This is a genomic window from Flavobacterium mesophilum, from assembly GCF_039581405.1.
Lineage (GTDB): Bacteria > Bacteroidota > Bacteroidia > Flavobacteriales > Flavobacteriaceae > Flavobacterium.
The window spans coordinates 230685-288355 of record NZ_JBCPXZ010000002.1; the positions used below are offsets into that span (position 1 = coordinate 230685).

Consider the following 57671-nt stretch of genomic DNA (forward strand, 5'->3'; position numbering starts at 1 on the left):
AGAAAACGATTTGAAACAAGAAATGTTTCAGCAAGAAATTAAAATTTCAGCGGCTTATTTGAATTTATTAGCAAGCCAAAGGTTACTGATTTCACAGCAAAAGAATTTAACCCGTGCAGAAGTTTTCAAGAAGACAGCTGTTGCCCGAGTTAAAAACGGATTATTGGCTGGTGTAGATTCGACCTTGGCAACTGCCGAAGTTTCAAAAGCAAAAATCGCTTTGAATCTTGCTCGAAATTTTGTCAAAGAACAAAACAACAAATTGGTTGATTTAATGGGCGTTGCGCCTCAAGATTTTATTGCAGACACTTTGTTTGTAAATCAAATTCCGAAAGAAGTTTTAAAATCAACCGTTTCAACAGATAGTCTGCATCCTTTATTGCAGTACTACAAAACCAAAATTGATTACAGCAATCAACAGGTTAAATTGTACAAACGTTTTTATTACCCAACCATGAGTGCTTTTGGTGTTTTGCAAACGAGAGCTTCGGGTTTTGAAACGGGTTATGCGGTAGATCAATCCAATTTCAGCAGAAATTATTGGGATGGTGTAAATCCAGATCGTTCGAATTATTTGGTTGGAGTTGGAATCACTTGGAATTTGACCACACCATTTAGAGCAAACAAACAAGTGACGTCGCAAAAATTTGTTTCGCAGGCTTTGCAAGAAGAATACAATCAGGCAAGCAGAGAACTGCAATCGCAACTGACTTTTGCAGAAGATAAAATAAAGATCACTTTAGAAAATTATGCCGAAGCACCAATTCAAGTCAATGCCGCACAACGCGCTTATATTCAAAAATCGACTTTATACAAAAACGGTTTGACAGATTTGACTGATTTGACTCAGACCATGTTTACATTAAATCGCGCCGAAATTGACCGCGATATCGTCAACAACAATGTATGGCAGTCGTTTTTGCTAAAAGTGGCAGCAACAGGAGATTTTGACCTATTTATGAATGAATTTTAATTATAAAGCCAAATGAATTTAATACGTTTTGCACTCCGTAAACCCATTTCGATATTAGTATTGGTTGCGGGTCTATTTTTCTTCGGAATTGGTGCCATCAAGGACGTTAAGGTAGACATTCTGCCAAAAATGAACTTGCCGGTAATTTATATCGCGCATCCCTTTGGAGGTTATACGCCTGACCAGATGGAAGCTTATTTTGCTAAAAACTACGTAAACGTTTTGCCTTTCTCGAACGGTATCAAATCAGTAGAGACTAAAAATATTCAGGGGTTAATGATTATGAAATTAACCTATTATGAAGGCACAAACATGGCTCAGGCTGCCGCCGAGTTGAGTGCGCTTTCAAACCGAATTCAAGCGGTTTTTCCTCCGGGAACACAACCTCCGTTTATCATCCGTTTTGATGCTTCTTCACTTCCAATTGGACAATTGGTTTTGAGCAGTAAAATCAGATCAAACAATGAATTGCAAGATTTGGCCAACGTTTACGTTCGTGCTTCCTTTACTTCAATTCCTGGTTTATTGTCTCCGGCGCCCTTTGGCGGAAGCCCAAGAACAATTGAGGTAAATATCGATCCAGATTTATTGCGTTCGCATAATATGACGCCAGACCAAGTTGTTGAAGCAATTCGTTTGAACAACCAAACTGCGCCTTCTGGAAACGTGCGTATGGGCGACAAAAACTATATTACGCCAACCAATAATACGATTAAAGAAGTTAAAGATTTTGCCGAAATTCCTTTATTCAAAGGAGGCGTTCAAAACTTGAAATTAGGTGATATTGCAACCGTAAAAGATGGTGCCGATATCACACAAGGTTACGCATTAGTAAACGGAAAACGTTCGGTTTATATTAGTATCGCAAAAGCTGGAGACGCTTCGACTTGGGATGTGGTTCAGAAATTAAAAGCCGAATTGCCTAAAATTCAAAGTACTCTTCCTGAAGATGTAAAATTATCTTATGAATTTGACCAATCGGTTTACGTAATCAATTCGGTAAAAAGTTTGATTACTGAGGGAATCATTGGTGCGGTTTTAACGGGATTAATGGTATTGTTATTCTTAGGTGACCGTCGTGCGGCATTGATCGTAATTATGACAATCCCGATTTCGATTATTTCTGGAGTTTTATTCTTGAAATTATTCGGACAAACAATTAACTTGATGTCTTTATCAGGATTGGCTCTAGCAATTGGTATTTTGGTTGACGAAAGTACCGTAACCATCGAAAACATTCACCAGCATCTCGACATGGGAAAACCAAAAGCACTCGCGATTTGGGATGCCTGTCAGGAAATTGCATTGCCTAAATTATTGATCTTGCTTTGTATTCTAGCCGTATTTGCACCAGCATTTACCATGGTTGGTATTCCAGGAGCGTTGTTCTTGCCTTTGGCTTTAGCAATTGGTTTTTCAATGGTTATTTCGTTCTTATTATCTCAGACTTTTGTGCCGGTAATGGCCAACTGGATGATGAAAGGACACGACAAACATGAACACACTCCAGAAATTACAGATGACGAAGCAGAGTTTAACGCCTGCGGTTTAACGCCTGAATCTGAGCAAAATTTAATTGGTCAGAAAAAGGATATGGTTGAAAGAGAAGATTTCAATGATGACGGAAAAATAAGTGGTTTCGAAAGATTCAGAAATCGTTTCATGCGAACTTTAGATCGTTTGTTTGTTCATAAAAAAGCAACGACTATTATTTATCTGACTAGTTCGATAGCGCTGGCTGTTTTGTTTATTAGTTTCATCGGAAAAGACGTTTTCCCAAGAACGAATTCAAGTCAGTTCCAATTGAGAATGCGTGCGGTTGACGGAACGCGTTTGGAAAGAACAGAAGAACAAGCGAGAATTGTCTTGAAAGAATTGGAAAAAATGGTTGGAAAAGAACATATCGGAATTTCATCTGTTTATGTGGGACAACACCCTTCTCTATTCTCGATCAACCCGATTTATTTGTTCATGGCGGGTTCTCACGAAGCGGTTTTCCAAGTGAGTTTGAAAGACTATGAGGAAGATATGGATGATTTTAAAGATGAGTTGAGAGGAAGACTTAAAAAACTGCTTCCAAATACCAAACTTTCTTTTGAGCCAATCGAATTGACCGATAAAGTTTTAAGCCAAGGTTCTCCTACTCCAATCGAGATAAGAGTTGCCGGAAAGGACAAAAAGAAAAACGAATTATATGCGACTCAAATTGTAGAGAAACTAAAAACGATTTCGTATTTCAGAGACGTACAGATTGGGCAGCCAATTCATTATCCAGCGATGAATATTGATATTGACAGAACGCGTGCTGCCGAATTAGGGGTTGACATGAATGACATTTCTCGTTCGCTTGTAGCTTCGACCTCATCTTCTCGTTATACCGAAAAGAACAACTGGGTTGATGAAAAAGCAGGATTATCGTATTCTGTTCAAGTTCAAGTTCCGTTGAACAAAATGAAAAGCAAAACAGATATTGGAGAAATTCCAGTATTAAAAAACTCGCTTCGTCCCGTTTTAAGTGACGTTGCTAAAATTACACCAGGCTTTGTGAGTGGTGAAAATGATAACTTGGGGGCCATGCCATACATTACCGTTACAGCAAACATCTATAAGACCGATTTGGGGACCGCGTCTAAAGATGTAAGCAAAACAATTAGTTCTCTTGGCGAATTGCCACGTGGTTTGTTTATAACGCCAATTGGACTAAGTACTGTATTGACCGAAACATTAAGTAGTTTACAAACAGGATTATTGGTTGCCGTATTCGTAATCTTCTTAATGTTGGCCGCTAATTTCCAATCGTTCAAAGTTTCATTGGTAATCTTGACAACGGTTCCTGCGGTAGTTTTAGGATCATTGTTAATGCTGACGCTTACAGGTTCAACGTTGAACTTACAATCGTATATGGGAATCATCATGTCGGTTGGGGTTTCTATTGCCAACGCGGTTCTTTTGGTGACCAATGCCGAGCAATTGCGTAAAATAAACGGAAACGCCTTAGAATCGGCTCGTGAAGCAGCTGCGTTGCGTCTTCGTCCAATTATCATGACTTCAGTTGCGATGATTATGGGTATGTTGCCAATGGCGATCGGACATGGCGAAGGAGGCGATCAAGTTTCTCCGTTAGGAAGAGCGGTTATCGGTGGATTATTATTTTCTACTTTTGCCGTATTATTGATCTTGCCACAGATATTTGCGTGGGCACAAGAAAAAACAACGACACAATCTGTTTCTTTAGATCCTGAGGACGAAGAAAGTATCCATTATATCTCATCAATAGGTAAGTCGAAATTTGGAAAATCATAACACGTTTGGGTGTAATTAATTTTTAACACATAGAAACAATAGATTTTAGTTTTAAATAAAAAAGTAAAAGAAAAAACTAGTTTTTACACATAGCTATGTGCATTGAAATAAGTAAAACGCCTTTACCCGCAAAGAAGAGCTATGATTCTATGTGTTAAATTAAATTTTATTTGCATTCACACAAAAGCTTAAAACATATATTCATTATATAAAACCAAAAAATGAAAAGTAACATTATAAAATCATCTGCATTATTATTTACAGCATTAGTTGTATTAAGCGGTTGCGAAAAGAAAAAAGAAGAAACTGCAAAAGTAGAAATCGAACCTAAAGTGGAAACTTTCCTTTTATCGAAAGAAAAACTAACAACTGAATTACGTTTGCCAGCCGAATTAACCGGTTTCCAACAAGTTGATTTGTATGCAAAAGTGAGCAGTTTCGTAAAAACATTAAAAGTTGATATTGGTTCTAAAGTAAAAGAAGGACAACTTTTGATTGTTTTAGAAGCACCTGAAATCAGTTCACAATTGGCAGCTGCCGAATCAAGATTAAAATCGATGGAAGCGATCTACGCTACTAGCAAAAGCACTTACAACCGTTTGTACGAAACAAGCAAGGTTGAAGGAACGATTTCTAAAAACGATTTGGAAATGGCAAACGGAAAGAAAAATTCTGATTACGCACAATATCAAGCAGCAATTGCAGCACACAAAGAAATCTCGATTATGAGAGGTTATCTAGAAATCCGCGCGCCTTTTGACGGTGTTGTAGCCGCTAGAAATGTGAATTTAGGAACATTTGTTGGTCCAGCAGGAAAAGGTTCAGATTTGCCTTTATTGACGATTCAAGAGCAGTCTAAATTGCGTTTGGCGGTTTCTGTACCAGAATTGTACACAGGCTATTTGCACCAAGGCGACAATATGAGTTTCAATGTAAAATCATTGCCAGATACTTTTACAGCAACAATTCAGAGAATGTCTGGAGCATTAGATTTAAAATTGCGTTCTGAAAGAGTTGAAATGGACGTTCACAACACCAAAGGAAATTTATTGCCTGGAATGGTTGCCGAAGTTTTATTGCCGCTTAACGCGAAAGACAGCACATTTGTAGTTCCGAAATCAGCGGTGGTAAGTTCTGCAGAAGGAATTTATGTGGTAAAAGTAGTAAACCACAAAGCAACAAGAGTTGACATTAAAAAAGGAAGAGAAATCGAGGATAAAATCGAAATATTTGGTGATTTGAGCCCGAACGACAAATTGGTGAAAATTGCCAGCGAAGAAACTAAGGAAGGCGATGTCATAAACGAATAACCTGCGTTTACGTCTTCTTTTTAGTAGATTACCAATTACTGTACGCATTCTTTTGAATGCAAATTAGAAATTTGCTTTAGGACAGTTCCCTTTGATTTGTGGGGAGCTGTCCTTTTTTTTTGTGGCAAAATTAATCTCGCAAAGACGCTAAGCCGCAAAGTTTTATTCTCCTTTTTTGTCATTTCGACGAAGGAGAAATCTCCACAAGTAGCTCGACAAAGATTGGAATATACTTTTAGAATTTTTAGGAGCTATTCCCGCTGTTCCTTCCAATCTTTTGTGCCGAACACCGGCACAAAAGGATTTTCCCTCCCATCGGGGCTAGGGCAATTGTTTTCATAAGAAATAAATCAGGTAAAAGTACGTGGTTATTTAGATTGGTAAATCGATATTTTTGAAAAAAAATAATATGAAATAAATATTCGTTGACACAAACGAATTTGCATAATTTATAGTCACTTTGTAGAGACTATACATAAGTTAGCCGTCATTTTACCTAAAATAAACACAAAAAAATATGCCAAATAATAGTTTACATCCAAATATCCTTTTCCACTTTACAAACAAAGTAGCCTTATTTGGAATTTTACGAGATACATTTAAAATTTCATACGCAAGAGAACAAATTATCGGTCCTAAAAACAGGAAAGAATTTGCTGTTCCAATGGTTTCATTCTGCGATTTAAAACTTTCAGAACTTAAAAAATTCATTGATGATGATTATGGGAAGTATGGAATTGGTTTAACAAAAGAATGGGCAAATAGAAATAATTTAAATCCAGTAATGTATATCAGTAGGCATTGTAATGTAACTGACAATTTAATAAATGGGATAGAAGGAATTTATAGACATCTAAATAGTCTAAATAGTATGGAAGAAATAACTAGACTAGGTGAAGATTATAAAAATATAATTGATATTTACAGATATATAAAAAATTATGATGGTGAACTTAAAAGAAAAAACAAGCCATTAGAACCTAATTATAGATTTGCAGATGATAGAGAATGGCGATATGTTCCAAACATTAACACTATTAATATAAATCCCTTTATACCGATATCCAGAATAAGAACATCTGAACAAAAACAACAATTAAACGCTACTATGAACCATTTAGGTTTAAATTTCCAACCTGAAGATATTAAATACTTAATCGTTGAAAAGGAAGAAGAAATTATCGAATTAATCAATCACTTAGAATCTGTAAAAGGAAGATTTGATATTCAAACGAGAAGAAGGTTGTCAAGTAGGATTTTAACAATCGAACAAATACAAAACGACATATAAAAACAACGACTAACTTCTACGACAACGGATTTAGAAAATTGGCTTAATAGAATGATGGTTTTGTATCTGGAATGATTTGATAAATCTGAAGAATGGGCTTAATTTAGTCCAAAAACCGCTGTAGCAGTGACGTTAGTGATAATTTCAGAACATATATGGAAAATATTTACAATTTTTTTGATGGAAATCCATGGCTAAATATCATTTTTTTCACTTTAGCCATGATAAGTATAATTTTGGCCATAATATTTTATTATAAAGCCATAAAATCAAAAAAACCTATCTATGATTTTGAAACAAATAGATTAGTTAATAATGATTTATCAGGCTTAAAAAAGATTGAGATTAAATATAACAATACAATAATTTCTAATTTATCAGTAACAAAAATTGCTCTATGGAATTCTGGAAAAGAATCGATCCGAAGAAATGACATTGCTAGTTCAGATCCAATTTTAGTTTGTACTAAAGATAATATTATTCTTTACGACTTTGAAATTGTCCATGCAAAACCAGTAAATAATATTGTAGCTGAAAAAAAAAGTGAAAATTCAATAAGCATTTCATTTGAGTTTTTAGATTTCCATGACGGTATCGTTTTAAATGTTTTTCATAGTGGTAAAAGTAATGATAGCATAGAAATAAAAGGAACATTGATTGGATCTGAAAAAATATCGAAGGCGATTACAAAAGATTATCTCACTGATAAGTTTGATTTTTTGTCTAAGCCCATAAACTTTTTAATAAACCATCAAAATAAATTTTATCATTTTATTGGTTGGTTTGTAGGGATACCGATAGGATTTATAATTTTATTACCAATCTTTTTTATAACACGTCCAATTGATTTTGTCTTAGAAAAATTCGTGTATAAAATACCAAAAGTATTTAACTTTAATAAATAAAAAATACCCCGCTACCGCACGAATCCTTTAGTGTGGTTACAAAGCGAAATAGATTTAATACAAAAAAGTCAATGTTATAACATTTTCAATATATAAAAAGACTACTCACATGAAAGGATTCGTGCGATAGCGACGAACATTAGATGCAATTCAACGAAACTTAACTATTCTAAATGAAAATAAATTATAAGGAAAATATTGTTGCTTTTCTTGATGTACTTGGATTCTCAAATCTAGTATACAATAAAACTAACGATTTAATTGAAAGTTATTTTAGTTATTTATTAGAGGAACTTCATAATTTAAACAAGGATGGCATATTCTCTGTCCTATTCATTAGTGATTCTATTGTAATTTCAACTGATGCAAGCGAAGTTGAATTGAAAAAAATGATTAGATTTATAGCAAAAGTACAATACTTCCTTTTGCTAAAAGGCATCCTAATTAGAGGTGCAATATCTTATGGTAATTTATATTTAGATAAAGATAAAAATATAATAGTCGGACCTGGTTTAATTAATGCCTATAATTTAGAAAGCAAAGCATCTACTCCTCGCGTAATAATAGACAGAAGACTAATTACCAGATTTTTTAAGAATACCATTGATTTTACCTCTTATATTAATTCTAATGAGTTTGGAAATACTGATAATGAAGAATTTATTAAGTCTGATTCGGAAGACTCGAATCAGTATCTTTACATTAATTATCTGCGTTATACTACAAGGCTTTCCAAAACATATCTACACGGAAGAACCGAAACCATAACTAGTCTATTAAAAAGCAATTACTACTCAGACAATAATTATTTTAAATACCACTGGTTACTGAAGAATCTGAAAGAAGAATTATCAAAAACAATATTACTATATAATTCTGTTGAATTAAAAAACAAAACATCTATATCTAGATTGAAGAAAATGAGAATATGGGAAGAAGAACTAATGCTAATATAATCTAGCCCTCGCTGGCGCGAGCGCCTCGCTCGTGCACGCATTCTACATAACCTAAAAGGCACAAGCGAGACGCTCGCACCAGCGTTTGGGTGTAAGATTCCCTTTACAGAAAACCATAATATTTCCTCGAAAATTAAATCTATATTAGCATATCTGGATTTCAAGATATAAACGCAATAGCGCGAATTTACAATCCGTGCTCCCCCCACTACCGCACGAATCCTTTCGTGTGGCCACAAAGCATAGCAGATTATTCAATACAAGAAAGTTATTGTTATAACATTTTCAAAATATAAAAAAACTACTCACACGAAAGGATTCGTGCGGTAGCGAATAGACACTTACGGGAAACCGTAATACTTCATCGAGAATTAAATCTATATTAGCATATCTGGATTTCAAGATATAAACGAAATAGCGCAGATTTGTAATCCGTGTTCGCAATTAATATAGAATAAAGATTTAAAAACCATTTTACTAACACTAACCATAACCAACAACCAAAACCATGAAAAAAACAATCATCACATTAATCATTACCGTATTTGCTGCAATCAGTGCGACTTCGCAAACAAAATTTGATTTGCCACAAAATATAGAACTAAAGAAAGATTCTGATTATGCTAAATATGAAAATGATATTAGTAGTGCGGCAAAATGGCTGGAGGAAACCGATTTAAATCAAGAAACAGATAAAAGAAAACAAATTGATGCTTTTATAATCAAATGGGTATCCGGAACTCCAAATGTTACTGTCGATGTGAACCAGTCTCTAATGAAATTATATGGCGACAATCACGAATTGTTGGTTTTATATATGGCAAGTTATTCAGCGTATTCTCTTGAAAATAAAAATGCAAATAAAACTGCTGCCGTTAAAGCTGGAATAGTTTCTATGATGAATGTTTATAAAAAAGGCATTTCAATTAAAAAAAGCAAAGAAATGGAAAAAGCAATCAAATTGCTGGATGAAAATAAACTTGATGAATATATTGAGAAAAACTTTGGTTAAAAATCTAGTGATCATGCGATTGTCTCGTTCTTAAAAAAGTTTTCATAGTTAAATTAATCGCAAAATAGATTTAGTCTCATTTTTGTCATTTCGACCGAAGGGAGAAATCGCACTAGAAATTCCGTAAAATATATCGCCAATCTTTGTCGATCCGCTAGTGCGATTTCTCCCTTCGGTCGAAATGACAAACTAAGTCCCCGCTAGCGCGAGCGTCACGCTCATGTTTCGCAAAGTTTTAATTCATAAAGCTTTGCGAACTTTTTCAATACAAAACTCACATAATAAAAAAAACTTAGCGCCCTTTGCGGTAAAATTCTACACACAAAGCATAGCAACCTGAAACCAAAATTTTCCGTATTTTTGAGAAAACAAATTCCCAAATGATTGATATCAAAACATTTGATCAGGCAACAGAATTAAAAACTCCGAGACGCGTTTTAAAATATGTTTTGGTGTTTTGTACCTCAGGCGAAACCACAATTTCTGTAGATGAAAATGAATTTCAATTAACTGCAAATTGTGTCATCACCATTACTTCTGGACAGATTCATTATTTCAAAAACATTGAAAATGCAAACGGCTTTATTCTGGAATTTACTTATGACTTCTTTTGCAAAGACGACAACGATATGGAATTCATTTTTCATAATAGTTTGTTTTGCCATTTTGCAATGAACGAAATGATCTTGGTCAATCATCCTGAAATCATTGTGCATCAATTACAGGAAATCACAAACGAATTAATCGAAAAACCGTATCAATATCTGATTTCAATCCACAGTCGAATTGAATTAATCTTAATCGAAATCAACCGAACCAAAATCAGTCGCGGTGACGAAATCTACAAACCCGATGCGTTGTTTCTGCAATTCTTGGAAACCGTCATAAAAAACTTCGACAAAAATCTTTCGGTAACCGAAATCGCGAATCTAATTGGCACAACCGAATCCAAACTCAACGAACTTTCAAAATTGCACTGCAATAAAACCGCTCAAAACATTATTTTCGGACTGATTGTTTCGGAAGCAAAGCGTCTGCTGACTTACGAAAAATTGTCTGTGAAAGAAGTAGCGTACGCTTTGGGATTTAATGATCCGTTTTACTTTTCAAACTTCTTCAAAAAACACGCTAAGGTTTCTCCAAAATCTTTTAAAGAAAAATTGGTTAGCCTTTGATTTAAAAATGGCCCACAGATGATGCGGATTAAACGGATTGCCGCAGGTTTTTTTTATACGTTATAGTAAAAATTCATCCGTGTAAATCCGTACAATCCGTACAATCCGTACAATCTGTGGCCAATTAAAACCGTGCTTACAAAAAAAAAGATGGAACGCTGATGACGCTGATTAAGTGGATAATCACTGATTTTTTATTTCACACTAATGTAAAACTTCATCTGTGTAAATCCGTTCAATCTGTATAATCTGTGGCTAATTTAAAAAGCCACTACATAATTACATGCTTTTTCCAGAATTGTCTATTCTTTGAAAAGCCTTATTGCAACATCTTTGTATCAGATTAATTACTAACAAATTAGTATATGAAAAGATATCAAGATTATGCGGTTTTTCTTTTGCGCATTGCCTTAGCAACAGGATTTGCATCAGCCGTTTCTAGCCGATTGGGATTTTGGGGAAGTCAATCTTCTGGCTGGGAAAATTTTCTGGCTTACGCTGAAAAAGTGAATTCTTTTGCTCCAAAAAGTTGTATTCCGGCAATTGCAATTTCTGCTACAATTGCAGAATCATTTTTGGCCCTGCTCCTATTCTTTGGCTACAAAACCAAATTTGCATCTATTAGTGCATCTATTTTAACCCTTTTGTTTGCGCTCACCATGACGTATTCTTTTGGCGTAAAAGAGCTGCTGGATTATTCTGTGTTTGTGTTTTCGATGAGTGCTTTTCTTTTGGCAACATTCGAAAATTACAAATGGAGTTTAGATGAATTTCTTTCAAAAAATTAAACAATTAAAAATCAATTACAATGGAAAAACAAATTGCAAAAACAAGCGAATTAAACTGGAAACCTCTTATTGAAGAAGGCGTAAATACAGACGGAATTTTCTATAAAGTGTTATGTTTTGACGAAACCGCTAACCGACCAAAAACTTTTTTATTAAAATTTGAAGCCGGAGCTTCATACCCAAATCATCTTCATCCAGGAGGAGAAGAAATCTTTGTCCTTGAAGGCGAAGTGCGTTCCGCAAAAGATGAACTAAAAGCTGGTGATTATTTGTATATGCCACCTGAAAGTACGCATTCTGTTTTTTCTAAAAATGGATGTACGCTTTTGTTTATCGTTCCTGAAGAAGTGGTTATTCTGAAATAATATTTTTCTTTTATTCGTTAAAGCCTTTGAAATATATGTTTTAAAGGCTTTTTTATTCCAAATTTATTCTTAATGGTAATGACTAATTTGTAAGAATATTTAAATATATTTGAAAAGTTAACCAATCAAAAACTGATAACGACTTAAAACCTTTTAAATGAAACAAAAATTATTAATTGCGACATTAGGGCTCTTTTTACTATTTGGCTGTGGCCAAAAAAACAATCTAACACAAGCTGAAAATGATTTGGCAAAAAAAACAAATTTTGATGCCGATTTGCTTTCAGAATTAAAAGATCTGACTAAAAGCAACTTAAAGCAATTACCTGCAATTGATCAAGAAACAGGAGAAATTAGTGATAAACTTTACGACGGAATTTATTCTGAAACTACAGAAGATCAAGCCGTAAACTTTGTCAAAAAACTAAAAAGCAAATTCAGAGAAAAAGGTTATTTAATTTTTGTTTTTGAAGATAATGACAATAAAAACAGTGTTGCAGTAATTAAAGGAACTGATGATTTAGACATTATTCGTTATCGAAGAACAGATGGCATCAACTACGATCTGGATAATTTGAAGGTAGTTACAAAAATAGCCGATTGGAAAGCAAAATACGGTTTAATCGTGATTGGAAGCGGTAGAGATTGGGTTCATATTGAATTTGATAAGTTACCAAGCGATTTAGATGCATTTGCTAAAGAAGTTTATGCATTTTGTCCAGATTCTGTTGACCAAGGTGTTGGCACTTTAGAAAACCTTAAACCTGCAATTAAAGAGATGAACGGATTGTGGTTATGGTGGGATTAAAAAAATATAATAGGCATATGAAACGACTTACTCTAATTTTTTTTCTTTCTAGCTTTCTTTTATTAAGCTGTGGAAAGTCTGAAAAAATGAAAACTAAAAATACAAATTCCAAAGAGATGACAGAAGCTGATTTACTAAATCACGTTAAATTGGCAATAAATCCACAATTTCAAGATTGGGTTTTATTTAAAAATGGAACATATATAATTTTTGATAATGCCGATACTATTCCGAATTTAGAAAATGAAGCCATAAAATTAATGAAAGAATTTGGTCCCGTACATGTAGGCGGATCAGCAGGAGATTTTGGCGTAACTCATTTAAATGAAACCGAAGGCTGGATTGTTTCAGGACATGGATATGGAATGTATACTTATGTGAGTCCGAGCGAAGTATCGGAAAAACCAGAAGATCTTGAAATCGGTTTATTTGGAAGACAGAAAAGAAATATGGATGGTGAAAAACCTGTTATTCTTCATATTAATCGAAAGAAAATATAATAAATCTTTGCATCTAAAAAAAAACTAATTTTACACGCAACTATTTGACAATTAACTCATCTATTTAATAAAACCGATAGAAAATGAGCAAAATTTTAACCTTAAGTATTGTTGTATTCTTATTTTTTAGCTGCTCAAGCGAAAATGCAGAAACCACTCCTCCACCTACTGGTAAAACTAAAAATTCTGAAAAAGTGAATCTCGCTATAGGAATCAAGAAAGATGCCGATTTAAGTGAAGTTTTTAAAACTTTGAATGAATTACAGTTCGATATTCTACAAATGAATGGCTTTCATTATTATTCCAATACCCCGAAGGATGGTGTCGAAAATTTGATTAATAAACTAAATGAAGAGCCTTATATAAAAACAGGCGCTTGGGCCGCTACACCATACTCAGTTTTTTATATTGAGACTGAAAATAGAACCATTATCTTAAACAGTTTTTTTAAAATGGATGCCAACAACCAAAAAGGCTTGTTTGATTTAATTTCTTCGCTGAAACTACAGGACGGTTTAAGTGACTCTAAAAATATTTATTTAGGTATTCCCGAAGGAACACAAACTTATTGGAAAACTAAAATAAAAGAGTATTCCTTTGTAAAATGGACTGAAACCTTTGATCAAGTTTGCCTATCGTATCAACACACTCCCGTAGTTTCAGCAGCTGTTCCTGTAAGCGGTCAGGTCAATCAAACCATTCCAATTAAAATCAAATATATTGCTCTTAATGGCTGTGGCAGTTTTGGTGGCGTTTCTGAAACCAATTTAGGAAATATAAAAACCATTACGGTAAAAGCAAAATACGAAGGCTGTTTCTGTACCTCGAATATTTTGAATCTTGAAACGACCTATAATTTTATTGCTACATCAACCGGAAATAAAACGATTCGATTTTTACAGCCTGATGGAAAATATTTGACTTATACTATAGCTATTAAGTAGGAAAAAGCAATTACTATCTGAATTAGTATAATTTATTAATGTATTACTATTTTTTTCCATTGTAATCTATTGTAAAATTACTTTTTCTTAATTCATCTATAGTTACTTTAATTTTTCTTTCTATTAGATTGTTATGTCGTATTTCATCCCAATTTTTATTGGCAAGAGAAGCAGAATCAAGTAAATAAATATGAAGATATTTCTTATTTTGCATTACTTCTTCAATGCATGTCGGTCGTCCACCACCAACAAAACGGATTCTTCCCATTTCTATCCCATCGTTACCCGCAAATGCAGACATGGGTTTAAAAAAGGGATCAGTACGTATATCGCTCAATGGCAAGATTGAATCTACTGCATAAAGGTAAAAGACCTTATTGGTGTTATTCTTCAATTTAATACTATAGTGACAATTTTCACTGTCTTGAGGTGATCTACAAGCCATCATCAAACTAAGCATCATTAGTATCGAAGTGATTTTTTTCATAGTACTAAAATCGCTTTTTCTTTCTAAAAGCTTCTTTTGTTTTTTGTAGTTTTTAAAAATGAAACCAGACTTTTTTACCTCAAATCTTTTTTAATCACCAAATATTTCAAATCGGTAGTTCCAGCATTACTTATTCCATGTTCTGCATTTGGCGGACAATATAAGCTTGTATTTGGGCCAACAACAACAGTTTTACCGTCTAAGAAAAAAGAAGCAGAACCTTCAAGAATATAAAAGAATTCTTCCTCTGGATGATGGTGTGGTGCGTGTGTAGATTTTCCTGGCTCGACGATACTCATTTTTAAGGTGTTTTCCTCCGTGAAATTTTTATCGGCGAACCAATATTGATAACCCACTTTTGTTTTGGTAGCTTTATTTAAATCGAAATGATTCACGCAATTTTCGATTGTGTGTTTCACTTCTGCTGGCGTCTCTTTTTTGGTTTCTTGCGAAAATGCAATCTGTTGGAAAAATAAGACTGCGATTGTGGTTTTTATGGTAGTTAGCGTGTTCATTGTTTTTTTTGTAATGTTACGAAAAAATCATGTCCAACAATAACCTAAGAAAAGGAATTATCATCAATATGAAAATTATATTTTTGTTTTAATTTTTTTTTACCAATTTTACGAAATATTAAGATCTGTAAAGTATTAATATCACAGCATAATAAATTTAAATGGGACACTTTGTAAGATCTAGAATGACAACTAAGGATAAGTTGACATCTATTCCTAGCGATATAATTCACTTTATTAACAATGATTATATTCACTTTCCTCTTCAAATTTCTTTTACAATGGAAGATGTTCGTGAAGAATTCGGTAAATATGAAACGATTGATGAACTAATTCAAAATAAGTCAAATTTACTGGAAGAAACTCAGGAAATCATTGAATTGGTGGATAAATTGAAGATTGAAAATTTTTTAATCGAATTTTTAGAAGATGTGGGAGATCATTATCCGTTTATGGAATTTATTCAGTTTGTAGTTGCAAATAAAAAAGTAGTTAAAGAAAGTATTTTAAGTAACGTCGATGAAGAAGGAAATCTCTGGAGTGAATCGTTTTTAGAATTCGATTATCAACTTGAGGGAGCGCCTTTTACTTCATATGAAAATGCAAAAAGAAAATACTTTAATATAAAATAAATAGACAAACTATATCAATTCTTTTATGCGCAAAACAGATTAATTTTACGATATAAAACTTACAAAAAACAATACTTCTCAATTAGCCCCGATCGAAACGACATCCTTTTGTGTTGGGGTTCAACACAAAAGATATAGTGTAGAGCGGGACAAGTCTTCTTAAGAATAAAAAAGCTTCTGCTCCAGAAAAATATTTTAAAATTTCTCCAAAAGAAATTTTTCAAATACGAGCAATTTTAAACCTGATTTTACAGAATATCAGAAATAAAAACTACTTTTAAAAACACTTCAAAAGCAACTTTTAAACCTTTATAATGACCCAATTCAAACTCAAAATAAAACAATACTTTTTATTACTTATTACTTTGACTTTTACAAATTTTATATACGCTCAGACAGCAAAAGAAAAAAGCCATACTGTAATAGCAAAAGGCGCAGTTCTCACAAAACTATCAGATCAATTCAGTTTTACAGAAGGGCCTGCTTCTGACAAGAAAGGAAATATTTATTTTACGGATCAGCCTAATAACAGAATCATGAAATGGTCGGTTAATGGTGAACTTTCTGTTTTTATGGAAAATGCAGGAAGAGCTAATGGTTTGTACTTTGATCACGCAGGTAATCTTTTGGCTTGCGCCGATGAAAAAAATGAGCTTTGGAAAATAGACAAAAACAAAAATTATACTGTCTTACTGAACAACTTCGAAGGAAAAAGACTGAATGGTCCCAATGATCTCTGGGTTGATCCAAAAGGCGGTATCTATTTTACAGATCCTTTCTATAAAAGGGATTACTGGAAACATACTTCCAAAGAAATAGAGAAAGAATGTGTTTACTATTTATCTCCAGATAAATCCAAAATTACAAACGTTGCGAATGATCTTGTAAAACCGAATGGCATCATTGGAACGTCGGATGGAAAAACCTTATACGTAGCAGATATAGCGGCAAATAAAACATATTCTTATACCATCGAAAGCAATGGTTCTTTAGGCAAAAAAACGCTGTTTACCGAATCAGGCTCAGATGGCATGACGATCGATGAGTTCGGAAACATTTACTTATGCGGAAATGGAGTTACGGTATTCAATCCAAAAGGAGAAAAAATAGCCCATATTGATGTTCCTGAACCATGGACGGCGAATGTTTGTTTTGGAGGAAAAAAATTTAAAACATTATTTATTACTGCCAGTAAAAGTGTTTATACATTAGAAATGAACGTCCGTGGAATGAAATAATCAGATAATCGTTCTTATTTCGCTTGTTTATTTTTAATACGATGACAAATTGCATCGCTTATTTTTTTTAGACTGGACTGAAGTCCAGCCCTACAATATGAGGCATTCCTACGGAATTTTTCTTGTTATTAGCACAAAAAAGAGCCTGTGGCTCTACCAATATTGTAGAGCTGGACTTCAGTCCAGTTGACCAGGGATTTTTTTATTTCGTTTCTACAGAAAATTATGAAAATGATACATTCTTGTCTAGCCCCGATCGAAATGATATCCTTTTATGGCGGGGTTCGACATAAAAGATATAATGTAGAGCGGGACAAAAGGTCTAAAAAACGAAAAATTTCTGCTACAAAAAAATATTACCAAAATTAAAACCTCAATTAAATCAATACCTCACGAGTTTTTTCAAAATCATTTATCGCACGATAAGAAAATATTATGATAAAAATATTTTGTAATTCGAAAAACCGCCATACATTTGCCTAACAGTGTTAAACAATTTAATACTTAATCAAAATGGCTAGCAAAGATCGAATTTTAAGACAAAAAGAAGAGACAAGAAATAATATTCTTGGCGCTGCTTATGACATCGTAAAGGAAGACGGCTGGAATGGTTTGAGTATGCGCAAGATTGCTGACAGAATTGAATATACTGCCCCAATTATTTATGAATACTTTTCTAATAAAGATGCTATTTTAACTGAATTGACCGGAAAAGGTTTTATTAAACTAGCAAAAGAATTAGAGAATGCGAAAGCAAAATTTGAAAAACCAGAAGAACAATTAGAAGCCATGTGGATGGCGTATTGGGATTTTGCTTTTACAGATACTGAAATGTACCAAGTAATGTTTGGTGTTCAAATGAATTGCTGTTCGCAAAAATGTTCGCTTTCTGATACGCCTTACATGATGTTTACAGCAGTAATTGCTGAAATCATGAAAGACAGTAATCCGGATCCGGAAATTATTAAACAAAAGTATTTTACTTTCTTTTCAGTAATTCATGGTTTGATTGCGATCAACATCATCAACAGAAATGGAGCTTTAGAAAGTATCAACAATCAAATTTTAAAAGACGCTATTGGCGGTATTATAAAATCAATACAATAAAAAAATTTTCAGTTTCACTTAACAGTGTAAAATAATTTAAGGACAGTTTCAAGATCCTTTTTTTTAGAAACTTAACTTAACACTGTTAGAAAATTTAATTAACGTAATTTCGAGTTTTTTTACTCTTTTACTTAACAGTGATAAATAATTTAATACCGATTCAAAGCAGAATCAAAAACAGCTTAAAAAAGCAAAATTGCGCTCTTTAACTTAACAACGTTAGATAATTTAATCAAATTAATTATGAATCCTGAGAATGTCAGAATGCAAAAGATTTCAAAACAAATGAATGTCCAACAATTTAAAACCAATATGAAAATGAAAAATGTAATTATAACCAGCTTTATTCTGGCATTAGTATTAAGCAGCTGTGCCGATAAAAATCAGGCACCTGCTGCTCCACCTCCACCGGTTTTACCAGTTGCTGCGATAACAAGTGCTAACACAACTACTGACGCTGAATATCCTGCTTCTATACAAGGTACTGTTGACGTTGAAATTCGTCCGCAAGTAAGTGGAAATCTTGAAAGAGTTTATGTTGACGAAGGTGCTTATGTAACAAAAGGTCAAACTTTATTCAAAATAAACGAACGCCCTTTCCGTGAACAATTGAACAATGCTTTAGCAAATCTTCACGCGGCAGAAGCGGCTTTGATAAATGCAAATTTAGAAGTTGACAAATTGACTCCGTTAGTTCAAAACAAAGTAGTTTCAGATTATCAATTGAAAACAGCTAAAGCTTCTCAAAAAATTGCTGCAGCTAATATTGAACAAGCAAAAGCAATGGTAGGTTCTGCTAAAATCAATTTAGGATATACTACTGTAACAGCTCCAGTTAGTGGTTACATCGGAAGATTGCCAAAAAAACAAGGAAGTTTAGTTTCGGCTACTGATGTTGAGCCTTTGACAAATCTTTCTGATGTACACGAAGTTTTTGCTTATTTCTCTCTTGGAGAAACAGATTTCATCAACTTCAAAGCACAATATGCTGGAAGTACTATCGGCGATAAAATTAGAAAATTGCCTCCTGTAACTTTAGTTTTAGCAGATAACAATGCTTATCCTCAAACTGGAAAAATTGATATGGTTGACGGTCAGTTTGACAAAACAACCGGAGCGATTACAGTGAGAGCTACTTTCCCAAATGCAAACGGAATTTTACGTTCTGGAAATACAGGAAGAATCCGTTTAGGTGTGCAACATGACGATGCGATTTTGGTACCACAATCGGCTACAGTTGAAATGCAGGATAAAGTATTTGTATTTACTGTAAGCAAAGACAATAAAGTAAGCAAAATGCCAATCACAATTGCTGGTAAAAGCGGTACAAACTATCTAATCAAAGATGGTGTGAAATCTGGCGACCAAATCGTATTAAGCGGTATTGACAAACTTCAAGAAGGACAGGTTATTCAGCCTGAAAAATCAACGAAAGTTGCCCAAGTAATTAATCAAAAATAATAAAAACGACAATGTTCAAAATATTTATACAACGACCTGTACTAGCGACCGTTATTTCCATTTTATTGGTGATCTTGGGGGTACTTGGTCTAACTAAATTGCCTTTGCAGCAGTTTCCTGATATTGCGCCACCATCGGTTTTGGTAACGGCGGTATATCCTGGAGCAAACGCAGAAACGGTTTTACGTTCAGTTGCTCCTTCTTTAGAAGAATCTATAAATGGTGTAGAAAACATGACTTACATGAGTTCTACCGCGAGTAATGATGGTAGTTTGGCAATTACGGTGTTCTTCAAATTAGGAACAGATGCCGACCAAGCTGCAGTTAACGTTCAAAACAGAGTGGCGCAAGCAACAAGCCAGCTTCCTGCAGAGGTTGTACAACAAGGTGTAATCACAGCGAAACAGCAAAACAGTTTCATCATGGCGATTGGTATGTACACGGAAGATGAATCAAAATACGATCAGACTTTTGTTGCCAATTACGCTCAAATCAATATTATTCCGGAACTGAAACGTATTCCGGGTGTGGGTTCTGCCAGTATTTTTGGTGGTGTAAAAGACTATTCTATGCGTGTTTGGTTGAATCCGACACAAATGTCAACTTACAAAATCACGCCAAGTGAAATCATGAGCGCTATTCAAGACAAAAGTTTGGAAGCGGCTCCTGGTAAATTTGGTGAACGAAGCAAAGAGGTTTTTGAATATGTAATCAAATACAAAGGGAAACTAACCAAACCTGAAGATTATGAAAACATTGCAATACGCTCTAATCCTGATGGTTCTGTTTTACATTTAAAAGATGTTGCGAGAGTTGAACTTGGCGCTTATTCTTATAACAGTTTAACACGTTTAAATGGTAAAAAAGGAGTTGTAATTGGAGTTATTCAGTTAGCAGGTTCTAACTCAAATGATATTCAGATTGCCATCAATAAAATGATGGAAAAAGCATCTAAAGATTTCCCAAAAGGAATAAAACATAATATTTTCTATAGTACAAAAGTATCTCTGGATCAATCTATTGAACAGGTTGAACACACCTTATTAGAAGCTTTTATACTGGTATTTATTGTAGTATTTATTTTCCTTCAGGATTTCAGATCAACATTAATCCCGGCTATTGCTGTACCTGTAGCAATTTTAGGAACGTTCTTCTTCATGCAGTTATTCGGATTCTCGATCAACCTTCTTACACTTTTCGCTTTAATCTTAGCGATTGGTATTGTGGTGGATGACGCGATTGTCGTCGTAGAGGCCGTGCATGCGAAAATGGAGCACAAACATTTGTCTCCAAAAATCGCCACACATGAAGCAATGCACGAAATAACGGGTGCTATTATCTCGATTACGCTGGTAATGGCTGCTGTATTCCTGCCGGTTGGTTTTATGGAAGGCTCAACAGGGGTTTTCTATCGTCAGTTTGCCTTTACTATGGCAATTGCAATTGTAATTTCGGCTGTAAATGCCTTGACATTGTCTCCAGCACTTGCTGCATTATTCTTAAAAGATAATCACGGTGCTCACGATGCAAATGCGCCTTATGCTAAAAAAGGATTTAAAGAGAAATTCTTTACCGCTTTCAACAGCAGTTTTGAATCATTGACGAATCGTTATGTAGGCGGAATCAAATTCTTAATCAGAAAAAAATGGTTGAGTTTAGGTGGATTAGCGGCAATTACAATCGCAACTGTTTTATTAGTAAAAACAACTCCTGCTGGATTTATTCCAACAGAAGATCAAGGATTTATCGCAATTGCAGTAAACACGCCATCTGGAACATCGCTTGACGGAACGCAGAAAGTAATGACTGAAGCAGAAAATACGTTAAGAGGTTTGGATGCATCACGATTTGTAACCGCTATTTCTGGTTTCAACTTATTGACCAATTCGACTAGTCCATCTTCAGCAGTTGTTTTCGTATTGCTTAAACCAAATGAAGACCGAGGCGAAGTGAAAAACATCGAGGACATCATGAATCAAGTTCGTGGTAAATTGGGTTCAATTTCTGGCGGAAGTTTCTTCGTGTTCAGTTTCCCAACGGTTCCTGGATTTAGCAACGTTGAAGCTTTAGATTTAGTGCTTCAAGATAAAACGGGAGGAAAATTGGATAAGTTCAGTGGTATTTCTCAAAACTTCATTGGAGAACTAATGAAACGTCCAGAAATCGCTGTAGCCTTTACCAGTTTCAAAGCTGATTATCCTCAATTGCAATTGGATATCAATGATGAAAAAGCAAATCAGTTGGGCGTAAATGTAAAAGACATTTTACAAACCATGCAGACTTATTTTGGTAGTGCACAAGCTTCTGATTTTAACCGATTCGGAAAATATTACCGAGTTGTAGTTCAAGCTGATATTGCTGACAGAGCTGATCCATCATCAATTGATCGTGTTTTTGTAAAAAATAAAACAGGCGAAATGGTGCCAATAAACACTTTAGTAAAATTGACTCGTGTTTATGGTTCAGAAACCGCTTCGCGATACAACTTGTTCAACTCAATTTCGATTAATGCGATTCCAAAACCTGGATTTAGTTCTGGAGACGCCATTAAAGCAATTGAAGAAGTTGCAGCACAACAATTGCCTGCAGGCTACGGATATGAATTTTCAGGACAGACTCGTGAAGAGATTTCTTCTGGAGGACAATCGGCTACGATTTTCTTACTGTGTTTGATATTCGTCTATTTCTTACTTGCCGCACAGTATGAAAGTTACATTTTGCCATTGGCTGTAATCTTATCAATTCCTGCAGGTATATTTGGAGTATTTGTGGCAATCGGCTTGACCGGAATTGAAAACAACATTTACGTTCAAGTTGCACTTGTCATGCTGATTGGGCTTCTCGCCAAAAATGCCATTTTGATTGTGGAATTTGCGGTGCAAAAACGAAAATCAGGACAAGCTTTAGTTAGAGCATCAATTGATGCCGCAAAATTACGTTTGCGACCAATTATCATGACTTCCCTAGCCTTTGTGGTTGGTTTAGTGCCAATGATGAGTGCCAAAGGACCATCGGCTCAAGGAAATCACTCGATCAGTATTGGAGCGGCGGGCGGAATGCTTTCTGGAGTAATTCTAGGATTATTTATAATTCCGGTATTATTCATAGTATTCCAACATTTACAAGAAAAAGTTACTGGAAAACCAGTAGCAGTAATTCATAACGAAGAAAAATAAAAATGGAAAACTATATAACGACAATCTTGGTGACCGTAATTATCGGCATCGCTTATATATCGTACAGAATCTCAAAAGATCTTGAAACTCGAAAAGATACTTGTACAGAAATTTAATCCTTTAAGTGAATTTAAACAATGATATTTTAACACATAGAAACATAGATTTTATTTCTTTAAAAAGTAAAAGGAGAATGAAAGAAACAAGTTTCCACACATAGAACTATGTGCATTTAAATTAGAGAAACGCCTTTTTAAGCCTTCAAAAAACTATGATTCTATGTGTTTAAATAACACACCCAACGGATAAAGAAATCTAATAAAAAAACAATGAAAAATCATATAACCAAAATCGTGGTCTTCGCCATTCTGATCACGACCTTAATATCCTGTAAGGTATCAAAGGATATTGAAACACCAAAAGATGCATTTCCTGAGAATTTCAGGAATGCAGCTGTTTCAAAAGATACGGCAAGTATCGGCGATTTGGAGTGGAAAAACTTTTATACTGAAAAAGATATTGTGCAACTAATTGACAGCGCAATCGCCAGAAACAATGATTTGCAAATTGCTGAAAAAAACATCGAAATTGCACAATACCGTTTCACGCAGTCAAAATGGGGAAATGTGCCTCAGGTTAACTTAGGTATAAATGCAAGTTCAAGCAATCCGTCGGACAATAGTTTTACTGGAATGAATTTGAATCAGGCTTTGGGCCAAAAACATATTGACGATTTCTCTGCTGGAGCAACACTTTCCTGGGAAGCTGATATTTGGGGAAAAATCAAAAACCAGAAAAAAGGTGCTTTTGCAGCCTATCTTCAATCTGAAGAAGTAAAAAAAGCTTTGCAAACAAATATTGTTGCCAATGTTTCAAGAGGCTATTACAATCTTTTGATGCTGGACGCGCAACTTGATATTGCAAGACAAAATGTGAAACTGAATGATAGCACAACCAACATCATCAAACTGAAATATGATGCTGGACAAACTACTTCATTGGCCATTCAGCAATCAGAAGCACAGAAATTAAATTCAGAGCAACTGATTCCGTTATTGGAACAAAATATTGCCATACAGGAAAATGCATTGAGTGTTTTGACAGGTTCATTTCCTTCTTCAAAACAAAGAACTGCTTTGTTGAATTCAGTTGCAATTAAAAATGATAACAGTGTTGGAATTCCTGCTTCATTAGTAGGCAGAAGACCTGATGTTAAAAGCGCCGAATTGACTTTAAAAATCGCTAACGCTAATGTCGGAATCACAAAAGCCGATTTATATCCAACATTGAGAATTACCGCTCAAGGTGGTGTAAACTCTTTTGAAACCAGCACTTGGTTCAATATTCCAGCTTCGCTTTTTGGAACTGTAGCAGGAGGTTTGACACAGCCTTTATTGAACAATAAAAGATTAAAAACACAATATAATATCGCTGTTGCAGAAAGAGAAAAAGCAGTTATCAATTTCAGACAATCGGTTTTGATTGCGGTGAGTGAAGTTGCTGATGCTTTGGTTGTAACTGAGAAATTACAACAACAAGAAACTTTCTTGCAGCAAAAAGTAAAAACATTGCAACAAGCTATTAAAAATGCCAATCTGCTTTTCAAAAACGGAATGGCTGAATATCTTGAAGTTTTAACCGCTCAAGCGAATTTATTACAAAGCGAATTAGAATTAGCAGACATAAAAAGACAACAACTAACAGCCAACACAGAATTGTATCGCGCACTCGGCGGAGGCTGGAAATAAAATACCCGTTACCCGTTAATTATTTATTTTTTGAGATGAAAACGCTGTGAGACTTTTAGTTTCATGGCGTTTTTTTATTGCCACTAAGACGCTAAGACACAAAGTTTTTTTCTCTCTCGCAGATTTCACAGATTCAGCAGATTTATTCTCATTTTTTGTCCTCCTGAGCGAAGTCGAAGGATCGCAGATTTATTCTCATTTTTGTCATCCCGAGGAACGAGGGATCTTCGCAAGTAGCTCTACAAAGATTGGCTTCCTATTACGGAGCTACTTGCGAAGATTTCTCCTTCGTCGAAATGACAACTTTGAGCTTATTTCTTTATTTTTGAATAAAAACTTTGCGCCCTAGCGCCTTCGTAGCAAAACTCACAAAAAATGACTTTCAATAAAGAAACCTACCTCAACAATCTGAAACTATATTTCGAGAGTTATGCTCCTATTTCTGAAAAGTCATGGAAATTGCTTGAAAACCTGACACATTTCCAGACCATCAAAAAGGGAGAAATAGTATTAGAAAACGGGGAAATCTGTAAAAATCTTTACTTTATTGCAAAAGGAATTCTGCGAACTTTTATTACTGACGAACAAGGAAATTTCTATAACAAAAATCTTTTTTTCGAAAACAAATTGGCATGCTCTAAAGTTTCATCAATGTTGCAAACGCCTTCCAGTTTTACGATTGAAGCTTTAGAAGATTGTATTTTAATCAGTCTTGATTACCAAAAATATATCAAAGTGATTCATGAAAATGATGATCTTAAAACCTTTTATATTGCTTATTTGGAAAAAAACTGGATTATCGAAAAAGAACAAAAAGAGATTGCTCTGGTTATGCAAAATGCAACTGAACGATATTTAAGTTTACTGGAGAAAAATCCAACTATTGCAGATCGCATTCCGTTGTTGCATATAGCATCGCATTTAGGCATTACGCCAACGCAATTAAGCCGAATCAGAAAAAGTCTTGAAAAAGATATGTAAATCAACATATGTAAAGGTTTTCTAAGAAAGCTAATTTTATCTTTGCTCTAGATTTAAATTCTACGCACAAAATGAAAAATGCAAACCTCATTAAAGATAATATTGACAATCTTACCGAACTTTGGAAAACCGTTGCAACTCCTCTCCTTTCTTATCATAAAATTGATCCGTTTCAATTCAGCCAAATAAAAAACTCAGGCTGGCCAAACCGATTGTGGTTCCGCGAAGATATTACCGAAGATAATCTGCCTCAGATTCTTGAAATTATAGAAAAGAATCCTGGATTGATAATTCCGTATTGGGATATTTTTGGAAGCAATTCAAATGAAATCTTCGAGAAAAACGGATTTCAAATAAGAGTCCAATTGGTAGCAATGGCTTTGAAACTTAGTGAAAAATTTCCTGTTCAAAACAATCTAACTTTTAAAAGAGTTTTAAATGAACAAGATGCCAAGACTTGGTCTGATATTTATCCGCTATCTTTTAGTTATGTAGTCAGTAAAGAAACACTGGTTCATAATTATGAAAACAGTAAATTTTATTTGGTTCATTTTGAAGGAAAGCCAATCGGAACGCTAAATCTTTTTCAAACCGGAAAAACTATGGGAATTCATGGCGTTGGCGTAATTCCGGAAATGCGCAAAAAAGGTTTTGCCGAAGAAATCATGAAATTTGCCCTCAACGAAGCTATTGATGCTGATTGCGAATATGCACAATTACAGGCTTCGGCATTAGGAAAAGGTATTTATACCAGATTAGGTTTTGAGGATTTGTTTGTGATTACGAATTACTTTTTAGATTCTAATTCCAAACTATAAAATTCCAAATTCCAACTTTACCGTCTCGATTTATCCTCCCGAGCGAAGTCGAAGTATCGCATGCTGAATCCACGTGGTATGTCCTCACTTTACGTGTCCTTCGACTTCGCTCAGGAAGACAAATCTTTTTCGAGCAACTTGTGGAGATCCTTCCTCGTCAGGATGACAAACTGCATGTGTAACACAGTATAATACACAATATACAACACACAATTCATAATTCATAATTCATAATTCAAAACCAGTTTGTCGCAAATGCCCCTAAAATAGTCGTAAATGTGTATTTCGTAAAAAAATAAGTTTAGTAAGTTTGTAAGACATTAACTAATAACTATTTAAAAACAAAGCCACATGAAAAAAGCAAAGATTATTTTTTGGACAACGACAATTCTAATTTTCTTATTTGAAGGTGTTATGCCCGCACTTACTTCACAAACAGAATTAGCAAAAGAAGGAATCAGACACTTAGGATATCCTGAGTATTTTGGAAATGCATTAGTTGTTTTCAAAATATTAGGCGTTTTAGCATTAGTGATTCCACAAGTTCCTAAAAATGTAAAAGAATGGGCTTACGCTGGATTTGGATTTGATTTCATCTTTGCTTCAATCAGTCATTTTGCAGTTGACGGAATGAATTTTCAAAGTTTCTTCCCGTTGATCATTTTATTGATTTTAGCAACTTCATATATCTATTACCATAAAATCGAACGCTATAAAAATATAGCCTTATAACCTTTTGGCGTGATGATAGAGGTTTTCAAAACAAATGTTCAAGAAGTCGAACAATCTCATTTGATTGTAGGGAAGCTTCTTGAACATTTCCCAAACAGCATTATCAATTTTGATCTTGAAGACTGTGATAAAATTCTTCGTATTCATGCAACTTCAGTATGTAACAATAGCGTGATCGAACTTTTAAACTCGTGTGGTTATCACTGCGAAGTGCTTTTATAAAACCACAATTTATTGATTTACAATTTATTAAAAAATAAATCGTAATTTTAGAATATTGAATTTTAAATCACATAAAAATGAATATTCCAGCAGAACATCAAACGATAATGCCGTATCTGATTTTACAAGGGGCTTCAAAATTTATCGATTTTACAAAAAAAGTTTTTGGAGCAACTGAAACAAATACAAAATCATTTCGCGAGGACGGAACCATTATGCATGCTGAAATTACCCTAAACGGAAGCACGATAATGATTACCGATGAAATAACAGATTGGGCTAAACAAACGGCAAACTTATTTGTTTATGTTCCAAATGCTGACGAAACGTATCAAAAGGCATTAGAAAATGGCGCCAGTTCACTGATGGAATTAAGCAATCAAGATTATGGCCGAACTTGTGGCATAACAGATCCCTTTGGAAATGTCTGGTGGATTACTTCCGTAATTTGATAAACTTCAAAAATCAATAATATGAAAACCGAAGTCCAAAAAAATATTGCTGAAACTTTCAAAAAATTAAATGAAACACTTGCTTCTTTTTCTGAAGAAGAATTAAATACAGTTCCTTATAAAGACAGCTGGACGGCGGGACAAACTGCACAGCATATCATTCTGGCCTGCTCAGGCTATCCCGAATTGTTTGCGGGAAAAACGGAAAAAACAATTCGAAAATATCAGGAATTTGTCCCGCAACTAGAAGGCCTTTTTTTAAATTTTAGTATAAAAATGGATTCTCCAGATTTCCTAAAACCTGAAAATAAGGAGTATAACAAAAATTCGTTAACTTTAGCACTTCTGAGTATCGAATCTGATTTGCTTACTGCAACTGAAAATTATGATCTAACCTTAACCTGTCAGGATTTTCAGGTTCCAGGTTTTGATAAATTCACCATTTATGAGTGGATCAATTTTGCTCTCGTTCATACCCAAAGGCATACACATCAATTAAACTCAATTTACAAAATGCTGACCAAAATATAATTTAAAGCTTCAAATCAACCAAAAACAGATCTATATGAAATCAAAAAGCGGAGCCATTTTTATTACAGGATTAATTGCGGGAACTCTAGACCTTGTTACTGCAATTGTAGTTTATGCTGGAATTCTCGACAAAACTACAGGAATCAAAATTTTACAATCAATCGCTAGCGGAATCTTTAAAAAAGAAGCCTATTCTGGAGGTTCACAAATGGCTCTATACGGAGTTTTATTGCACTATTTTATAGCTTTTACTTTTACATGGTTTTACTATACTGTGTATCCTTACTTTTCATTTTTGAAAAAAAATACACTTGCATCCGGAATTGTTTATGGCATTTTTGTTTGGATTATCATGAATCTAGTAGTGCTTCCAGTTGTATTTCCTGTTTTGCCAGAAAAACATTTAGATTTTCCTTTGTTCCTATCAATCATAATTATAATATGCTGTATCGGGACTCCAATTGCCTTCCTGCACAAAAAATATCTATCATTACGACAATAATTTAATATCAATTGAAATAAAAAAAAGCGAAACCAAAGAACTTTGATTTCGCTTTTTTTTATTTTTAAAGAACACTCTTAACGTGCAACTTTTATCTTTCCAATTATTACTGTTATATAAGTCAAAATTATAAATATCACGAAAAAAGCCTTTCCAATAAAAGAGCCATCATTTCCAATTTCTCCAAAACCTAATATTCCAGCGATCAGGGCTAGAATAATAAACGTAATAGTCCAATGTGTCATACTGCATTTTTTAATCGTTAATAAAATCTCATTTTTTAACCTTGCCAAATATCGTTTCCTAATGTAAATTTAATTGACTCTAAAAATTATTTTTATAGCACAATAGATTAAAAATTGAACTCGTATGTTAATTTTTAGAATTCATTTTTTACTCTTACAAAATTCCCATGCTAACGTTATTGAGTTAATTTTTTGATCGATTGGATTAATCGTCGCTTTATTCCTAAAGTAATTTTAGATAAAATTTTTTAGCATTATGGAAATAGCGTCAGCTCAGGGTATAACAGCCACAAAACATGGAATTATTTTAGAAAAAACAGAGCGTACTTTTGAAGAATTGGGTGTTTTAAATCCGGCAATTTATCAAGATGGAAATACAGTCCATATGTTTTATCGAGCTGCAAAAAAAGGAAATTTTTCAACTATAGGATATTGCCGATTTGAAGGACCAAAAACTGTAGTCGAACGACGAACTGAGCCCATTTTTGTTCCGGATTATATTTATGAAATTCATGGTGTTGAAGACCCAAGAATTACAAAAATTGACGATATTTTCTATATGACGTATGTTGCGTATGATGGTATAAACGCCTGTGGAGCTTTGGCAACCTCAAAAGATTTAATTTCATTTAAAAAGAAAGGCATTATAACTCCAAAATTTATATTAAATGAATTTACAAACCTGATTCGCAAACACTTACAAATACCAAGTATCGCAAGGATTTTGGCTTTCAACACGGAAAGAAATTATCCTTTGACGGAAACTATCAAAGAAAATTTATTTGTTTGGGATAAAAATGTAGTTCTTTTTCCTAAAAAAATTGACGGAAAATTCATAGCTTTACATAGATTGTTTCCTTCAATTCAAATTGTCTCTTTTGAAAAAAAAAGCGAGCTAACTGTTGAATTCTGGAAGGATTACATCAAAGACTTGCCAAACCATATTATTCTGGAACCGAAATTTGACCATGAAACCAGTCATATAGGTCCAGGTGCCCCACCAATTGAAACCAAAGATGGATGGCTCTTGATTTATCATGCCGCCGAAAAACGTGAAAAAGGCTTAGTATATCATGCCGCAGCCGCTTTATTGGATCTTAATAATCCAGCAAAAGTATTGGCAAGATTATCAAGACCAATTATCACACCATCTGAGTATTATGAACGACACGGTTATGTAAATTATGTGGTTTTTCCAACCGGAACGGCCTTATTTGATGACCAACTTTATATTTATTACGGTGCCGCCGATGACAAAATTGCGGTGGCCTCACTGAACTTGAACGACTTATTAACTGAATTAAAACAGAATCCCCATGAAGACGATAGCAAATAAATCGAAAATAGTTTTTCTTTCCACGTTTCCTCCAACACAATGCGGAATAGCAACTTACACACAAGATACCATTACAGGAATTACCAATGTTTTTGGCAAATCAATTACTTGTGAAATTTGCGAATTGGTTGACAAACCAAAAGAAAATCCTACCCAAGCCTATACTTTAAATACTAAAAACAGAGAAGAATATGCTCAAGTAGCGGAGGAAATCAATAGAGATCAAAACGTAAAATTAGTTCATATTCAACATGAATTTGGTTTATTTGGTGGTAATTATGGAGATCATTTACTTGATTTTTTAAATGCAATAAAAAAACCTGTAACCTTTACTTTTCACAGTGTTATTCCAAATCCAAACAACGAATTAAAAACATTTGTAAAATTGCTTCTGAGTTACAGCAATTCGGTTTTTGTAATGACAAACAAATCAAGAGAAATTCTGATGAACGATTACGATATCAAAGAAGAAGTAATCACTACAATGCATCACGGAACTCATATCGTGGTTTATGAAACGCCTTATCAAGCAAAAGCAAAATACAATATTCAGGATCGATTAGTATTATCCACTTTTGGTCTTTTAGGTGAAGGAAAAAATATTGAAACTGGTTTACATGCCTTGGCTAAAATTATTGAAAAAGAACCAAATGTTCTCTATTTAATAATTGGCAGAACACATCCAAATTTAATTATTGATGGTGTTGACGCGTATCGAGATAAATTAGAATCTCTTGTGAAAGAACTGAAATTGGAAAATAATGTTCGATTTATAAATGAATATCTGGATACAAATGAGCTTTTAGATTATTTAAAAGCGACAGATATTTATTTATTCACCTCAAAAGATCCTAATCAGGCTGTTAGCGGCACATTCTCTTATGCCATGAGTTGCGCTTGTCCAATGGTAGCATCAAAAATCCCACACACTTTGGAAGTATTATCTCCTGAATTAGGAATTTTAGTTGATATTGGAAATGTAGATCAATTTGCAGAAGCGACTTTAAAATTAATTTCCGACGAAGATTTAAGACATGAAATGGGAATTCAGGCTTTTTCAAAAACCAGAGCTTTTTCATGGGAAAATTGCGCTATTACGCACATGAACACGTATAAAAAATTGTTTCAAAATGCGCCAGAAATTAAATTCAGCTATCCAGATATTCAGTTGAAACATATCAAAAAATTAACCACGGATTTGGGCATCATCCAGTTCAGCAAAATCTCAATTCCAGATTTAGAATCGGGTTATACTTTAGATGATAATGCGCGTGCCTTGATTACTTTTTGCATGCATTATCAATTAACACAGGATAAAGCAGATTTGCCATACATCTTAATTTATTTGGACTTTATAGAAAGATGTCAGAAACCAAACGGCAGTTTCATTAATTATGTCGATCAGGAAAATCGAGAACATATCGAACAAAATGCCGAAGTAAATTTAGAAGATTCAAATGCGAGAGCGATTTGGGCTTTAGGAATTGTGATTTCTAATTCTAATATTCTACCAGAAAACATTTCTAAAAAAGCAGAAAAATGTTTGTTGAATTCTTTGAAATGGGCTGAAAACATTCAATCGCCTCGTTCAATCGGTTTTGCAACAAAAGGCTTGTATCACTATCATAATGCTGTTCCTAATTTATATGTGGCGGCCATTATCAATAAATTAAATGCAAAATTGCTTGCCAATTATGAAGATCACGCTTCGGAAAACTGGCAATGGTTTGAAAATTATTTGACTTACGCAAACGGAATTTTGCCAGAATCGATGCTTTACGCGTATCTGATTACCAACAAACCAGTTTACAAAAAAGTAGCAATGGATTCTTTAGATTTTTTAATGTCAAAAATGTTTGTCGACAAAGAATTCAAAGTAATTTCGAATCAAGGATGGCTTCAAAAAAATGCAGTTCCGAGACAATATGGTGAACAACCAATTGATGTTTCATACACTATTCAGACTTTAAATGCTTTTTACAACGCATTCCAAATTCCGGAATACAAACACAAAATGAAAGCCGCTTTTAATTGGTTTTTAGGAAAAAATCATTTGGGCCAAATCATGTACAATCCAATAAGCGGTGGCGGTTACGACGGACTTGAAAAAGAAAATGTAAACCTCAACCAAGGTGCAGAATCTACGATTTGTTTCTTAACGGCGCGCTTATTAATGGAAAATTTTGTTCATGCAGAAACCAAAGTAATTCCGTTAATGAAAACCCGAAGAGGCATTGCAATAAACTCTTAAATACAGCATAGCTGACCAAAATTCAATTTAACCCTTGAAATCCCTTTCTAAATGAAAGGGATTTTTTGTTTGTGGGAAATTCAAAACGCCACAACAAGCCATTTATTGCTTTGAATGAAAATTATATAAGCTTCCAAAAAAGTTCTGTAAAAGATTTTAACAAGTATTAAGGTAACTTTCATCTATAATTTAGAAAAGCAATATAAAACTGTTAAAAAACTGATTTGCAAGGAATTTTACAACTTTAAAAGACATTATTTTGATCCTCACCTTAAAAAATACATTCTCACAAATTGGCAGTGCAACTCTCTTTGCATCCCGATTTTTTAAGGAACTTTTAATTCCTCCATACGAAGGAAAAGAGTTCTTGAGACAATGTTATGTCATTGGTTACAAATCGTTCCCGCTGGTGGCTATAACGGGGTTTATTATGGGCTTGGTTTTAACCATTCAGTCGCGCCCAACACTCGTGACTTTTGGTGCCGAAAGCTGGCTTCCGGGAATGGTCGCACTTTCGTTGATTCGTGAAATTGCTCCTGTAATCACAGCTTTGATTTGCGCTGGAAAAATTTCATCTGGAATTGGCGCTGAACTTGGCTCAATGAAAGTAACGGAACAAATTGATGCAATGGAGGTCTCAGCCATAAATCCGTATAAATATTTGGTTGTAACCCGAATTTTAGCTTGCACTTTAATGGTGCCCATATTAGTCTTTTTTGCTGATGCAATTGGAATCTTGGGAGGTTATGCCGGAATCAATATTCACGGTCATGTGAACTTTTTTCGGTATTTAAATCAAATTATTCAGTCATTAGAATTTTTGGATGTCATTCCAGCAACCATTAAAACTTTCTTTTTTGGTTTTTTTATCGGAATGATAGGCTGTTTTAAAGGATTTAATGCTTCAAACGGAACAGAAAGTGTCGGTCGCGCCGCAAACTCGGCCGTAGTTACCGCTTCTCTAAGCATATTCATTATTGATATGGTCGCAGTACAGATAACCGATTTATTTTTTTAAGATGATTAAAGAGAAGAAAAATACCGACCCAAAATCAAAAGAGAAAAAGCAGGTTCCAATTATTGAAATCAAGAATCTGCACAAAACTTTTGGCAAAGACAATGAAGTCTTGAAAGGCCTAAGTCTGACTGTTAACAAAGGCGAAGATTTGGTCATTTTAGGGCGATCTGGTTCTGGAAAATCGGTTACAATAAAATGTATCGTCGGCTTAATTGATCCTGATGAAGGCGAAATAAAAGTCTTTGATGAAAATGTACTGAATCTCAGTAAAAGTGAACTTAATAAAATAAGAGTCAAAATTGGCTTTTTGTTCCAAAGTGCCGCTTTATACGATTCAATGTCCGTTAGAGAAAATCTAGCCTTTACACTAGCGGCACACAAAAGAGATTTAAGCGCAGATGAAATCGAGAATGAAGTTATGGAAGCGCTTGAAAATGTTGGCTTAAGTGAAGCTATTGATAAAATGCCCGCAGAATTATCTGGCGGAATGCGAAAAAGGATTGGTTTGGCAAGAACACTGATTTTAAAACCCGAAATCATTTTGTATGACGAACCCACAACGGGATTGGATACCATTACATCAAGAGAAATAAGTGAATTGATTTTGGATATCAAACACAAACAAAAAACCTCATCGATCATTATTACGCACGATATGGCTTGCGCCAAAATGACTGCAGATCGAATTATGGTTTTGAAAGATGGCGTCATTCATGCCGAAGGAACCTATGAAGAATTAGAAAAAAATGAAGACGAATGGGTACGCTCATTTTTTGAATAAAGCAAAGCTTAAAAAAAAATATTTAACACATAGAAACATAGATTATTTTTTGCTTTTGAGAATATAAAAAGAAACAAGTTTCCACACATAGCTATGTGAATTTAAATAAGTAAAACGCCTTATTTCAAGTTTCAAACCTATGATCCTATGTTGAAAACTTAAAGCAAAGCCTAATTAGTTAAGCAAAATAAATTGTAGAAATCATGGAAAAGGAATCTGGATATACTTGGAAATTAGGAATGTTTGTATCAGTTGGACTGCTGCTTTTCATTATGGCCATTTATTTTATTGGAAAACAAAAAAACCTATTTGGTCAAACTTTTCACATTTCATCAAAATTTAAAACTGTAAGCGGTTTAGAAGTGGGAAATAATGTTCGTTTTTCTGGAATCAATATTGGAACTGTCGAAGAAATCAGGATCATTAATGATTCATCGGTAATTGTTTCGATGGTCATCAAAGATGAAGTCCGCAAATTCATAAAAACCGATGCACGTGCCGGCATTGGCTCAGATGGATTAATGGGCGACAAAGTTTTAACGATTTCTCCAGGAGTCAAATCGCAAAAAATAGTTGAAGACAATGGCGTTATTGCATCAATTGATGGAATTGAAATGAACGACATCATGAAAAGTGTCAAAAAAAGTGTGGATAATGTGGGGGTAATTTCTGAAGAACTGGCCATTTTCAGCCACAGCATGAATAATGGAAATGGAGCTTTGGCACGATTAGTCCGTGATGATAAAATGGCAAACAGCGTTTCGAATACACTTTCAAATTTAGAATCTGGTACAAAAGGTTTCAGCGAAAATATGGAAGCTGCAAAAAGCAACTTTCTTTTTAGAGGCTACTTCAAGAAAAAAGAGAAAGAAAAAGAGAAAAAGCAGGAAGAGCTAAAAGAGAAAAAAGAAGACGAAAAAGCGGCTAAAGAAAAAGAAGCCAAGGCCAAAGAAGAAAAAGCTAAAGAAGAGAAAGAAAAACAGGACAAACAAAAAGCCGAAGACGCAAAAAAAGAACCTGAAAAAAAACAATAAAAAATTCTACGCCATGAAAACTTCGTATAAAAATATAAGCCTTAAAATTTTAAAATGGATCGGAATATCAATTGCAGGAATCTTATTATTACTTTTTATCATTCCGCTTTTATTCCCAGGAAAAGTTGCGTCTGAAGTTAAAAAAATTGCCAATGAACGTTTGGATACCAAATTGGATTTTTCGAAATCTAAACTTTCATTTTTCACTCATTTTCCATCACTAACAGTTTCGCTTGACGATTTATCGATGACGGGTTCAGCTCCCTTTCGAAATGACACTTTGCTAAAAGCAGATCAAGTCGCATTTGGGATAAATTTAAAAAGATTAATTTTTGACAACGAAGTAAAAATCAATAAACTATATGTTTCTGATGCTTTGATAAATGTCATGGTAAACGAAAAAGGACAAGCCAATTACAATATTTATGTTGCACCCGAAGATCGGAATAAAGAAAAAAATGATCCAAACGCACCCGAAGAAGGAACGGCAATTCGGTTAGAACGAATTGATCTTAAAAACTGCCATGTCAAATACAATGATCGTTCGGCAAAAATATTAGTCGATGCAAAAGGTTTTAATTATATTGGAAAAGGAAATTTGAGTGAAGATATTTTTGATTTGAGCACCAATGCGCAAATTGACAATCTTGATTTCTTTTACAATCGGACGGGATATTTAAGACGAAAAAATGTAAGCGCCGATTTAATAACCCGAATCAATACGCACTCGCTGTCCTTTATTCTTCAAAAAAATGAACTCCATATCAATAAACTGCCCTTAAAATTTACAGGGCTTTTTACGATTTTAAAAGATGGGTACAAAATCAACATCAAAGCAGCTTCAGAAAACACCACTGTAAAAGATTTGCTTTCGGTAATGCCTCCAGAATATTTGACTTGGCTTGAAAAAACTGAAATTTCAGGCCGAAGCGATCTGCTTTTTACTTTTAAAGGAGATTACAATGTCTCCAAAAAGCAAAAGCCAAATTTAGCTTTTAACTTAAAAATCAATAATGGCGCGGTCAATTATAAAAATGCCCCTGTTCCCTTGACAGATTTCCAGATGGATTTAAATGCCATTTTGCCGGAATTGGATATGGAACAGTTGCTCGTTAATCTTAGAACCTTCAAATTTAAAGTAGGTGAAAAAGATTATTTCAACGCTTATTTGCACAGCAAAGGCTTTAATGAAATGACAATCGATGCCAGCGTAAAAGGCGCTCTGGATCTTGCGGTTGTCGATGCCGCATTAGGACTAAATTCGCTTGAATTAAAAGGTATTTTAAAAACAAATATTCAGGCAAAAGGAATTTTCAGTACTTCAAAAAAATTGTTTCCAAAAACTATTGGCGGTATCGCTTTGCATAATGGCTGGCTCAAAACTGACTCCTATCCTAACCCAATTACCAATATTACTTTTGTGGCCAATGTGCTCAATAAAGCCGGAACCTACAAGGATTTGATTGTGGCTGTAGCACCGGCATCATTTGTTTTTGAGGGAAATCCAATGTATGTAAATGCAACACTTTCAGATTTTAATGATTTGGCTTACAATGCAAAAATCAAAGGCGAATTGAATGTTGGCCGAATTTATCAGGTTTTTTCTCAAAAAGGTGTTGACGTGACTGGCTACGCAAAAGCCGATCTTTCGCTAAAAGGAAAACAAAGTTATGCCACAACTGGACAGTATGACAAACTTGATAATCGAGGTACCATCCTGCTGAAAAATATTAAAGCGACATCAGAACTTTTTCCAAAAGCGTTTTTTATCAAACAAGGAAATTTTCGTTTTCAGAATGAAAAAATGTGGTTCGAAAAATTCAATGCCTTTTACGGAAAATCAGATTTTGACATTGACGGATATCTTTTAAATACGATTAATTATTTCCTAGAATCACACGGAACTTTGAGCGGAAACTTCAATATGAAATCGAAACTGATTAATGTAGATGAATTTATGGCGCTCAAAAAAGGCGAAAACAACGACCGAAATATTGAAGTTGAATATGCCAAAGAAGATCATCCAAAAATGAGTGGTGTTGTGATTGTTCCGAAAAACTTAAATGTTTCGTTAAATGCAAATGCTGATAAAGTCGAATACAATGGATTGATTTTGAATAAACTTTCAGGAAAAGTAGGCATTCAGAAAGAAGGTTTTTATCTGCAAAATGCCACTTTCAATATTATCGATTGTATTCTTGGAATTGATGCCACATATAAAGATGAATCACCAACTTCGGCACATTTTGATGCGCATTTTACAGCTAAAGATTTTAGCGTACAAAGAGCCTACAAAGAAATTCCGATGTTTCATGATATGGTAACCGTCGCCGAAAAAGCGCAGGGAATTATTTCTGTTGATTATAAAGTCAAAGGCGATGTTGATGGCAATATGAGTCCTATATATGAATCGCTGGAAGGAGGCGGTACAATAAACTTAAGCGATGTCCAAGTAAAAGGCTTAAAATTATTTGACGGAATTAGTTCAAAAACAGGACAAAAAGGCCTCGATAATCCCGATATGAAAGGAATTGAGATTAACTCGACAATTGACAATAATTTAATTCGCATTGAACCCTTTACTTTCTCTGTTGCCAGTTTCAGACCAACGATCAAGGGCACAAGTAGCTTTGACGGATTATTGGATTTAAGAATGCGTCTCGGACTTCCTCCCTTTGGAATTATCGGTTTTCCGATTGTCATCACCGGAACACATGAAGCACCGAAAATAAAAATATTCAGCAAAACGGGACAACCCATTGATGAAGCTGTTTATGACGAAAAACACAACAAAGTAATTCGAGAAGAAAAAGTCAGCAAACCCAAAAAATAAATTGAAATGAAAACAAAAACTCAAAATAAAAACAGTGCTTTCGAAAGATTTTCAAGTGCTGTCTGCAAAGCCACTGGAAGTACTCCGGCATTTATTATCGCTTTTTTAATTGTGGTAGTCTGGGCGGTTTCAGGGCCCTTTTTTGATTACTCAGAAACGTGGCAATTGGTCATCAATACCGGAACTACAATCATTACTTTTTTGATGGTTTTTTTGATTCAGAAAGCACAAAATAAAGATTCCTTGGCGATACAATTAAAATTAAATGAATTAGTGGCATCAAGCGAATTATCCAGCAATAGCTTGGTTGATATTGAAAGCATGACTGAAGAAGAAATGGAAATCATTCAAAAATATTACCACAGGCTGAGCGAACTTGCGAAAAAAGATGAAACCATTAGAACATCGCATTCAATTGCTGAAGCACACGAGCAACATGCACGAAAAGACAAAAATAGAACGAAGAATAGAATTGAGACTAAGCCTAAAAATAAAGCAGTCAAAAAACCAAATTCAACAACTATCTCAAAAACCAATAAAAAATGAAACTACGCTCAACCGAAACTTTCTGGCCATTAAAAAACGAAATGAAAGCAAGTTATCCGTCATTAGATCATGATGTCGAAACGCCAATTTTGATTATTGGCGGAGGCATTACTGGCGCACTAATTGCCTATAAATTAATTAATGACGGAAGAAAAGTTGTTCTCGTTGACCGACGCGACATTTGCAACGGCAGTACGGCAGCAAGTACTGCTCTACTTCAATACGAAATTGATGTTTCTTTGCATGAACTAATGAAACTTCGCGGTGCAGATTGTGCTATAAATAGTTATAAGAATGGAAAAAAAGCCATTTTTGATCTGCGCACCATTATCGATACTATAGAAAGCGACTGCGGATTTGAATTTAAAAAAAGCATTTATTTCTGCACGCTTAAAAAAGATATTTCGTATTTAAAGAACGAATTCAAAGTCAGAAAACAACATGGCTTTGATGTCAACTGGCTTGGAAAATCTGAATTGGAAACAATGGGTTTGAAAGCTATTGCAGGAATAGAGTCTAAAACCGCAGCAGTTGTAGATCCTTATCATTTAGCGCAAGATCTATTGGTTTATTGTAAAAATAAGGGCATGGAGATTTTTGACCGAACCAATATTGGATCCATAAAAAACCAGGGCACAAAATTTATTGCGGAAACAGAAAGCGGAAATACGATCACCGCCAATCATATTATACATTGTTCGGGGTATGAAAGCACTGAAACTTTAAAAGAAAAAGTAGTGGATTTGAAAAGCACTTATGTCATTGCCTCTGAAAGTCTTCCTGATTTGCCGGCTGTTTTCAAAAACTCCATTTTATGGGACACTTCAAATCCTTATCTGTATTTTAGAGGAACTTCAGATAACCGATTAATTGTCGGCGGAGGCGATGAGGAATTTATCGATGCTAAAAAACGTGATAAATTAATGCCTAAAAAAGAGCAATTCTTAATGCGCTCATTTAAACGAAAATTTCCAAATATTAATTTCAAATTAGATTATTCCTGGGCAGGAACTTTTGGCGAAACCAAAGACGGGCTTCCCTACTTTGGAAAACCAGATCCGAAAAAAAATGAACATTATGTCTTAGGTTTTGGCGGCAACGGAATCACTTTTAGCATCATTGGAATGAATTCGATTTTGGATTCCATTAATAATAAACCTAATATGGATTTAGAATATTACCGCTTCGGTCGTTAAAAAAGGTTCTAAGGGACTAAGATGCTAAGGTATTGAGCATTTATGCCACAAAAAACTTAGCACCTTAGTTCCTTAGAATCTTAGCAGTTTAGATTAAACTTATACTCTTTCGGACTGCAGTTGAATTTTTGTTTGAAGATTTTTGAGAAATAACTTCTACTTGTGAATCCGATGCAGTATACGATTTCAGAAATATTTAGGTCTGAGGTGCGCATTAAAATTTCGGCTTTCAAAACGCGCATGTGTGTGATGTAGTCATTCACTGTTCGGTCGTGAATCATTTTAAATCCTTCTTGCAATTTATTTGGCGACAAACCTGATTTTTTGCTCAATGATTTTATCGTAAATGGCTCTTCTGGACTTGATTTAATAAATTCTGAAAGTTCTTTGATTTCTTCCATTTCTTTCAAAGTCAAACAATTTGAATCTTTTGAAAAAGCATGCAAATCATCTGTGTGTTGCTGAATTTCCATTGCTAAAATAATTTTTAAAATTCCTTCTTTCAATAAATTTCGCACAATTCCGGTTTGCGTTACGGCATTGAGCTGTTCGATTTTATTGGCGATTTTTAAATTGTAAGATCCCATGTAAAAGAAATTCAGCGTAGCATTATTTTCAAAAAAAGTTTCTTTTACTTTTTGGTTCAAAGAAGGCATTAAATAAGCTTGTTCAGTTTGTGTACCCACAATAATTAAAGTAAGTTTTGTATTAACCTCTTTTTCAAAAAACAAAATATTATCCTGATTTTGGTCAGAAGCTAAAATTGCTGTTTGAAAGGTTTTAAATTTTTTTTCCTCACCATCAATCCCAAAACTATGTGACAAACCACCCTTTGAACAGTATGCAAAATAAACCGGCGTTGACATCACATTCAAAAAATCCATTCGAACTGGAGTCGAAAATGTCATATCAAACTGGACATACGAAATATTATCGTTGAAAGATGCTCCGGTAATTGTTCCGCGAGCAAAATCATTATTGATTTCCAATTTGTATTCATCAAAATCAAAAGTTATTTTTCCGTCAAAATTAGCATTCAATTCCTCAAAAACGGTTTGAATTTGTTCTGTATGTATTGTAACTATTTTCATTTTGCTTATATTTAGATTTGGTATTTCATTCAGCTATCAATCCTAAAACATAGTCTTGCTGTTTTATAAATCAATATTCCAAAGTTCGGTCAAGCAATCACGAAAAATGTTATATAATTTTTCTGTTTTGTTTTATAATTACTTCGGAATTAAAATTTTAACTCAAACAAAAAATTTCTTAATTCAAAAAAATGAAAAGCTTTTCATTCGCTCCAATCTCCACAAATGATTCCCAAATCCTGATTCTCGGCACCATGCCAGGCACAAAATCATTAGAACTGAATCAATATTATGGACACAATCAAAACAATTTCTGGAAGTTTATGTTTCTTATTTTAGAAGAGGATTTCTCAAATGATTATGAAGCTCGAAAGGCATTATTGCAAAAAAATAAAATTGCGCTTTGGGATGTACTGCAATATTGCGACCGAATAGGAAGTTTGGACAGCGCGATTAAAAATGAAATTGCAAATGATTTTGAAGTTTTTTTGAGACAACATCCTAATATTAAAACCATTCTTTTTAATGGACAAAAAGCACATGCTTTTTTCAAAAAATATGTTCATCTAGAAAAAACATATCAACTCATCACGCTTCCATCTACAAGTCCGGCAAACGCAGGAAAATCATTTGATTCAAAGCTATCTGAATGGAATATTATTGCGACCTTGGTAAGAAGCAGTTGAAATCATATAACAAATTAAACTTAAAGTATAACAAAAAAATTCCCACGCGTAGTAATTTTACTATCAAGAAATTAAAGCCAAAATAAGAGAAAGAGTTAAAACAGAAATGAAGGCTTTTTTCAAATAAATAGAATTACACAAACTTCAAAAGTTTATAGTATAAAGGAAACATTGGTTATGTTAGTTTATTTTGAGAAATAAAGCTATTCTAATTATTTAGGGTAGCTTTGTTTTTTTTATAAATACTTAAAAGAATAATTATGAAAGTTCAAACCTATTACAATCATATTCGTTTTTATATTCCGCATCATTTTATATATTATCCCGTTTTAATATTTTTTTTAATCTGTAGCATTTATTTTGCCTGTACGACAAATGACACTTTGATTTGGTCGTTTATCAGTGTTGGTTTTATTTTCCTTTTTTGCCTTGCCTTCATGCTTCGCCAGCATTATGCTTTGATATTGCAAAACCGAATTGTTCGATTAGAACTTCGCTATCGCTACTTCACTTTAACCGGAAAAAGATTAGAGGAATTTGAATACAAACTTACAGACGATCAGATTTTCGCACTTCGATTTGCGCCAGACAATGAATTTTTGCCATTATTAGAAGATGCACTAAAAAACAATCTTCCAGGCGATTCTATCAAAAAAGCAATTGTACACTGGAAAGCAGATTACAATAGGGTTTAAAATTTAAATTCAAATACTAAAATTCCAAATTCCAATTTTGCTAATGTCTCCTTCAGAGAACATTTAAATGAGTTTTGGAATTTGGGTTTTTTTATATTGGAATTTCTTTCTCTTTTCCTCACATGGCACTCATTTTCAAAAGATATTTCACAGATTTCCAAACCTTGAAACAGTATCAAACTGATAATCAACTGAATTATATAAATATTAAACGGGAAAAATTTAATTGAATGATTTTTTTTGTTAACTTTAAGTGTTAAAATTCAACAATAAATCTAAACATCAACCACATGAAAAAATTAGTTTATTATTTGATAATACCACTTTCGTTTTTCTCAGCAAATGCACAAACTACAACAAGCGAATTGCCTGAAGAAAAAACACTAACCGCCGTACAAAGTAATAATGAGGAAGATCTTCAAGATTATAATCCGGAAGATTTGCCTTGGCATAATAGAAAATTTAAATTTACTGCTGGTGGTTTTTTCCCTGTAAATAATACTGTGGTTAAAGTTGAAGGCAACAACGGAAATGCTGGAACTGAAATCGATCTTGAAAATGATTTAGGATTTAATAAGTCATCTGCATCTTTCTTAGGAACATTTGACTGGCGTATATCTAGAAGATCGCGATTAGGTTTTGAATATTTTGTATTAGATAGAACTGCTACAAAAACCCTGCAAAGAGACATTAATTTTGGGGACAACACCTATGAAGTTAATGGACGAGTACAAGGTACCTTTAATGTACAAATCATGCGAGTTGCTTATGGTTATGCTATTCTATCTAAACCTAAATACCAAGCTGGTTTATTAGTGGGTGCACACGTTCTTTTTGCGGATTTAGGCTTAAGATTAGAAGGAGACACACAAAGTATAGAAAAACACGACAGCTTTGACTTCACTGCTCCGTTGCCTGATGTTGGAATTTGGGGAGAATTTGTTTTGGGAAGAAAATGGGGTTTATATGCTAACTTAAATTATCTTGCCGTAAAAATTAATGATACAGATGGCCGAATTGTAAGCTATAATTTGTCGGTTTTATATAACGTTGTTAATAATTTTAGTCTTACTGCAGGTTATACCGGTTTGAACTTTAGAGTAGATACAGTTCAAGAACGTTTAAACGGTTTCCTAAAATGGGGCTATAACGGACCAACAATTACAGCAGTTTATACTTTTGGAAAACATGTTTCAAATGCAAAAAAATAAGGTTCTAAGGTACTGAGATGCTAAGGTGCTAAGTTTTTAAACCGCAAAGCACGCAAAGATACTTTTTGAGAATCTAAAGAGAATCTAAAAATAAGTTCGCAAAGCTTTATCTTGATAGAGCTTTGCGAACTTTTCATTTAAACTAGCGTGCTTTGCGGTTAAATAAAAAACAAGCCCGATATCTTCTAAAGATTTCGGGCTTGCTTGCTCAAACTTAAACTTAACTAAAATAAACGAAACTAATTCAATTAATTTAACAGAGTGAATTTTATAGCTGTTCCTCCTCCAGCTGCCAATTTCATATTTATTACACTTTTACTATTTACTTTTTGTTTTGAGATCGCAACCGGATATGGGTTTGTTTTGTAATTTGCCCCTTCTCCGTCTGCGTAAACTGTAGCTTCATATTCTTTTCCGGCATCTAAAAATGACAAATCAACTTTTAAGTCTCTTGCATCTTTATTTGTAATAGATCCCAAATACCAGTTTTTCTCATCCCAATCCTTACGCACGATGGTCGTGTATTCACCAATTTTAGAATCTAAAACTTTAGTGTAAGACCAAGTGCACGGAACATCTTTTATGAATTGAAATTCTGGTTTTCCAACATAATTTTCAGGCAAATCAGAAGCCATTTGCAACGGACTGAAAATAATGACATACAATGCCAATTGATTTGCTAAAGTGGTCTGAACTCTTGCTCCAGAAGGTGTTTTGTAATCAAAATTGAAATTCCCCGGCGTGTAATCAAAAGGTCCAGAAAGCATTCTTGTAAACGGCAAAGTTGTTAAATGCTGTGGCGTATTTCCGCCATCAACAGACCAAGCGTTGTATTCCTGACCTCTTCCGCCTTCTTGTGACATAAAATTTGGATACGTACGTTGAATTCCAGTTCCTTTCATTGGCTCGTGATTATCAATCATGATATGGTATTTCGCTGCTGTTTCGATTACTTTTCTGTAATGACGCGCTCCATATTGACTGTCGTGCCATTCTTTTTTGTCCAAATATTTGTTTACGTAACCCGTTTTAACCGAGTTCACGCCCATTTTTTGGTACAATTTAAAAGCATCTTCAAGCTGGCTTTCATAATGTTTCGAAGCACCAGCAGTTTCATGATGACCAATCAAACGAACATTTTTAATAGCTGCGTATTTTGTGATCTCTTCTAAATTAAAATCGGGATATGCTTTCACAAAACTAAACGCTGATCCATCTGCTGTCCAGTCTCCGTCCCAACCTTCGTTCCAGCCTTCTACCAGAACGCCGTCAAAATTGTTTTTCGCAGCAAAATCAATATATTCTTTAGTGTTTTTTGTTGTTGCGCCATGTTTTGGTCCTTGCCCCCAAGTGAATTTTTCTAAATGCATTCCCCACCAAATTCCGATGTATTTTGATGGCGTAATCCAAGACAAATCTTCAATTTTTGAAGGCTCATTCAAATTCAACATAATCGTTGAAGTTGCAACATCGCCAGGCGTTTTACCCACAACAATTGTTCTCCAAGGCGTTTGAAAAGGAGCTTCAGCATATACTTTTACACCATCAGCCCATGGCACTAAATCACTTTTGTATTGTTTGTCGCTTGTTTTTAAAAGTGTCATTGACGCAAAATCAGTCAAATTAGCTTCATGAATCGCAACATATAATTTCTCCTTCGTTTCAAAAGTCGCAGGAGTGTTGATTGTATCGGTTTGGCTGATTGGCGTTTTGCGGTATTCACTTTCGTAATAACTGTTTTCACGGTGAACCGGAATCCACCAAACATCATTATTCGATTTAAAAGTAAACTGTGTAATTTCGTTCGAAATTTTCACCTTGCCTAAATGAGGCTGTTTTGGAAAAGAATAACGAAATCCAACACCGTCGTCAAAAACTCTGAAAATGATATCAACTAAACGCTCCTCACCTTTTGCTTCCTTCAAATGAACAATTAATTCATTGTGATGATCTCTCACTTTTTTGAATTCTCCCCAAGGTTGCTCCCAAGTTTCATCGGAAGTTTTTTCTTCAGTGGAAACCACTTCAAAACCATCTGTCATTTTTTGAATTCCTTGAAATTCAAAACCTAACAATGAAGGCTCAATAACTGATTTTCCATCAGCAGTAAAACTATATTGAGGCTGACCAGAAGGCGTTAATTCAAAAACTAATTCGGTATTTTTTCCAGGAGAACTGATTTTGTATGTCGTTTTTTTAGTACCGCAGGCGAAGAGCAACATTGAAGCCAGCGCCATTAGACAGTATCTATATCTTATGTTTTTCATTATTTAATTGTATTAATTACAGCTCCTTATTTAATTTCGCTCAGTAACTGTTTTGCTTTTGCAGGTTGCATGGAAACAAAATAATTAAAAGCCTGATCCAGTTTTTTCTGGGCATCAGCATTTCCCTTCATTTCAATTCTTAGATTATAAAGCTTGCTGATGTCTGCAAAATAGGATTCGGTGTTTTTTACACCTGCAAAAGTTTTTACTTTCTCAATATAATTGTATCCAAATTCAACTGTTGGCTCAAACATTGTTCCTTCACCAAAGTCATTCCAGGTAATCAATTGCAAGTAGCTCAGGTTTGCATTTTTTGCCAAAGTAAGCGTTTCGTCGAGTGTTGCTCCATTGTTATGTTCAATAGTCCAACCAATTGCTGCTCCGCCTCCTCCTTCGGCATAAAAATCTTTAAAACCAGGATAAGCACTTCCCATTGCAACGGAAAGTTTTGGTTTTGTATTGGTATAGAAATTAGTCAAATAAGTACTGTTTTTGTAAACCCATGCATATTCTCCAGAAGCATTATCTCCCGCTTCCACAGATTGATCCCAAAGCGTCAAGAAAGTAGGCTTTGTTGTTAATGAACCAAAAACATTTGTCCACTCTGCCGGAGTTTGCAGTACAATTGGCCCAAAATTCATCAATAAAGGTTTTCCGTTAATTTTGATATAATTGGCATTGCTGAAACAGTTCGTCTGCAAATAACTTAAATCGGTTTTTGCTGCGCTGGTAACTGAAATTGCTTTTCCTGCATTTACAACATTTGTAGTCACGCGATCTTCATAAACAATGGCGTATTCAAGACCAACTTTGCTCAACATGGCAATCAATTGCTCTGTATTTTCTTTTACCATTCGGTAATCATTTACGTCATATGTTCCATACCAATCGATCAAAACACCATCAATTCCTGAATATTTCATCAATAACAAATGATTTTCAATCACATTTTTGTCGCCCGAATGATATGGCCCGATTAGCGGATAATAATACGATGCAATTTCTCTGCGGTTGTTTGCTCCTATATTATTTGGATTTTTGTTTGCCATTGTCCAGTGATATCCCCATTTTTTATCGGCACTGCTTTCATTGGTTTCAAACCAAGGCATATAATGAACGTAAATTTTGGTGCTGTTTGTTTTTTCAATCGCAACAGGCGCAAGTATTTCTGGCACTGTTGGTTTATCTGAACCTTTGTCATCACTGCTGCATCCGGCGGCGACTAAAATATTCACGATCCCAAAAAACAATAAGGTGATAGATCTTTTCATATTGAGAAATATTTTGTTTTTAGTTTTTAGCCACAGATTATCAGAATTAAAAAGATTTCTTCTCCTCTTTTAATAAGTAATCCGTGAAAATCTTTTAATCTGTGGCTAAAAATTTTATTAAAACTGAAGCCTTCCAGATATGTACTTAAATATGTCAGCCTTCCACGACTAACCAACATGGAAGACTGACATTCAATAACCTAATACCCAGGATTCTGTACCAGGTTTTTATTTGTAGTCAAAACGGTACTCGGAATAGGGAAAATTGCTCTATATTTTTCAGTTGTTCCTTTTTCCCACCAAGGCAAAAAGAATGTTCCAAAACGAATGTTGTCAGTTCTTCTTCTTCCTTCGAAAGTAAATTCCTTAAGCAACTCTTGATCAATAAAATGAAGATCGATTGTTGTAGGCATTGCCTCTCCGGCACGTGCGGTAACTTGCTGTAAAAATGGTTTTGCCAAATCTGGAGAGCCTAAACGAACATAGCATTCCGCTTGCATCATCAAAATTTCGGCATAACGAATCACTACTAAATCATGATCACGCTCCCAAGTTTCACCTTCTTTCATTTCGTATTTTCCTAAGCGAACTCCTTGATTGTCTTTTGCATCCGAAACACTGTTTACTTCTTCAGTATAAGTCAACGGTTCTCCGTTATCCATAATAATTACAGTTCCAGTTGCTAAATTGATCTGATCTCCAGCAACCATACATTTTTTTCTCTTGTCTGTATCAGCAAAAGCAGAATAAACTCCAGGCTGTGCACACATTCCGTTTGCGCTCCATGGATAATCTCCTGTTGCAGAAACTGTCAATTTATGTAAATAGTGACAAGACATTGAATTCATGTAATTTCCAACAGTTCCAGCTTTTGAATCGTAAGGAATTGCGAAAATGATTTCTGGCGATTTTTGATTTTCTGTAGCGAAATTGGCAAAGAAATCTGGTGCCAAAGAATAACCCGTAACTTTTTGGCACATATTGATACAATCTTGCCAACGTGCTTTTCCAATAAAAGCTTCAGAGTTAAGATATAATCTTGCTAATAAAGAATACGCCACATTTTTTGTCATCTTAGAATACACAATGTTTGAATTCAAATGCGGAATAGCATCTGTCAATTCTTTTTCAACAAAATCATAAACTTGTTGTCTTGTTGAATTGGATGGCAATGAAGTATCTTCAAAATTGGTAACAATCGGCACATTCCCGAAAGCATCTAAAAGATTATAGTAATAGTAGGCTCTTAATGCTTTTAATTCCGCATAAATTGGAGCTTTTGAAGTATCACTCAAAGACGATTTGTCGATTTGATAAATGATTGAGTTGATTTTCGCAATTCCAGTATAATTGTAGCGCCAAGCCGAAAGAATCATACGATTGTCTGCTTTCCAAGTATGTCTTTGCGCATCCTGATATTGTCCGCCATCGTACCAGTTTGTTCCTCTGGTAGGAATTGTAGCTTCATCAGAAACGGTTTCATTTAAAAAGAATACGTATTCACAAGTTGGGTAATTGTTTGATATTCCATCTGCGAATCCTCTTAGAGAAGAATACGCTCCTCCTACCAATGCATCAATTTCTTTGGAAGTATTTCCAAAATTTCCATCTTCTACTTTATCGTACAAATCTTCACTTAGGTCGGTACATGATATCGTAAAAAGCATGCTTATTAATATTGCTGCTGTTATTTTGATTTTCATTTGTTCTATTTTTGAGTTAATTCGCTTAGTTATTGAACGTAAAATTTAATCCAACAGAAATTGTTGTTGGTCTAGGATAGTTATTGTATCTATCAATTCCTGGAGATGCTAAACCTGTTTGATCAACAACACCATTTACTCCATTTTGCGCGTTTAAGCCAATTTCTGGATCAACACCTTTGTAACCTGTAATTACAAAAAGATTTTCTCCCATTACATACATTCTAAGTTTTGAACTTTTTAAACCGATTGGCAAAGTATAACCAAAAGAAAGCGTTTGAAGTCTGAAGAAAGAGGCATCTTCAATCCAGTAATCAGAATACTTTGGAGCAGAAGTAATTCCGCTTCCTAAGAAAGAATCTGGCACATTATAAAATGGTAATCTGTTTGGATCATTAAGCATCATGTTTGTTGCATTTAAAGCTTTTTGGCCAAACATTCCATAACCTGAAAATCCAAGATCAAAATTTCCGTAAGTAAAATTCATTCCAATTCCTAAAGTCAAATCTGGTTGAATATTTCCTAAATCCGTTTTATCTGCATCTACTAAAGCACTTTCTGGCACTACAGCTCCTGCTGCATTATAATATTGGATTTTTCCGTTTTCATCAAGTCCTGCATTTCTGAAACCCCAGAAAGTTCCAACTGGATAACCTTCAGCAATAATTTGAGAATACTGACCAGACATACCGGCTAAACCATGCAAAGAACCGCTGTAAATAACATCTGTTTTATACGTTGGATTAGACAGCTTTTCGATTTTTTGAACGTTGTGTCCAAGTGTCAAATTAGCATCCCAAGAAAATTTTGATCCTTTCATGATGTTAGCATTCAAAGTAAGCTCAACTCCTTTGTTTGACATTTCACCAACATTTGCTAGCATTGTTCCTACTAAATAAGGAGGTTGCGGTACTTCATACGTGTATAACAAATCTTTTGTTTGTTTAGAATACCACTCAAATGAACCCGTAATTCTATTGAAAAGTGTAAAATCAAAACCTACGTTTACTTGCTCAGTAGATTCCCATTTCAAATCCGGATTTGGATTTTGTTGTGGAGAGTAAGCCAAACTCCAAGTTCCTGTAACTGGATCGTAATAACTATCGTTTCCAACTCCTAAAATAGAAAGCGATTTGTATTCGCCAATTCCGTCTTGGTTACCTGTTACACCATAACCCACTCTAAGTTTTAAATTATCAAGCCATCCTTTTGTCGAACTCATGAAATCTTCATTTGAAATTTTCCAAGCCACAGAAGCCGATGGAAAAGTTCCCCATTTATTGTTTTCTCCAAAACGGCTTGAACCATCTCGTCGCACTGTTGCAGTCAACAAATATTTTCCGTCATAAGAATAATTTGCACGAGCATAAAACGAAACCAAGTTCGATTTTCCTTTATACGAATAAACATCTCCTAAACGATATTTATATCCTGCACCTAAGTTGTTGTAGCTAAAAGCATCCGTTACAAAACCGCTTCTTTGCGCTCCAAATCCTTCGTAAATATTTTCTAAATAAGAATATCCCGCTAATGCACTAATATTATGTTTATCGATTACTTTGTTGTAATTCACATAAAGTTCGCCTTGTGCATTTGTATATTCTGCGTATGTTCTTTGTGCGTAACCGCCTTCTGTTGATCCTTCTAAAACTGCATAACTTGGCTTGTAAGTACCTCCTTTAACCGCATTATGTTCTAAAGAAATATTAGCTACAGCCAAGAAATCATTTAAGAATTTAACTTCAGTTTTGAAGTAACCTAAAAGTCTGTGTCTTTCATTGTCAACCGTTCTATTAGTTAAAATTTCAACTGGGTTGTAATAAAGATTACCTGCGACAGAAGAAAATTCACCTGATGGTGTATAAACTGGAATTGTTGGGTTTAAGTTGTATGCGTTTTCAAAAATTCTGTAGTCAATTGGGTGCCATTTGTCAATATTTGCAAACAATCCCGTATCAAATTTTACATCTTTGTTGTCGCCAAGATATTGATAAGCTGTAACGTTTCCGCTAAGTCTTTCTAAACCAGAATTTTTAATAACGCCTTCATTATTCAAGTATGAAAGTGAAGTTCTAAAACCGCTGTCGGCTTTACCAGAATTGATTGTCAAAGTATGTGACTGAGAAATTGCAGTTTGCTCAATTGCTTTTTGCCAGTTTGTGTTTGCTCCATAATCAACTGCATCCTTATTTCCTGAAGTACGAACATAATTTCTCCATTGATTTGCTGACAAAAGATCTAAATTGTCATTTACATAACCAATGCTTGATAAACCGCTGTACGTAACCGAAACACCTTTTGTTCCTGATTTTGTCGTAATAATGATAACTCCATTTGCTCCTCTAGAACCATAAATAGCTGTTGCTGAAGCATCTTTAAGAACATCAACTGTTTTAATATCTGAAGGTTGAACGATGTTGATATCAACACCCGCGATTCCGTCAACAACAATTAAAGGATTGTTGCTTGCTGTCAAAGAAGTTCCTCCACGCAAACGCAATGTAGAACCTGCAGCGGGATCTCCCGAAGGACGAATAATAGTCAATCCAGCAACTTTTCCTTGCAAAACCTGCTCTGTTGATGAAATGGTTCCTTTTAATAAATCATCGGCTTTTACAGTAGAAATTGCCCCTGTCAAATCTGATTTTTTTTGTGTTCCATAACCAACCGCTACAACTTGAACTTCAGCCAATTGATAGCCGTCATTTTGCAAGCGAACATCAATGTTTTTTGTAGCCGAAGTGATTTGGATTTTCTGATTTGTTGATCCAATAAATGAAACTTCGATTGAACCTCCTACGGCTACCGTCAAAGTAAATTTCCCGTCAAAATCTGTTGTGGTAGCATTTTTTGTTCCCACCTCAATTACCGAAGCCCCTGGCAATACAGTGCCTGTATTGTCATACACAGTTCCCGAGATCTGCTTTTTTTCTTGAGCAAACATTCCTGCCGAAAGAAAAAGCATGAAAATCATGAATACTGCAGTTTTAGTAGTCCACATTTGATGCAGGACTATTTTTTTATTTTTACTATTCATTAGAATTGATGTTTTAATTTGATAGTGAATTATTTGTCTAAAGTTTTAAGAGGTATTTTGGCATCTGAGATTGTTTTGTCTTTATTATCTTTTACCAAAACATGAATCTCGCTTAAACCTTGTACACCATTTAATTCTGAAACTAAATTGACAAATCCTTTTATCTCGGCCGTGTTTCCAGCAAACTCACCAGAAATCACTTTGCTTCCCGCTGTAATTGTGTAGATTAATTTGTTTACACCCGGCTCATTATTTTTTCTAGACATTCCAAGGAAATCTTTTTGACTGATTGCCGTCGGAAAATAACTGAAACTTGGCGGTGGTGGCGGAATAAATTCACCTGCATAAATAATTTGGTCACCCGAATTCGTTGTCCAATCTTTTGCTACCATTAAAAAAGTGATGTTTTCCATCACAAAACCAGCTGGTGGATTGTAATATTCTTGCGGAATCAAATCCATTCTGTAGAAACCATTTCCAAGATCTTTCAATTTTGTTTTTTCAGATACTTCTGGAATCCAAGCTTGATATTCTTGCAAAACTGCCCAATTGTTTAAACCGCTATGAAAGTGAACACTCGGAACTCCTGCAAAACCATCCTTTAAATTAGAATTGAATAAAATACTAACTGGCTTGTCAATCAAAGGTTTTGTTGGATAGGATCTAATAAGCTCATTTGCCGTATAAAATGATGAGAAATCAGTATAAGGCATATTGGCAACATCAGTTTGTTTTGATCCGTTTTTGTTTTTCAAACGAAACCAAAACCCAGCGCTTGCTGCAATTTGTTCTGGAGTTTGAGAAAAATAAACTGTTGGTGTCAAGGTAAAACTCCAAACTTTATTTCCTTCATATTTAAGTTTGGCAAAATCTGAAGAGTTTTCCCAATGTCCAGCATCCGGCTCAGTTGGCGACCAAATCCAGATATAAACATCTTCCGTCTCTGCAAATGTGGTTCCCGAAAGATCAAAGTACCACGTCACTTTTTCATCATATTTGTACACTACAGGAAATGATGACATACTGCCAACGGCTCCAGCGGCTTCTTGTGCCTGCATAAAATTAGGAGCCATCAAAAGGGCAAGTAAAATTGTATATATAAATTTTTTCATATTACTTTTTATTTAATAGCACTTAATTTAAACACATAAGACACAAACGCAGAACCTCCAGAAAAACGAGTTAATTGAAACTCCATTTCGTCGCTGTTTCCTGGAACTGATGACAATTTTAATTCATCTGTCTTTTGCGTTTTTTGCGCATCACTAAACAAATAGATTTTTGTTACGCCAAGATTTGTAGGCTGGAAATCTGAGCTTAAAGCCCAATATCCTTTTGGCGCAAATAATGGAGGTACATTTCCTGTTACCTCATAACTTGTAGGCTGGTTCTTTTCATCTACGTTGAATTTAATTTTAAAATCTTCGTAGTTAAAATACGTGCTCAAGTTTTCTTCGCTTGGATCGATCTTGTTTGCTTTCGCAACTTCATCAACCATTTTCAAGTTTGTCAATCCCCAATTTCCATTTACTTTCTCATAAAGGGTAATCGGATCAACGTAGCTTCCGTCGTCTGTATTATCACAGCCAGTGGCCATTAAACCCATAACAACAGCTAACCAATAAATACTTTTACATCTCATAAATTTGTGGTTTGTTTGTTAGTTTTTCTGTCTCGTAAAAGACATGACGAAACTAGATGTTAAATAAATCTAAAAAAAAATGTCTGATAAAAATCAAGATATAATTGAAAGATTTTAAAACATAACTACCTGTAAATAAATAAATTAACTATTTTTGACGATTCAAAAAATCAAGATGCTGTTTAGAAGAAAATGAGCTTAAAAATGATGGTAAATATGACAATATGGAAATTAAACCGGATATTTTTTTCGGTATGCATATATATAATTGGTTTTTATTGTATAATTGCAAATAATTTGACAGCTTTTAACATTTATGTCTTATTTTTGGATGCTCAACCTAAATTTATAGCTTTGTTTTAACAAAGTTTTCAAGATCTAAAAGTTGTTTCATAAGCCCGCTCAAGCTTATTCCGAATTAAAAAACGAATTAACTCGACAAACCAAAAAAGATTTTTTTTTACCCTAAACCAACACAAAACCATGCAAAGAATTTTAATTCTATGTTTTCTTATTGCAGGTTTTTCTCTCGCTGCGAAAGAGACAAATCCTGTTTTAGAAGAATTAGATAAAACGCTTCTCAAAAAAGACGTTTATTTGAAGCAGAAGTATCGAAAGATTGAGGCTTTAAAACGAAACGTTTCAAAATATACGGTGAGCCAAAACAGCGAAGGCCTTTACAATACTTATATGTCGTTATTTGATGAATACAAATCGTTTAAATATGATTCGGCATATTATTATTTAGAAGAAGCCAAAATCAAGGCGATTGTTTTGAAAGATCCAAAATTTTTGGCCAAAAGCCGAATTAAAGAAGGTTTCGTACTTCTTTCATCTGGATTGTTTAAAGAAGCCATTGACACTTTGAATGTTGTCGACGACCAAAAATTGGATATCAAAAACAAGTTTGAATATTACAATATCAAAGCGCGAGCTTATTACGATTTAGCCGATTATAATAAAGATCAGCGATTTAATATTCATTATGTACAGCAAGGAAATCATTTTCTTAAGAAAGCTTTAGAATTAATTGGAACCAACAGCAATGAATATTGGGCTGCCGAAAGTTTGAAAAGATTAAAACAACAGGATTGGCGCGGTGCCGAATTTGCTTTCAGTTATTGGATCAACAATTACAATCTTCCGCCAGATTATTACGGAATCGCGACTTCAAGTCTTGGCTATATTTATTCGGAAAGAGGTTATACCAAAAAAGCCATTGAGTACTTAGCTTTAGCAGCAATTGCCGACGTAAAAAATGCCACAAAAGAAACCGTCGCGCTTCGAAATTTAGCCAATGAGCTTTTTAAAATGGGGTATTTGGACAAAGCAAATGAATACATCAACATTGCAATGGACGATGCAACTTTCTATAATGCTAGACATCGAAAAATTGAGATTTCGTCGATTTTGCCTATTATAGAAAAAGCGCAACTAAATAATGTAAAGGAGAAAAATGACAAGCTGGAGCGAATTATAATTCTGCTTACGATTTTGACTTTTATTATTGTTTTGTTCTCTGTTATTATTTTCAAACAATTAAAAGAGAGAAATAAAGCGCGTAAAATAATGGCTTCATCGTATGCGCAACTTCAGGAAATGAATATTAGCTTAAGCGAAGCAAATGCTATCAAGGAGGAATATATTACGTATTTTATCAAAGCAACTTCGGCGTTCATCAACAAAATTGACCACATTCAGAAAAGTACTTTGCATAAAATCATTACCAAGAAAACAGATGAAGTTATTGCGAGTTTAAAACGCTATAATGTGAAAGAAGAACGCGAAAACTTGTTCCATCAATTTGACGAAATTTTCTTGAAATTGTTCCCAACTTTTGTGACCGATTTCAATAATTTGTTCCCGAATGATCATAAATGTATTGTCAAAAAAGGCGAACTTTTGAACACCGAACTAAGGATTTTTGCGCTCTACCGATTAGGAATTCAAGATAGCAATCAAATGGCGGAATTCCTAGAACTTTCTGTAGCTACCATTTACACGTACAAAACCAGAATCAAAAGTAAATCTGATTTTAAAGATACTTTTGAAGAAAAAATTATGGCGATTAAAACTATTTAGTTTTAAGGTTCTAAGATACTGAGATGCTAAGGTGCTAAGTTTATTAGGCAATTTTGTCATTTCGACGAAGGAGAAATCGCACGCGTGCATCGACAGAGATTAGCAACAATTTTTTGCGGAATTTCTAGTGCGATTTCTCCTTCGTCGAAATGGCAAACTAATGTGAAAAAATATCTTCACTCCACAGTTTCCAACTGCAAAATCATATTTTGATAATACTTACTAAGCGAAAACAATTGCTCGGCAAAAATCATTATCGCAAGCGGAATAAAGAAAAATACCGTCAAATTTTCTTCATATAAAAAGAAAGTCGTAATCATGAGAATTCGGGCATATTCGAGATAATAAATCCATTTGCGCTGTTCTAGCAAAGCCCCGCAATTGATTAAAGTGATTATGATGACAGACAAAACAAAAATCTTATCTAATACATTTAGCAAATCAAAATAATAGGTAAAAGCGGTTAAGATTAAAGTGCAGATTCCTAGCTGAATATAAAGATAATTACGGAATCGCAAACGCTGATTCGGGTTGCTTTTGTCTTGCAGAAAACGCTTTTCTAATATCGGGCGAATGTCTTGATCCATATTGGCAGGACTTCCAAAAACAGCTTTCCATCTTGCTTTAAATCCTTTTGAGCGTTTCCATAATTCATAAATCTCAAAATAATAATGAAAATGTTGCCAAAGAAAACTGTAGCTTTTTAATGGATGCGTCAAGCCATATTTCGGTTTCTCTTCTTCTTCCTGAAAAGTTCCAAAAAGCCGATCCCAAAACGTGAACATATCGCCATAATTTTTGTCCAAATACTTTTCATCAGATGCATGATGAACCCCATGAACAGAAGGTGTTACAAAAACATATTCCAGCCATTTTATTCTGCCAATTACCTGCGTATGCGTGAAAAAAGAATAGGCGCCATGAACAACGAGCATTGTAATTACCATTGTAGGATGAAAACCAATAAAAGGAAGAATACACCAAAACCCTGTTCTTATTATGGCTTGAAAAGTAGTGATTCTGGCTGCGGCGGTAAAATTGAATTCCTCGCTATGATGATGCACAATATGTGCAGCCCAGAAAAAATTGACTTCGTGCCCTAATCTGTGATACCAATACCAAACAAAATCGGTTGCAAGAATAAGCGCCAACCAAACAAAAACATTGCTTGGAATATCAAAAAGCCTATAATTATTATAAATGAAATAATACAGCTGGTAAAAACTCGCCGCAATAAATAAATTAATTAAACGCTCTGCAATACCAATACTGATATTTGAAACCGAACTTTCATAATTGAAAATATCTGGCTTTTTTTTGCGCTGTGCCAATTTGTACTCTAAAAACAAAAACAGAAAAAAAGCAGGCATTGCAAAAGCAAGAAAATTAATGTGTTCCATTGTTTGAAATTTCTTTTTATTCTAAAAAACTAAACTACAATTCATTATAAAACTAAAAGATAAAGACGTTTTCTTCTGTCGATCCACTTTTCTAAATGATATCAACTATTGAAAACGACCTTTATCTTTACAACCAAATCTTTAATTTTGTTTAAATTTTGGAGCTTCTAACGCTACTTCTTTTACAGATTGTGTTTCGGCAACTTTTTGCAACGCAAGAATATAAGCCGCAATTCTTGGCGTAACATTATGTTTTATTGCTGTCCTGAAAACCGTTTCAAAACCTTTTTCTAAAATATCTTCCAAACGCGTATTGATCTGGTGAATTCTCCAAGATTCTAAAAGTGAATTCTGAAGCCATTCAAAATACGAAACCGTCACACCACCTGCATTTGCTAAAATATCCGGAACAAC

General features: G+C 34.4%; 50 protein-coding genes (2 of these 50 cut by a window edge). 38 read left to right on the forward strand and 12 right to left on the reverse strand.

Features of this window, described 5'->3' with window-relative positions; genetic code table 11:
* From AAYQ19_RS05495 to AAYQ19_RS05555, 13 genes are all read left to right on the forward strand, one after another.
* A protein-coding gene (locus AAYQ19_RS05495) for a TolC family protein (protein WP_343534733.1) crosses the window boundary here: on the forward strand, positions 1-973 show its 3' portion. The gene continues 413 nt to the left of window position 1, outside the view; only the last 973 of its 1386 coding nucleotides appear in the window; its start codon lies off the left edge, out of view; its stop codon occupies positions 971-973.
* Between the two features lie 12 nt (positions 974-985).
* On the forward strand, positions 986-4276 hold the full coding sequence (locus AAYQ19_RS05500; protein ID WP_343534736.1) for an efflux RND transporter permease subunit: 3291 nt from the start codon (positions 986-988) through the stop codon (positions 4274-4276).
* A 221-nt stretch (positions 4277-4497) separates the two neighbouring features.
* On the forward strand, positions 4498-5586 hold the full coding sequence (locus tag AAYQ19_RS05505; protein ID WP_343534738.1) for an efflux RND transporter periplasmic adaptor subunit: 1089 nt from the start codon (positions 4498-4500) through the stop codon (positions 5584-5586).
* 517 nt (positions 5587-6103) lie between these two features.
* Positions 6104-6877 (forward strand): abortive infection system antitoxin AbiGi family protein, encoded by a 774-nt coding sequence (locus tag AAYQ19_RS05510; protein ID WP_343534740.1) that lies wholly within the window; start codon positions 6104-6106, stop codon positions 6875-6877.
* Between the two features lie 155 nt (positions 6878-7032).
* Complete coding sequence (locus AAYQ19_RS05515; RefSeq protein ID WP_343534742.1) at positions 7033-7782, forward strand: hypothetical protein; 750 nt, start codon at positions 7033-7035, stop codon at positions 7780-7782.
* A gap of 173 nt (positions 7783-7955) precedes the next feature.
* Positions 7956-8738: a hypothetical protein gene (locus tag AAYQ19_RS05520; protein ID WP_343534744.1), complete on the forward strand. Its 783-nt coding sequence runs from the start codon at positions 7956-7958 to the stop codon at positions 8736-8738.
* Between the two features lie 508 nt (positions 8739-9246).
* Positions 9247-9750: a hypothetical protein gene (locus AAYQ19_RS05525; RefSeq protein WP_343534746.1), complete on the forward strand. Its 504-nt coding sequence runs from the start codon at positions 9247-9249 to the stop codon at positions 9748-9750.
* Between the two features lie 380 nt (positions 9751-10130).
* The gene (locus tag AAYQ19_RS05530; RefSeq protein WP_343534748.1) at positions 10131-10925 is read left to right on the forward strand and encodes an AraC family transcriptional regulator; all 795 of its coding nucleotides are present in this window, start codon (positions 10131-10133) and stop codon (positions 10923-10925) included.
* Between the two features lie 365 nt (positions 10926-11290).
* Positions 11291-11713 (forward strand): DoxX protein, encoded by a 423-nt coding sequence (locus AAYQ19_RS05535; RefSeq protein WP_343534751.1) that lies wholly within the window; start codon positions 11291-11293, stop codon positions 11711-11713.
* Between the two features lie 20 nt (positions 11714-11733).
* Positions 11734-12078 (forward strand): cupin domain-containing protein, encoded by a 345-nt coding sequence (locus tag AAYQ19_RS05540; RefSeq protein ID WP_343534753.1) that lies wholly within the window; start codon positions 11734-11736, stop codon positions 12076-12078.
* A 157-nt stretch (positions 12079-12235) separates the two neighbouring features.
* Positions 12236-12886: a DUF4253 domain-containing protein gene (locus AAYQ19_RS05545; protein WP_343534755.1), complete on the forward strand. Its 651-nt coding sequence runs from the start codon at positions 12236-12238 to the stop codon at positions 12884-12886.
* 86 nt (positions 12887-12972) lie between these two features.
* Positions 12973-13386 (forward strand): hypothetical protein, encoded by a 414-nt coding sequence (locus tag AAYQ19_RS05550; RefSeq protein ID WP_343534757.1) that lies wholly within the window; start codon positions 12973-12975, stop codon positions 13384-13386.
* Positions 13387-13469: 83 nt separating this feature from the next.
* Positions 13470-14330: a hypothetical protein gene (locus AAYQ19_RS05555; protein WP_343534759.1), complete on the forward strand. Its 861-nt coding sequence runs from the start codon at positions 13470-13472 to the stop codon at positions 14328-14330.
* A 46-nt stretch (positions 14331-14376) separates the two neighbouring features.
* Here AAYQ19_RS05555 and AAYQ19_RS05560 read toward each other — a convergent pair whose 3' ends face one another.
* Entirely contained in the window at positions 14377-14817 is a 441-nt protein-coding gene (locus AAYQ19_RS05560) for a hypothetical protein (protein WP_343534761.1), read from the reverse strand.
* Positions 14818-14891: 74 nt separating this feature from the next.
* Complete coding sequence (locus tag AAYQ19_RS05565) at positions 14892-15332, reverse strand: cupin domain-containing protein (RefSeq protein ID WP_343534763.1); 441 nt, start codon at positions 15330-15332, stop codon at positions 14892-14894.
* Between the two features lie 161 nt (positions 15333-15493).
* On the opposite strand from AAYQ19_RS05565, the gene AAYQ19_RS05570 reads away from it, so the two are divergent.
* From AAYQ19_RS05570 to AAYQ19_RS05630, 13 genes are all read left to right on the forward strand, one after another.
* Positions 15494-15964 carry a hypothetical protein gene (locus tag AAYQ19_RS05570; protein WP_343534765.1) on the forward strand — a complete coding sequence of 157 codons (471 nt, stop codon included), beginning with the start codon at positions 15494-15496 and terminating at the stop codon, positions 15962-15964.
* Between the two features lie 314 nt (positions 15965-16278).
* Positions 16279-17202: an SMP-30/gluconolactonase/LRE family protein gene (locus AAYQ19_RS05575; RefSeq protein WP_343534767.1), complete on the forward strand. Its 924-nt coding sequence runs from the start codon at positions 16279-16281 to the stop codon at positions 17200-17202.
* Positions 17203-17715: 513 nt separating this feature from the next.
* Positions 17716-18309, forward strand: a complete 594-nt coding sequence (locus AAYQ19_RS05580) for a TetR/AcrR family transcriptional regulator (RefSeq protein WP_343534769.1) — start codon at positions 17716-17718, stop codon at positions 18307-18309.
* A 318-nt stretch (positions 18310-18627) separates the two neighbouring features.
* Positions 18628-19770 (forward strand): efflux RND transporter periplasmic adaptor subunit, encoded by a 1143-nt coding sequence (locus tag AAYQ19_RS05585; protein WP_343534771.1) that lies wholly within the window; start codon positions 18628-18630, stop codon positions 19768-19770.
* A gap of 11 nt (positions 19771-19781) precedes the next feature.
* Positions 19782-22946, forward strand: a complete 3165-nt coding sequence (locus tag AAYQ19_RS05590; RefSeq protein WP_343534773.1) for an efflux RND transporter permease subunit — start codon at positions 19782-19784, stop codon at positions 22944-22946.
* Positions 22947-23275: 329 nt separating this feature from the next.
* Positions 23276-24694 (forward strand): TolC family protein, encoded by a 1419-nt coding sequence (locus AAYQ19_RS05595; protein ID WP_343534775.1) that lies wholly within the window; start codon positions 23276-23278, stop codon positions 24692-24694.
* Positions 24695-25069: 375 nt separating this feature from the next.
* Entirely contained in the window at positions 25070-25675 is a 606-nt protein-coding gene (locus AAYQ19_RS05600) for a Crp/Fnr family transcriptional regulator (protein ID WP_343534777.1), read from the forward strand.
* Positions 25676-25746: 71 nt separating this feature from the next.
* Positions 25747-26493, forward strand: a complete 747-nt coding sequence (locus AAYQ19_RS05605; RefSeq protein ID WP_343534779.1) for a GNAT family N-acetyltransferase — start codon at positions 25747-25749, stop codon at positions 26491-26493.
* 351 nt (positions 26494-26844) lie between these two features.
* Positions 26845-27225 carry a DoxX family protein gene (locus AAYQ19_RS05610; RefSeq protein ID WP_343534781.1) on the forward strand — a complete coding sequence of 127 codons (381 nt, stop codon included), beginning with the start codon at positions 26845-26847 and terminating at the stop codon, positions 27223-27225.
* Positions 27226-27237: 12 nt separating this feature from the next.
* Complete coding sequence (locus tag AAYQ19_RS05615; protein ID WP_343534783.1) at positions 27238-27447, forward strand: hypothetical protein; 210 nt, start codon at positions 27238-27240, stop codon at positions 27445-27447.
* Positions 27448-27524: 77 nt separating this feature from the next.
* Positions 27525-27899, forward strand: coding sequence for a VOC family protein (locus AAYQ19_RS05620; RefSeq protein WP_343534785.1), 375 nt, complete (start codon positions 27525-27527; stop codon positions 27897-27899).
* Positions 27900-27920: 21 nt separating this feature from the next.
* A complete protein-coding gene (locus AAYQ19_RS05625) occupies positions 27921-28430 on the forward strand; it encodes a DinB family protein (RefSeq protein WP_343534787.1) in 510 nt (169 codons plus the stop codon).
* A 34-nt stretch (positions 28431-28464) separates the two neighbouring features.
* Positions 28465-28932 carry a DUF1440 domain-containing protein gene (locus AAYQ19_RS05630; RefSeq protein ID WP_343534789.1) on the forward strand — a complete coding sequence of 156 codons (468 nt, stop codon included), beginning with the start codon at positions 28465-28467 and terminating at the stop codon, positions 28930-28932.
* Between the two features lie 77 nt (positions 28933-29009).
* On the opposite strand, the gene AAYQ19_RS05635 is transcribed toward AAYQ19_RS05630, so the two are convergent.
* Entirely contained in the window at positions 29010-29177 is a 168-nt protein-coding gene (locus AAYQ19_RS05635) for a DUF1328 domain-containing protein (RefSeq protein WP_343534791.1), read from the reverse strand.
* 256 nt (positions 29178-29433) lie between these two features.
* On the opposite strand from AAYQ19_RS05635, the gene AAYQ19_RS05640 reads away from it, so the two are divergent.
* The 8 genes from AAYQ19_RS05640 to AAYQ19_RS05675 all read left to right on the forward strand — a co-directional run bounded on the left by AAYQ19_RS05640 (position 29434) and on the right by AAYQ19_RS05675 (position 40172).
* Positions 29434-30513 (forward strand): glycoside hydrolase family 130 protein, encoded by a 1080-nt coding sequence (locus AAYQ19_RS05640; RefSeq protein ID WP_343534793.1) that lies wholly within the window; start codon positions 29434-29436, stop codon positions 30511-30513.
* Entirely contained in the window at positions 30494-32764 is a 2271-nt protein-coding gene (locus AAYQ19_RS05645) for a glycosyltransferase (protein ID WP_343534795.1), read from the forward strand. The genes AAYQ19_RS05640 and AAYQ19_RS05645 overlap by 20 nt, the downstream gene beginning before the upstream one ends.
* 259 nt (positions 32765-33023) lie before the next feature.
* Positions 33024-33782 carry an MlaE family ABC transporter permease gene (locus AAYQ19_RS05650; RefSeq protein ID WP_343534797.1) on the forward strand — a complete coding sequence of 253 codons (759 nt, stop codon included), beginning with the start codon at positions 33024-33026 and terminating at the stop codon, positions 33780-33782.
* Position 33783: 1 nt separating this feature from the next.
* On the forward strand, positions 33784-34563 hold the full coding sequence (locus AAYQ19_RS05655) for an ABC transporter ATP-binding protein (RefSeq protein ID WP_343534799.1): 780 nt from the start codon (positions 33784-33786) through the stop codon (positions 34561-34563).
* Positions 34564-34766: 203 nt separating this feature from the next.
* Positions 34767-35597 (forward strand): MlaD family protein, encoded by an 831-nt coding sequence (locus AAYQ19_RS05660; protein ID WP_343534801.1) that lies wholly within the window; start codon positions 34767-34769, stop codon positions 35595-35597.
* 13 nt (positions 35598-35610) lie between these two features.
* On the forward strand, positions 35611-38430 hold the full coding sequence (locus AAYQ19_RS05665; protein ID WP_343534803.1) for an AsmA-like C-terminal region-containing protein: 2820 nt from the start codon (positions 35611-35613) through the stop codon (positions 38428-38430).
* A 6-nt stretch (positions 38431-38436) separates the two neighbouring features.
* Positions 38437-38976: a low affinity iron permease family protein gene (locus AAYQ19_RS05670; RefSeq protein WP_343534805.1), complete on the forward strand. Its 540-nt coding sequence runs from the start codon at positions 38437-38439 to the stop codon at positions 38974-38976.
* Positions 38973-40172, forward strand: coding sequence for an NAD(P)/FAD-dependent oxidoreductase (locus tag AAYQ19_RS05675; RefSeq protein WP_343534808.1), 1200 nt, complete (start codon positions 38973-38975; stop codon positions 40170-40172). The genes AAYQ19_RS05670 and AAYQ19_RS05675 overlap by 4 nt, the downstream gene beginning before the upstream one ends.
* A gap of 80 nt (positions 40173-40252) precedes the next feature.
* Here AAYQ19_RS05675 and AAYQ19_RS05680 read toward each other — a convergent pair whose 3' ends face one another.
* Positions 40253-41263, reverse strand: coding sequence for a helix-turn-helix domain-containing protein (locus tag AAYQ19_RS05680; RefSeq protein WP_343534810.1), 1011 nt, complete (start codon positions 41261-41263; stop codon positions 40253-40255).
* A 191-nt stretch (positions 41264-41454) separates the two neighbouring features.
* Here AAYQ19_RS05680 and AAYQ19_RS05685 point away from each other — a divergent pair, with 191 nt between their 5' ends.
* The 3 genes from AAYQ19_RS05685 to AAYQ19_RS05695 all read left to right on the forward strand — a co-directional run bounded on the left by AAYQ19_RS05685 (position 41455) and on the right by AAYQ19_RS05695 (position 43855).
* A complete protein-coding gene (locus AAYQ19_RS05685; protein WP_343534812.1) occupies positions 41455-41949 on the forward strand; it encodes a DNA-deoxyinosine glycosylase in 495 nt (164 codons plus the stop codon).
* Between the two features lie 260 nt (positions 41950-42209).
* The gene (locus tag AAYQ19_RS05690; protein ID WP_343534814.1) at positions 42210-42644 is read left to right on the forward strand and encodes a DUF6526 family protein; all 435 of its coding nucleotides are present in this window, start codon (positions 42210-42212) and stop codon (positions 42642-42644) included.
* A 290-nt stretch (positions 42645-42934) separates the two neighbouring features.
* A complete protein-coding gene (locus AAYQ19_RS05695) occupies positions 42935-43855 on the forward strand; it encodes a hypothetical protein (RefSeq protein WP_343534816.1) in 921 nt (306 codons plus the stop codon).
* Positions 43856-44103: 248 nt separating this feature from the next.
* On the opposite strand, the gene AAYQ19_RS05700 is transcribed toward AAYQ19_RS05695, so the two are convergent.
* The 6 genes from AAYQ19_RS05700 to AAYQ19_RS05725 form a co-directional block, all read right to left on the reverse strand.
* A complete protein-coding gene (locus AAYQ19_RS05700; RefSeq protein WP_343534818.1) occupies positions 44104-46122 on the reverse strand; it encodes a glycoside hydrolase family 97 protein in 2019 nt (672 codons plus the stop codon).
* Positions 46123-46148: 26 nt separating this feature from the next.
* Complete coding sequence (locus AAYQ19_RS05705) at positions 46149-47393, reverse strand: glycoside hydrolase family 99 protein (protein WP_343534820.1); 1245 nt, start codon at positions 47391-47393, stop codon at positions 46149-46151.
* Between the two features lie 200 nt (positions 47394-47593).
* Positions 47594-49096, reverse strand: coding sequence for a RagB/SusD family nutrient uptake outer membrane protein (locus tag AAYQ19_RS05710; protein WP_343534821.1), 1503 nt, complete (start codon positions 49094-49096; stop codon positions 47594-47596).
* Positions 49097-49121: 25 nt separating this feature from the next.
* Positions 49122-52133: a SusC/RagA family TonB-linked outer membrane protein gene (locus AAYQ19_RS05715; protein ID WP_343534822.1), complete on the reverse strand. Its 3012-nt coding sequence runs from the start codon at positions 52131-52133 to the stop codon at positions 49122-49124.
* Between the two features lie 29 nt (positions 52134-52162).
* Positions 52163-53245 carry a hypothetical protein gene (locus tag AAYQ19_RS05720; protein WP_343534823.1) on the reverse strand — a complete coding sequence of 361 codons (1083 nt, stop codon included), beginning with the start codon at positions 53243-53245 and terminating at the stop codon, positions 52163-52165.
* A gap of 8 nt (positions 53246-53253) precedes the next feature.
* On the reverse strand, positions 53254-53775 hold the full coding sequence (locus AAYQ19_RS05725) for a DUF5004 domain-containing protein (protein WP_343534825.1): 522 nt from the start codon (positions 53773-53775) through the stop codon (positions 53254-53256).
* A gap of 483 nt (positions 53776-54258) precedes the next feature.
* Between AAYQ19_RS05725 and susR the strand changes: the two genes are divergently transcribed.
* Complete coding sequence (gene susR / locus AAYQ19_RS05730) at positions 54259-55857, forward strand: SusR family glycan utilization regulator (RefSeq protein ID WP_343534826.1); 1599 nt, start codon at positions 54259-54261, stop codon at positions 55855-55857.
* 176 nt (positions 55858-56033) lie between these two features.
* Here the strand turns inward: susR and AAYQ19_RS05735 are convergent, their stop codons facing one another.
* Both AAYQ19_RS05735 and AAYQ19_RS05740 read right to left on the reverse strand, forming a co-directional pair.
* Entirely contained in the window at positions 56034-57257 is a 1224-nt protein-coding gene (locus AAYQ19_RS05735) for a sterol desaturase family protein (RefSeq protein ID WP_343534827.1), read from the reverse strand.
* Between the two features lie 141 nt (positions 57258-57398).
* A protein-coding gene (locus AAYQ19_RS05740) for a Glu/Leu/Phe/Val family dehydrogenase (RefSeq protein WP_343534829.1) crosses the window boundary here: on the reverse strand, positions 57399-57671 show its end. The gene runs 1014 nt beyond the window's last position; 273 of the gene's 1287 nt are visible here — the last part of the coding sequence; its start codon lies off the right edge, out of view; the stop codon is at positions 57399-57401.

Bases quoted from the DNA above. Each gene is read 5' to 3' on its own strand.
- AAYQ19_RS05500 (WP_343534736.1), top strand. From the start codon at position 986: ATGAATTTAATACGTTTTGCACTCCGTAAACCCATTTCGATATTAGTA.
- AAYQ19_RS05505 (WP_343534738.1), top strand. From the start codon at position 4,498: ATGAAAAGTAACATTATAAAATCATCTGCATTATTATTTACAGCATTA.
- AAYQ19_RS05510 (WP_343534740.1), top strand. From the start codon at position 6,104: ATGCCAAATAATAGTTTACATCCAAATATCCTTTTCCACTTTACAAAC.
- AAYQ19_RS05515 (WP_343534742.1), top strand. From the start codon at position 7,033: ATGGAAAATATTTACAATTTTTTTGATGGAAATCCATGGCTAAATATC.
- AAYQ19_RS05520 (WP_343534744.1), top strand. From the start codon at position 7,956: ATGAAAATAAATTATAAGGAAAATATTGTTGCTTTTCTTGATGTACTT.
- AAYQ19_RS05525 (WP_343534746.1), top strand. From the start codon at position 9,247: ATGAAAAAAACAATCATCACATTAATCATTACCGTATTTGCTGCAATC.
- AAYQ19_RS05530 (WP_343534748.1), top strand. From the start codon at position 10,131: ATGATTGATATCAAAACATTTGATCAGGCAACAGAATTAAAAACTCCG.
- AAYQ19_RS05535 (WP_343534751.1), top strand. From the start codon at position 11,291: ATGAAAAGATATCAAGATTATGCGGTTTTTCTTTTGCGCATTGCCTTA.
- AAYQ19_RS05540 (WP_343534753.1), top strand. From the start codon at position 11,734: ATGGAAAAACAAATTGCAAAAACAAGCGAATTAAACTGGAAACCTCTT.
- AAYQ19_RS05545 (WP_343534755.1), top strand. From the start codon at position 12,236: ATGAAACAAAAATTATTAATTGCGACATTAGGGCTCTTTTTACTATTT.
- AAYQ19_RS05550 (WP_343534757.1), top strand. From the start codon at position 12,973: ATGAAAACTAAAAATACAAATTCCAAAGAGATGACAGAAGCTGATTTA.
- AAYQ19_RS05555 (WP_343534759.1), top strand. From the start codon at position 13,470: ATGAGCAAAATTTTAACCTTAAGTATTGTTGTATTCTTATTTTTTAGC.
- AAYQ19_RS05560 (WP_343534761.1), bottom strand. From the start codon at position 14,817: ATGAAAAAAATCACTTCGATACTAATGATGCTTAGTTTGATGATGGCT.
- AAYQ19_RS05565 (WP_343534763.1), bottom strand. From the start codon at position 15,332: ATGAACACGCTAACTACCATAAAAACCACAATCGCAGTCTTATTTTTC.
- AAYQ19_RS05570 (WP_343534765.1), top strand. From the start codon at position 15,494: ATGGGACACTTTGTAAGATCTAGAATGACAACTAAGGATAAGTTGACA.
- AAYQ19_RS05575 (WP_343534767.1), top strand. From the start codon at position 16,279: ATGACCCAATTCAAACTCAAAATAAAACAATACTTTTTATTACTTATT.
- AAYQ19_RS05580 (WP_343534769.1), top strand. From the start codon at position 17,716: ATGGCTAGCAAAGATCGAATTTTAAGACAAAAAGAAGAGACAAGAAAT.
- AAYQ19_RS05585 (WP_343534771.1), top strand. From the start codon at position 18,628: ATGAAAAATGTAATTATAACCAGCTTTATTCTGGCATTAGTATTAAGC.
- AAYQ19_RS05590 (WP_343534773.1), top strand. From the start codon at position 19,782: ATGTTCAAAATATTTATACAACGACCTGTACTAGCGACCGTTATTTCC.
- AAYQ19_RS05595 (WP_343534775.1), top strand. From the start codon at position 23,276: ATGAAAAATCATATAACCAAAATCGTGGTCTTCGCCATTCTGATCACG.
- AAYQ19_RS05600 (WP_343534777.1), top strand. From the start codon at position 25,070: ATGACTTTCAATAAAGAAACCTACCTCAACAATCTGAAACTATATTTC.
- AAYQ19_RS05605 (WP_343534779.1), top strand. From the start codon at position 25,747: ATGAAAAATGCAAACCTCATTAAAGATAATATTGACAATCTTACCGAA.
- AAYQ19_RS05610 (WP_343534781.1), top strand. From the start codon at position 26,845: ATGAAAAAAGCAAAGATTATTTTTTGGACAACGACAATTCTAATTTTC.
- AAYQ19_RS05615 (WP_343534783.1), top strand. From the start codon at position 27,238: ATGATAGAGGTTTTCAAAACAAATGTTCAAGAAGTCGAACAATCTCAT.
- AAYQ19_RS05620 (WP_343534785.1), top strand. From the start codon at position 27,525: ATGAATATTCCAGCAGAACATCAAACGATAATGCCGTATCTGATTTTA.
- AAYQ19_RS05625 (WP_343534787.1), top strand. From the start codon at position 27,921: ATGAAAACCGAAGTCCAAAAAAATATTGCTGAAACTTTCAAAAAATTA.
- AAYQ19_RS05630 (WP_343534789.1), top strand. From the start codon at position 28,465: ATGAAATCAAAAAGCGGAGCCATTTTTATTACAGGATTAATTGCGGGA.
- AAYQ19_RS05635 (WP_343534791.1), bottom strand. From the start codon at position 29,177: ATGACACATTGGACTATTACGTTTATTATTCTAGCCCTGATCGCTGGA.
- AAYQ19_RS05640 (WP_343534793.1), top strand. From the start codon at position 29,434: ATGGAAATAGCGTCAGCTCAGGGTATAACAGCCACAAAACATGGAATT.
- AAYQ19_RS05645 (WP_343534795.1), top strand. From the start codon at position 30,494: ATGAAGACGATAGCAAATAAATCGAAAATAGTTTTTCTTTCCACGTTT.
- AAYQ19_RS05655 (WP_343534799.1), top strand. From the start codon at position 33,784: ATGATTAAAGAGAAGAAAAATACCGACCCAAAATCAAAAGAGAAAAAG.
- AAYQ19_RS05660 (WP_343534801.1), top strand. From the start codon at position 34,767: ATGGAAAAGGAATCTGGATATACTTGGAAATTAGGAATGTTTGTATCA.
- AAYQ19_RS05665 (WP_343534803.1), top strand. From the start codon at position 35,611: ATGAAAACTTCGTATAAAAATATAAGCCTTAAAATTTTAAAATGGATC.
- AAYQ19_RS05670 (WP_343534805.1), top strand. From the start codon at position 38,437: ATGAAAACAAAAACTCAAAATAAAAACAGTGCTTTCGAAAGATTTTCA.
- AAYQ19_RS05675 (WP_343534808.1), top strand. From the start codon at position 38,973: ATGAAACTACGCTCAACCGAAACTTTCTGGCCATTAAAAAACGAAATG.
- AAYQ19_RS05680 (WP_343534810.1), bottom strand. From the start codon at position 41,263: ATGAAAATAGTTACAATACATACAGAACAAATTCAAACCGTTTTTGAG.
- AAYQ19_RS05685 (WP_343534812.1), top strand. From the start codon at position 41,455: ATGAAAAGCTTTTCATTCGCTCCAATCTCCACAAATGATTCCCAAATC.
- AAYQ19_RS05690 (WP_343534814.1), top strand. From the start codon at position 42,210: ATGAAAGTTCAAACCTATTACAATCATATTCGTTTTTATATTCCGCAT.
- AAYQ19_RS05695 (WP_343534816.1), top strand. From the start codon at position 42,935: ATGAAAAAATTAGTTTATTATTTGATAATACCACTTTCGTTTTTCTCA.
- AAYQ19_RS05700 (WP_343534818.1), bottom strand. From the start codon at position 46,122: ATGAAAAACATAAGATATAGATACTGTCTAATGGCGCTGGCTTCAATG.
- AAYQ19_RS05705 (WP_343534820.1), bottom strand. From the start codon at position 47,393: ATGAAAAGATCTATCACCTTATTGTTTTTTGGGATCGTGAATATTTTA.
- AAYQ19_RS05710 (WP_343534821.1), bottom strand. From the start codon at position 49,096: ATGAAAATCAAAATAACAGCAGCAATATTAATAAGCATGCTTTTTACG.
- AAYQ19_RS05715 (WP_343534822.1), bottom strand. From the start codon at position 52,133: ATGAATAGTAAAAATAAAAAAATAGTCCTGCATCAAATGTGGACTACT.
- AAYQ19_RS05720 (WP_343534823.1), bottom strand. From the start codon at position 53,245: ATGAAAAAATTTATATATACAATTTTACTTGCCCTTTTGATGGCTCCT.
- AAYQ19_RS05725 (WP_343534825.1), bottom strand. From the start codon at position 53,775: ATGAGATGTAAAAGTATTTATTGGTTAGCTGTTGTTATGGGTTTAATG.
- susR (WP_343534826.1), top strand. From the start codon at position 54,259: ATGCAAAGAATTTTAATTCTATGTTTTCTTATTGCAGGTTTTTCTCTC.
- AAYQ19_RS05735 (WP_343534827.1), bottom strand. From the start codon at position 57,257: ATGGAACACATTAATTTTCTTGCTTTTGCAATGCCTGCTTTTTTTCTG.